The 54,609-nt window shown below is 65.5% G+C and carries 58 protein-coding genes (2 of these 58 cut by a window edge); 31 read left to right on the top strand and 27 right to left on the bottom strand.

What is annotated here, in order from left to right:
• From WMN78_RS14850 to WMN78_RS14835, 4 genes are all read left to right on the top strand, one after another.
• On the top strand, positions 1-382 hold the 3' portion of the coding sequence (locus WMN78_RS14850; protein ID WP_340534508.1) for an isochorismatase family protein. Its footprint begins 257 nt before the window's first position; 382 of the gene's 639 nt are visible here — the last part of the coding sequence; its start codon lies off the left edge, out of view; its stop codon occupies positions 380-382.
• A gap of 30 nt (positions 383-412) precedes the next feature.
• Complete coding sequence (locus WMN78_RS14845) at positions 413-769, top strand: DMT family transporter (RefSeq protein ID WP_340534507.1); 357 nt, start codon at positions 413-415, stop codon at positions 767-769.
• Entirely contained in the window at positions 766-1,086 is a 321-nt protein-coding gene (locus WMN78_RS14840; protein ID WP_305942427.1) for a DMT family transporter, read from the top strand. Before WMN78_RS14845 ends, WMN78_RS14840 begins: the two co-directional genes overlap by 4 nt.
• 87 nt (positions 1,087-1,173) lie before the next feature.
• Positions 1,174-1,611 (top strand): hypothetical protein, encoded by a 438-nt coding sequence (locus WMN78_RS14835; protein WP_340534506.1) that lies wholly within the window; start codon positions 1,174-1,176, stop codon positions 1,609-1,611.
• Between the two features lie 25 nt (positions 1,612-1,636).
• On the opposite strand, the gene WMN78_RS14830 is transcribed toward WMN78_RS14835, so the two are convergent.
• Complete coding sequence (locus tag WMN78_RS14830) at positions 1,637-2,446, bottom strand: SDR family oxidoreductase (RefSeq protein ID WP_340534505.1); 810 nt, start codon at positions 2,444-2,446, stop codon at positions 1,637-1,639.
• Positions 2,447-2,639: 193 nt separating this feature from the next.
• On the opposite strand from WMN78_RS14830, the gene WMN78_RS14825 reads away from it, so the two are divergent.
• The gene (locus WMN78_RS14825) at positions 2,640-3,488 is read left to right on the top strand and encodes a PhzF family phenazine biosynthesis protein (RefSeq protein ID WP_340534504.1); all 849 of its coding nucleotides are present in this window, start codon (positions 2,640-2,642) and stop codon (positions 3,486-3,488) included.
• A gap of 44 nt (positions 3,489-3,532) precedes the next feature.
• Here the strand turns inward: WMN78_RS14825 and WMN78_RS14820 are convergent, their stop codons facing one another.
• The 5 genes from WMN78_RS14820 to WMN78_RS14800 form a co-directional block, all read right to left on the bottom strand.
• A complete protein-coding gene (locus WMN78_RS14820; RefSeq protein ID WP_425341154.1) occupies positions 3,533-3,772 on the bottom strand; it encodes a hypothetical protein in 240 nt (79 codons plus the stop codon).
• A gap of 227 nt (positions 3,773-3,999) precedes the next feature.
• On the bottom strand, positions 4,000-4,389 hold the full coding sequence (locus WMN78_RS14815) for a hypothetical protein (protein WP_340534502.1): 390 nt from the start codon (positions 4,387-4,389) through the stop codon (positions 4,000-4,002).
• Positions 4,390-4,401: 12 nt separating this feature from the next.
• Complete coding sequence (locus WMN78_RS14810; RefSeq protein WP_340534501.1) at positions 4,402-5,121, bottom strand: GAF and ANTAR domain-containing protein; 720 nt, start codon at positions 5,119-5,121, stop codon at positions 4,402-4,404.
• Between the two features lie 249 nt (positions 5,122-5,370).
• Positions 5,371-6,291, bottom strand: coding sequence for a hypothetical protein (locus WMN78_RS14805; RefSeq protein ID WP_340534500.1), 921 nt, complete (start codon positions 6,289-6,291; stop codon positions 5,371-5,373).
• A gap of 93 nt (positions 6,292-6,384) precedes the next feature.
• Positions 6,385-7,311 carry a hypothetical protein gene (locus WMN78_RS14800; protein WP_340534499.1) on the bottom strand — a complete coding sequence of 309 codons (927 nt, stop codon included), beginning with the start codon at positions 7,309-7,311 and terminating at the stop codon, positions 6,385-6,387.
• A gap of 177 nt (positions 7,312-7,488) precedes the next feature.
• Here WMN78_RS14800 and WMN78_RS14795 point away from each other — a divergent pair, with 177 nt between their 5' ends.
• The 3 genes from WMN78_RS14795 (at position 7,489) to WMN78_RS14785 (ending at position 9,937) form a co-directional block, all read left to right on the top strand.
• Complete coding sequence (locus WMN78_RS14795; protein WP_340534498.1) at positions 7,489-8,994, top strand: DUF4166 domain-containing protein; 1,506 nt, start codon at positions 7,489-7,491, stop codon at positions 8,992-8,994.
• Positions 8,995-9,215: 221 nt separating this feature from the next.
• On the top strand, positions 9,216-9,761 hold the full coding sequence (locus WMN78_RS14790; RefSeq protein ID WP_340534497.1) for a hypothetical protein: 546 nt from the start codon (positions 9,216-9,218) through the stop codon (positions 9,759-9,761).
• A gap of 47 nt (positions 9,762-9,808) precedes the next feature.
• On the top strand, positions 9,809-9,937 hold the full coding sequence (locus WMN78_RS14785; protein ID WP_340534496.1) for a hypothetical protein: 129 nt from the start codon (positions 9,809-9,811) through the stop codon (positions 9,935-9,937).
• 52 nt (positions 9,938-9,989) lie between these two features.
• On the opposite strand, the gene WMN78_RS14780 is transcribed toward WMN78_RS14785, so the two are convergent.
• Positions 9,990-10,910, bottom strand: coding sequence for a 2-hydroxyacid dehydrogenase (locus tag WMN78_RS14780; RefSeq protein WP_340534495.1), 921 nt, complete (start codon positions 10,908-10,910; stop codon positions 9,990-9,992).
• A gap of 279 nt (positions 10,911-11,189) precedes the next feature.
• On the opposite strand from WMN78_RS14780, the gene WMN78_RS14775 reads away from it, so the two are divergent.
• Positions 11,190-11,588: a ribonuclease E inhibitor RraB gene (locus WMN78_RS14775; protein WP_340534494.1), complete on the top strand. Its 399-nt coding sequence runs from the start codon at positions 11,190-11,192 to the stop codon at positions 11,586-11,588.
• A gap of 61 nt (positions 11,589-11,649) precedes the next feature.
• Positions 11,650-12,039: a VOC family protein gene (locus WMN78_RS14770; protein WP_340534493.1), complete on the top strand. Its 390-nt coding sequence runs from the start codon at positions 11,650-11,652 to the stop codon at positions 12,037-12,039.
• Between the two features lie 75 nt (positions 12,040-12,114).
• Here WMN78_RS14770 and WMN78_RS14765 read toward each other — a convergent pair whose 3' ends face one another.
• Positions 12,115-13,569 carry a cation:dicarboxylate symporter family transporter gene (locus tag WMN78_RS14765; RefSeq protein WP_340534492.1) on the bottom strand — a complete coding sequence of 485 codons (1,455 nt, stop codon included), beginning with the start codon at positions 13,567-13,569 and terminating at the stop codon, positions 12,115-12,117.
• A gap of 153 nt (positions 13,570-13,722) precedes the next feature.
• Positions 13,723-13,959, bottom strand: coding sequence for a hypothetical protein (locus WMN78_RS14760; RefSeq protein WP_340534491.1), 237 nt, complete (start codon positions 13,957-13,959; stop codon positions 13,723-13,725).
• Between the two features lie 334 nt (positions 13,960-14,293).
• Here WMN78_RS14760 and WMN78_RS14755 point away from each other — a divergent pair, with 334 nt between their 5' ends.
• From WMN78_RS14755 to WMN78_RS14745, 3 genes are all read left to right on the top strand, one after another.
• Positions 14,294-14,773, top strand: coding sequence for a hypothetical protein (locus WMN78_RS14755; RefSeq protein ID WP_340534490.1), 480 nt, complete (start codon positions 14,294-14,296; stop codon positions 14,771-14,773).
• Between the two features lie 192 nt (positions 14,774-14,965).
• Positions 14,966-16,096: a serine/threonine-protein kinase gene (locus tag WMN78_RS14750; RefSeq protein ID WP_340534489.1), complete on the top strand. Its 1,131-nt coding sequence runs from the start codon at positions 14,966-14,968 to the stop codon at positions 16,094-16,096.
• Entirely contained in the window at positions 16,093-16,644 is a 552-nt protein-coding gene (locus WMN78_RS14745; RefSeq protein ID WP_340534488.1) for a mucin-associated surface protein, read from the top strand. Before WMN78_RS14750 ends, WMN78_RS14745 begins: the two co-directional genes overlap by 4 nt.
• A 7-nt stretch (positions 16,645-16,651) precedes the next feature.
• Here WMN78_RS14745 and WMN78_RS14740 read toward each other — a convergent pair whose 3' ends face one another.
• The gene (locus WMN78_RS14740) at positions 16,652-17,500 is read right to left on the bottom strand and encodes a hypothetical protein (protein WP_340534487.1); all 849 of its coding nucleotides are present in this window, start codon (positions 17,498-17,500) and stop codon (positions 16,652-16,654) included.
• Positions 17,501-17,648: 148 nt separating this feature from the next.
• Here WMN78_RS14740 and WMN78_RS14735 point away from each other — a divergent pair, with 148 nt between their 5' ends.
• The 8 genes from WMN78_RS14735 (at position 17,649) to bcp (ending at position 25,627) form a co-directional block, all read left to right on the top strand.
• Positions 17,649-17,825 carry a CsbD family protein gene (locus tag WMN78_RS14735; RefSeq protein ID WP_340534486.1) on the top strand — a complete coding sequence of 59 codons (177 nt, stop codon included), beginning with the start codon at positions 17,649-17,651 and terminating at the stop codon, positions 17,823-17,825.
• A gap of 218 nt (positions 17,826-18,043) precedes the next feature.
• On the top strand, positions 18,044-18,844 hold the full coding sequence (locus WMN78_RS14730) for a hydroxypyruvate isomerase family protein (RefSeq protein WP_340534485.1): 801 nt from the start codon (positions 18,044-18,046) through the stop codon (positions 18,842-18,844).
• Positions 18,845-18,917: 73 nt separating this feature from the next.
• Positions 18,918-19,847, top strand: coding sequence for a 2-hydroxy-3-oxopropionate reductase (locus tag WMN78_RS14725; protein WP_340534520.1), 930 nt, complete (start codon positions 18,918-18,920; stop codon positions 19,845-19,847).
• 111 nt (positions 19,848-19,958) lie between these two features.
• Entirely contained in the window at positions 19,959-21,749 is a 1,791-nt protein-coding gene (gene gcl / locus WMN78_RS14720) for a glyoxylate carboligase (RefSeq protein ID WP_340534484.1), read from the top strand.
• Between the two features lie 2 nt (positions 21,750-21,751).
• The gene (locus WMN78_RS14715) at positions 21,752-22,981 is read left to right on the top strand and encodes a glycerate kinase (protein ID WP_340534483.1); all 1,230 of its coding nucleotides are present in this window, start codon (positions 21,752-21,754) and stop codon (positions 22,979-22,981) included.
• Positions 22,974-24,317: an allantoinase AllB gene (gene allB / locus WMN78_RS14710; protein ID WP_340534482.1), complete on the top strand. Its 1,344-nt coding sequence runs from the start codon at positions 22,974-22,976 to the stop codon at positions 24,315-24,317. The genes WMN78_RS14715 and allB overlap by 8 nt, the downstream gene beginning before the upstream one ends.
• Before the next feature lie 11 nt (positions 24,318-24,328).
• On the top strand, positions 24,329-25,060 hold the full coding sequence (locus WMN78_RS14705) for a winged helix-turn-helix domain-containing protein (protein ID WP_340534481.1): 732 nt from the start codon (positions 24,329-24,331) through the stop codon (positions 25,058-25,060).
• Positions 25,061-25,147: 87 nt separating this feature from the next.
• The gene (bcp, locus tag WMN78_RS14700; protein WP_340534480.1) at positions 25,148-25,627 is read left to right on the top strand and encodes a thioredoxin-dependent thiol peroxidase; all 480 of its coding nucleotides are present in this window, start codon (positions 25,148-25,150) and stop codon (positions 25,625-25,627) included.
• A 412-nt stretch (positions 25,628-26,039) separates the two neighbouring features.
• Here bcp and WMN78_RS14695 read toward each other — a convergent pair whose 3' ends face one another.
• Positions 26,040-27,005, bottom strand: coding sequence for a polysaccharide deacetylase (locus WMN78_RS14695; RefSeq protein WP_340534479.1), 966 nt, complete (start codon positions 27,003-27,005; stop codon positions 26,040-26,042).
• Between the two features lie 14 nt (positions 27,006-27,019).
• Positions 27,020-28,558 (bottom strand): cytosine permease, encoded by a 1,539-nt coding sequence (locus WMN78_RS14690; protein ID WP_340534478.1) that lies wholly within the window; start codon positions 28,556-28,558, stop codon positions 27,020-27,022.
• Positions 28,559-28,665: 107 nt separating this feature from the next.
• On the opposite strand from WMN78_RS14690, the gene WMN78_RS14685 reads away from it, so the two are divergent.
• Entirely contained in the window at positions 28,666-30,303 is a 1,638-nt protein-coding gene (locus WMN78_RS14685; RefSeq protein WP_340534477.1) for a PucR family transcriptional regulator, read from the top strand.
• 171 nt (positions 30,304-30,474) lie between these two features.
• Here WMN78_RS14685 and purU read toward each other — a convergent pair whose 3' ends face one another.
• The 7 genes from purU to glyA are packed head-to-tail and all read right to left on the bottom strand — an operon-like array spanning position 30,475 to position 39,403.
• Positions 30,475-31,371 (bottom strand): formyltetrahydrofolate deformylase, encoded by an 897-nt coding sequence (gene purU / locus WMN78_RS14680; protein WP_340534476.1) that lies wholly within the window; start codon positions 31,369-31,371, stop codon positions 30,475-30,477.
• A 3-nt stretch (positions 31,372-31,374) separates the two neighbouring features.
• The gene (locus WMN78_RS14675) at positions 31,375-32,748 is read right to left on the bottom strand and encodes an L-serine ammonia-lyase (RefSeq protein WP_340534475.1); all 1,374 of its coding nucleotides are present in this window, start codon (positions 32,746-32,748) and stop codon (positions 31,375-31,377) included.
• A complete protein-coding gene (locus WMN78_RS14670) occupies positions 32,748-33,383 on the bottom strand; it encodes a sarcosine oxidase subunit gamma (protein WP_340534474.1) in 636 nt (211 codons plus the stop codon). Before WMN78_RS14670 ends, WMN78_RS14675 begins: the two co-directional genes overlap by 1 nt.
• Entirely contained in the window at positions 33,376-36,336 is a 2,961-nt protein-coding gene (locus tag WMN78_RS14665) for a sarcosine oxidase subunit alpha family protein (RefSeq protein WP_340534473.1), read from the bottom strand. Before WMN78_RS14665 ends, WMN78_RS14670 begins: the two co-directional genes overlap by 8 nt.
• Positions 36,333-36,785 (bottom strand): sarcosine oxidase subunit delta, encoded by a 453-nt coding sequence (locus tag WMN78_RS14660; RefSeq protein WP_340534472.1) that lies wholly within the window; start codon positions 36,783-36,785, stop codon positions 36,333-36,335. Before WMN78_RS14660 ends, WMN78_RS14665 begins: the two co-directional genes overlap by 4 nt.
• A 27-nt stretch (positions 36,786-36,812) precedes the next feature.
• Positions 36,813-38,033 carry a sarcosine oxidase subunit beta family protein gene (locus WMN78_RS14655; RefSeq protein ID WP_209742219.1) on the bottom strand — a complete coding sequence of 407 codons (1,221 nt, stop codon included), beginning with the start codon at positions 38,031-38,033 and terminating at the stop codon, positions 36,813-36,815.
• Positions 38,030-39,403, bottom strand: a complete 1,374-nt coding sequence (gene glyA, locus WMN78_RS14650; protein ID WP_340534471.1) for a serine hydroxymethyltransferase — start codon at positions 39,401-39,403, stop codon at positions 38,030-38,032. The genes WMN78_RS14655 and glyA overlap by 4 nt, the downstream gene beginning before the upstream one ends.
• 184 nt (positions 39,404-39,587) lie before the next feature.
• Here glyA and WMN78_RS14645 point away from each other — a divergent pair, with 184 nt between their 5' ends.
• Positions 39,588-40,259, top strand: coding sequence for a GntR family transcriptional regulator (locus WMN78_RS14645; protein WP_340534470.1), 672 nt, complete (start codon positions 39,588-39,590; stop codon positions 40,257-40,259).
• A 120-nt stretch (positions 40,260-40,379) separates the two neighbouring features.
• Here the strand turns inward: WMN78_RS14645 and WMN78_RS14640 are convergent, their stop codons facing one another.
• Entirely contained in the window at positions 40,380-40,961 is a 582-nt protein-coding gene (locus WMN78_RS14640; protein WP_340534469.1) for a recombinase family protein, read from the bottom strand.
• A gap of 305 nt (positions 40,962-41,266) precedes the next feature.
• Positions 41,267-41,581 (bottom strand): hypothetical protein, encoded by a 315-nt coding sequence (locus tag WMN78_RS14635; RefSeq protein ID WP_190612398.1) that lies wholly within the window; start codon positions 41,579-41,581, stop codon positions 41,267-41,269.
• Between the two features lie 167 nt (positions 41,582-41,748).
• Between WMN78_RS14635 and WMN78_RS14630 the strand changes: the two genes are divergently transcribed.
• Positions 41,749-42,360 carry an RNA polymerase sigma factor gene (locus WMN78_RS14630; protein ID WP_190612401.1) on the top strand — a complete coding sequence of 204 codons (612 nt, stop codon included), beginning with the start codon at positions 41,749-41,751 and terminating at the stop codon, positions 42,358-42,360.
• Between the two features lie 182 nt (positions 42,361-42,542).
• Entirely contained in the window at positions 42,543-43,355 is an 813-nt protein-coding gene (locus WMN78_RS14625) for a hypothetical protein (RefSeq protein WP_190612403.1), read from the top strand.
• A gap of 613 nt (positions 43,356-43,968) precedes the next feature.
• On the opposite strand, the gene WMN78_RS14620 is transcribed toward WMN78_RS14625, so the two are convergent.
• Positions 43,969-44,670: a hypothetical protein gene (locus WMN78_RS14620; protein ID WP_340534468.1), complete on the bottom strand. Its 702-nt coding sequence runs from the start codon at positions 44,668-44,670 to the stop codon at positions 43,969-43,971.
• 202 nt (positions 44,671-44,872) lie between these two features.
• Positions 44,873-45,316, bottom strand: coding sequence for a hypothetical protein (locus tag WMN78_RS14615; RefSeq protein WP_340534467.1), 444 nt, complete (start codon positions 45,314-45,316; stop codon positions 44,873-44,875).
• 231 nt (positions 45,317-45,547) lie between these two features.
• On the opposite strand from WMN78_RS14615, the gene WMN78_RS14610 reads away from it, so the two are divergent.
• Positions 45,548-45,961, top strand: a complete 414-nt coding sequence (locus tag WMN78_RS14610) for a hypothetical protein (protein WP_340534466.1) — start codon at positions 45,548-45,550, stop codon at positions 45,959-45,961.
• A 330-nt stretch (positions 45,962-46,291) separates the two neighbouring features.
• Here the strand turns inward: WMN78_RS14610 and WMN78_RS14605 are convergent, their stop codons facing one another.
• The 3 genes from WMN78_RS14605 to hxlB all read right to left on the bottom strand — a co-directional run bounded on the left by WMN78_RS14605 (position 46,292) and on the right by hxlB (position 48,635).
• Positions 46,292-46,858 (bottom strand): hypothetical protein, encoded by a 567-nt coding sequence (locus WMN78_RS14605; protein ID WP_340534465.1) that lies wholly within the window; start codon positions 46,856-46,858, stop codon positions 46,292-46,294.
• Positions 46,859-47,342: 484 nt separating this feature from the next.
• A complete protein-coding gene (gene hxlA / locus WMN78_RS14600) occupies positions 47,343-47,966 on the bottom strand; it encodes a 3-hexulose-6-phosphate synthase (RefSeq protein ID WP_340534464.1) in 624 nt (207 codons plus the stop codon).
• Between the two features lie 51 nt (positions 47,967-48,017).
• Complete coding sequence (hxlB, locus tag WMN78_RS14595) at positions 48,018-48,635, bottom strand: 6-phospho-3-hexuloisomerase (RefSeq protein WP_340534463.1); 618 nt, start codon at positions 48,633-48,635, stop codon at positions 48,018-48,020.
• Positions 48,636-48,771: 136 nt separating this feature from the next.
• Here hxlB and WMN78_RS14590 point away from each other — a divergent pair, with 136 nt between their 5' ends.
• The 3 genes from WMN78_RS14590 (at position 48,772) to WMN78_RS14580 (ending at position 51,654) form a co-directional block, all read left to right on the top strand.
• Entirely contained in the window at positions 48,772-50,088 is a 1,317-nt protein-coding gene (locus tag WMN78_RS14590; protein ID WP_340534462.1) for a helix-turn-helix transcriptional regulator, read from the top strand.
• A gap of 46 nt (positions 50,089-50,134) precedes the next feature.
• Positions 50,135-50,707: a GNAT family N-acetyltransferase gene (locus WMN78_RS14585; RefSeq protein ID WP_340534461.1), complete on the top strand. Its 573-nt coding sequence runs from the start codon at positions 50,135-50,137 to the stop codon at positions 50,705-50,707.
• 137 nt (positions 50,708-50,844) lie between these two features.
• The gene (locus tag WMN78_RS14580) at positions 50,845-51,654 is read left to right on the top strand and encodes an IclR family transcriptional regulator (RefSeq protein ID WP_340534460.1); all 810 of its coding nucleotides are present in this window, start codon (positions 50,845-50,847) and stop codon (positions 51,652-51,654) included.
• 66 nt (positions 51,655-51,720) lie between these two features.
• On the opposite strand, the gene WMN78_RS14575 is transcribed toward WMN78_RS14580, so the two are convergent.
• Positions 51,721-52,653 carry a LysR family transcriptional regulator gene (locus WMN78_RS14575; RefSeq protein WP_340534459.1) on the bottom strand — a complete coding sequence of 311 codons (933 nt, stop codon included), beginning with the start codon at positions 52,651-52,653 and terminating at the stop codon, positions 51,721-51,723.
• 163 nt (positions 52,654-52,816) lie between these two features.
• Here WMN78_RS14575 and WMN78_RS14570 point away from each other — a divergent pair, with 163 nt between their 5' ends.
• Both WMN78_RS14570 and WMN78_RS14565 read left to right on the top strand, forming a co-directional pair.
• Positions 52,817-54,121, top strand: coding sequence for an aromatic ring-hydroxylating dioxygenase subunit alpha (locus tag WMN78_RS14570; protein ID WP_340534458.1), 1,305 nt, complete (start codon positions 52,817-52,819; stop codon positions 54,119-54,121).
• Positions 54,118-54,609 carry the beginning of a ferredoxin reductase gene (locus WMN78_RS14565; protein WP_340534457.1) on the top strand. 924 nt of this gene lie beyond the right edge of the window, so only the first 492 of its 1,416 coding nucleotides appear in the window; it begins with the start codon at positions 54,118-54,120; its stop codon lies beyond the right edge, outside the window. The genes WMN78_RS14570 and WMN78_RS14565 overlap by 4 nt, the downstream gene beginning before the upstream one ends.

Below are 54,609 nucleotides of genomic sequence, written 5' to 3'. Positions count from 1 at the left end.
TTCCATCATCAAGGACTACGGGTCCGTGTACGCCGGCACGGACCTCGCCGCCTGGTTGCGCCAGCACGACGTCGACACGGTCACCCTGGTGGGCTACATGACCAACAACTGCGTGCTCGCCTCAGCCGTGGAGGCAGAGTTCCTTGGCTTCACCACAGAAGTCCTCTCAGATGCCACCGGCGCCATCAACCTCGCCAACGACGCAGGCTTCGCTGACGCAAAGACGGTCCACACGACGCTCCTGACGTTGCTGAACTCGAACTGGGCAGCAGTAGCGGATACTGACACGTGGACCAGGGCGCTGGACAGCCGGCAGGCTCTGACAAGGAGTGACCTCGGCAGCTCCGCGGTGGCCGGTTCCAGACTGCTCCCCCAGGCATAACCAGCCCAAAAACTCTCAAGGACTTATTGAATGAAGTGGATTCTTCTGGCCGGCGCGATCCTCAGTGAGGTGAGTGCGTCCCTTGCCCTGAAGGCTGCCCTGGATCATCCTGCCTTCTTCATTGTTGTTGTCCTCGGCTACACCGCTTCTTTCGGTTTCCTCGCAGGGGTACTCCGCAAAGGCCTTGGCCTGGGGGTCGCCTACGGCATCTGGGCTGCGCTGGGCGTAACCCTCACGGTGCTGCTGGCGGCCCTCATCTTCGGCGAAGCACTGACCCCTGTCATGCTGGTCGGGGTGGCCATGGTCATCGGCGGGGTCCTCTGCGTTGAACTGGGATCGCACAAAACGCCGGCCGGAGAGCCGGCAAAGGAAATGGCCAGCTCATGATGTGGCTTCTGCTGGCAGGGGCCATCCTCACCGAGGTGACCGCCACCTTGTTCCTGCGTGTCGCGTCCACCGGCAAGCGCCGCTGGTACCTACCGGTCGGCGTCGGGTATTTCCTGGCGTTTGCCCTCCTCACCCTGACCCTGGACCAGGGAATGAGCCTCGGGGTTGCGTACGGCACCTGGGCCGCTGCCGGCGTCGCCCTGACCGCACTGGGAAGCCGCGTCTTCTTCAAGGAGACAATCACCCCAGTCATGATGCTGGGGCTCGGCCTCATCATCGGCGGCGTCCTGCTCATCGAGCTTGGTGCCGTCCACTAGGCAGGAAGTGCAGCGGGGGTTCCGGCTAGGCTGAAGTTTGGGTGCACCTTTGTGCCCGCGAAATACACGGTGTAGTGGGGGAATTCCATGGGGGAACAGCGTTTCATTTTTGGCGGAGCGGCCACGGTTCCGTCGGCAGTGAGAGCGTCGGCGGCGTTCTGGATCGCCAGCACTTTCACTTCCTGGGCGGTGCCCGGAATCATCACAGCGGTTCGGATCGGCATGCACCAGGCCGAATGGGGCTGGCTCGAACTGCTGGGGGTAGCGTTCGGGGCTCCCTTCGCCGCGCTTCAGGTCTGGGCGGCATTGCGGCTGCTCAGGGGCGCCCACTGGGCCAGGATCGTTCTGACGCTCGTCGCGGTTTTTTACGTCTCAGCCGCTGTCAACAACCACTGGTCCGTGCTTCCCATGGTGAGCCTCATCCTCGCCGTGGCCGGAAGCGTGCTGATGTGGCAGCCCGCAACCAACGCGTTCTTCCAACCGCAGAAGGAGTTGCCGGCTTCCGACCAGCAAGCCAGAAGATAAGGCCACAGGGCTGGCACGGGCCGGATTAGCCCTCCCGCCAGTCATGCCCGGTGATGTGTGACCCGGCTTGCGGGCCCATCTGCAGCATCCCTCCGTCCACCGCCCACGAGGCCCCTGTGACATAGCTGGACGCCGGGGATGCCAGAAACGCGATGACCGTGGCGACCTCCCGCGCGTCGCCCGGCCGGCCCAACGGAACCCCCGGCCGGTCCGTCGTCGTCGGATCCTGATCCTCCTGACCGGTCATCGGCGTGGCGATTTCTCCCGGCGCAACGCTGTTGGCCGTAATGCCGAACTCGGCGAGTTCCAAGGCCATGGTCTTGATCAGTCCTCCCAGCCCGTGCTTCGAGGCGTCATATGCGGCGGCGCCCACCCGCGGCTGGAATTCGTGAACGCTGGTGACGGCAACGATGCGCCCGCCGTTGCCTGCTTTGACCATGCGGCGCGCCGCGGCCTGCAGGCACACGAAGGCACCGTTGAGGTTCGTATCCAGCGTGTTGGTCCAGGTGGCGATGTCCAGGTCCAGGAACTTGGTCGCGTCGCCGGTGCCGGCATTGTTGACGAAGACGTCCAGCCCTCCGAGGTCCTCGGCGAGGGAATCGATGACGGCCGCTGCACCATGCAGGTCCGTGGTGTCCAGCTGCCGCACGATCCCCCGCCGGCCGAGGCTGCGCACCTCCTCGGCCGTTTCCTCGGCGCCCTGCTGGTCCGAGTGCCAGGTTATTCCTACATCCAGGCCGGCCTTGGCCAACGCGACTGCCGTGGCGCGGCCGATGCCCGAATCGGAGCCGGTGACGATTGCCGTTGAGGGTGAGAATCCGGTTGTGCCTTCCATGATGCCGCCTTTGATCGGTGATCGTGGTCAAACCAGGGACGATTTCCACGGTAGGTGTTGCCGGCTGCCGGGTACAAGGACTCTCGGGCAAGGCCACTTTCCGGAATTGGCTATGGTTTCCGCACACGGCGGCCACCTACCGTGGTTGAGGCAGCAATGCCGCCGAGTCCTGCACACCAAAGGAAAGTCCACCATGCCCACCGTTGTGAACGAGTATCCCTTCTCTCAGGTCGACGTCTTTGCCCCCGGCCCCAAGGCAGGCAACCCGGTCGCCGTCGTGCATGACGCCCATGGCCTGTCCACGGAACAGATGCAAAGCTTCGCGAACTGGACGAATCTCTCCGAGACCACGTTCCTCCTGGAGCCGTCGCACCCGGAAGCGGACTACAGGCTGCGTATTTTCACACCGGCGGCCGAACTGCCGTTTGCCGGGCACCCCACCCTTGGCTCGGCGCACGCGTGGCTGGAAGAGGGCGGGCAGCCCCGCCGTGACGGGGAGCTGGTGCAGGAATGCGAGGCAGGGCTGGTCAAGATCCGCCGCTCCGGCACCGATCTCGCTTTCGCGGCGCCGCCACTGGTCCGCTCCGGTCCGGTTGAACCCGAAGTACTGGAACACGCCCTCACCAGCCTGGGCCTCGACGCCGGCCAGGTCCTCGGCAGCAACTGGGTGGACAACGGCCCGGGCTGGCTGGGAATCCGGCTGCACTCCGCCGAAGCAGTGCTCCAGCTGCAGCCCGACTTCACCCTGATGGATGACCTCTGCATCGGCGTCATCGGAAGCTACCCGGAGGGAAAACCCGCGGGCTTTGAGGTCCGGGCCTTCGTTCCCGGTTTCAGCGTTCCGGAGGACCCCGTTACAGGCAGCCTCAACGCCGGCCTGGCGCAGTGGCTCCTGAGCGAGGGGGTGGTGAGCGGGAACTACACCGTACAGCAAGGCACTGTGCTGGGACGCGGCGGCCTGCTCACCGTCACCGTCGAAGATGACGAAATCTGGATCGGTGGGGTGAGCCGGTCCGTGGTCAGCGGCCGCGTGTCGCTGTAGGTCCGCACTCCCGCGGTGTTTGCGGGCCTCTCCCCGCGCTTGCGTCAGTGAACCGGGCTGCCGGGTCTCGTGTGTTCCAGCTCAGAGATGGGGTGGTGGACGGCCCGTGCGCGCACCCTCTGGGTGCCCGTGTGCACCGGCACAGGCTGCGAGGGCCTCATGCGTTGTGAGGGTTCGGCCCGGCGGCTCTCGCTCAGGTCGCGGATCAGGCCGGTCCCGGCGATCTCACGCACACGATAGATCCCGGCCGCTGCCGCCCTTTTCGTAGGGAACTTTACTGACATTGCCACAAGCTCCCCCGACTTGCCGATGAGCTTGAACCTGTACCCGCCGTCGGGCGCGCTTATCAATTCGAAGTGTCCGGACATCGTTGTCAGCCTCCACTCTCTAGGTAATGCGTGCAAATTTCCAGCCTAGGCACGTGCCTTTCGGATCCGTTAGGGCCGAAGGCCCCCACTGCGGATGCCGGCGCGCGGACGTGGAGCGCTGGGGCGGAGGCGGGTGGAGGGTTCTAATCGTCGTCCTGAGGATCGGCGGGCTCGTCGGGGCCGGGCCTGCCGGGGGTGTCGTGGTCGCCCCCGGCGTCGGGTTCCTGGGCTGATCGGTGGGCGGATTCGCGAACGGATTCCTGGCCGGGTTCTGTGAGCATCGGGTCATCGGAGTACGGCGCATGCAGGCGGGGAACAGCCTCGATGAGTTCGTTGGCGGCCATGGCGAGGAGGTCCCGCTGGATGGGCGGCAGGGACAGCAAACCCTGCAGATACGCTTCGACTTCGTATTCGCCCACGCCGCCGCCGATGCTGAAGTAGTTCAGCCAGAGCTCCCCCGGTGTCAGGTCCGCGGCCTTCAGCGCTGCCCGGAGCTGGCGCCGTTGCTCGGGTTCGTTGGGATCGAAACCCATGATGACGAGCCTCTAGTTCCCGTCGGCCGGCATCGCGGCGATGAGTTCGACGGCGGCCTCGGCGAGGGACAGGCGCCACCGCCTGGCCTGGCGCATCAGTTCCTCCAAGGCACGCTCGTGCCCGAGCCCGTGCCGCTGCATCAGTATCCCGCAGGCACGGTTCACCATGTCCCTGCTTTCCAGGGCGGCATGGAGGTCGTCGCTGATGAGGCGCGGCACATCGCTGCCCTGGACGTGCGAGAGCAGTGTTGCGGCCGGGGCTGCAAACAGCTCCAGGAGCCGTACGGTGGCCGGGGTGTAGGCAGAGGGAAGCGCGGCGTAGATCTTCAGGGCGCCCACGCTTTCCTTGTCCGCGACGAGCGCGGTACTCACCACCGATCGGATCGGAAGCCCTCGGACCGCCTCTCTCCACCGCGGCCAGCGATCATCGGTGCGGACGTCGTCCACAAGAATGGATTCCTCGGCGGCCCAGGCAGTGAGGCAGGGCCCTTCCCCGAGTTCGTACTGCAGCGCGTCTGCCTCTTCCACCACCCGGTCGGTGGCGCCGTGGCTGGTCCTGCGGCCCTGTGAATCCATGACCGAGACTCCCGCGCCGATGGTGCCGGGAACGGAGTCCTTGATGGCCTTGGCAAGTAACTCGACGGCGGCATCGACTTTTTCCTCGGTCAGGAGCAGGCGTCGGATCCTGCCGATTGCACCGGAGAGCTCATCCAGTGGAAGTTTCTCAGCCATGGAACGTCCTGAGGCCAGTCACCGGACAATCCGAGTCGGGCGGGCCGTCCGGAGAAATCGTGTGCGGGTAACAGTTTTGTGCCCGCATTTAGCTTAGACCCGACGGCGTCTGCGTCGCAGGGGTTCGTCAGCTAGCCGCGGGGCTTTGATGATGTCTTCTTCCTTCAAGATGGGGAGCCGGGGTGCTGTCATGGGACAGCACCCCGGCTCTTTAGTCAGCCGCGCTCATGGCGAGACAGACTTGTCTACCTAGAGGATGCTGTGGCCGCCATCGTTCACGACCGAACCCTCAGACACAGTGTTGGCCGCTGCATTCAGGCTGGCGTTCGCGTCCAGGTTCAGACCGGCGCTCAGGTCCGACACAACACTGCCCTCAGTGGAGCCTTCGCTCCAAGCGCTGTGACCCTCGTTCACAACGGAGCCCTCAGACACCGCCGTGGCCGCGGCGTTCAGGCTCGCATCGGCATCCAGGTTCAGATCGGCGTTCAGGTCAGACACAACACTGCCCTCAGCGGAGCCTTCGCTCCACGTGGAGGAACCGCCGTCGTTCACAACCGAACCCTCAGACACAGCGGTGGCCGCAGCGTCCAGGTTCAGGCCCGCGTTCAGCCCAGCGTTCAGGTCGGACACAACACTGCCCTCAGTGGAGCCTTCGCTCCAAGTGCTGTGACCGTCGTTCACAACCGAACCCTCGGTCACGGTGTTGGCCGCAGCATCCAGGTTGGCGTCGGCATCCAGGTTCAGGCCTGCGTTCAGGTCCGAAACCACACTGCCCGCGGCGGAGCCTTGGCTCCAGGTGGAGGACCCGCCGTCGTTCACACCGGAGTCGTTCACGACCGAACCCTCGGTCACGGTGTAGGTGGCCGTGTGGAGGTTAGCGTCGAGGTTGAGGCCAAGGCCCGCGCTCAGGTCCGAAACCACACTGCCGTCAGTGGTGCCGTGCCCCCAGATGGAGGACCCGCCGTCGTTCACGACCGAACCCTCAGACACCGCAGAAGCGGCGGCATCCAGGTTGGCGCCCAGGTTCAGGCCGATGCTGGTTCCCGAGCCGAGGCCAAGGTCCGACGTCGTGTTGGTGGAATCGGAGGCGGAGGCTGCGCCGGCGCCGAGGATGAGTACTCCGCCGGCGAACACGGCGCTGCACAGGGTGGTGCGTACGAAAGATTTCATGGCTATTTGTTCCTTTACTAGTGAAATGAGAGCCAGGCACAGTAGGTGCGTGGCGAATTGCCGTCCGCGCAAAAGGGCACGGTGCCGGCCTCACTAGTCGGGGGAAAAGCCGTGATCCCGGCTGACCGAACCGGGCAGCTCGTCGGAAGAGTTGCGGACACCCTTGAGCGAGATCTGCGTCAAGGAAAACTGGAAGGCCGGGACGTCGGCCGCGACGGCGGATCCACCGTCGCCGCCCGTCCTCAGCAATGAGCCGGAACCTGCCGGGGCCGTTGCCGGCGCTGCGGGAGCTGGCGTTGCGGGACGCTCGGGAGCGGGAGTCCGCGCTGCCATGACGACAGTGCTGCCGGCGTCGGACCTTACAGCCTGGACGGGCACGAAGTCCCGCATCAGCGTGAGCTGCGTGTCCGGGGTTATGCCCGCAACAGCTGCGTCAGCAGCGGACCTGGCGCCGTCGGCCGGTGCGGAGTTCTGCGAGGCGGACCCCGTGGCGGGCGGCTGGGCAGGATCGCCGACGACGTCGGGGACCGCGGGGGCAACGTCACCGGCCACGGAGCCGACCGGGGCCAGCACAGGTGCAGTGATATCAGCCGCCAGATCGGTGACTGGGGCGGTGATTTCGGCGACCGTTTGAGTGAGGGGGGCGACGGCGTCGGAAGCGAGCGCAGTTACCGGTGCCACCGCGCTGGTGACCTGCTCGACGACGGCGGTCACCGGCGCCGCGGCCGGAGCCAGGGCAGTGTCCACGGGCGCCACAACCGGTTCGGCGATGGCCTGGACCTGGGGTGCCAGCGGCGCTGCCACGGCGGCAACGGGTTCGGCCAGCGCGGCCAAGGGGCCTTGCTCAACCGCGGCGGTGTCAGAGGTAATGGTGTCCGTGACGGGCGGCAACAGGCTGGACGCCTGGGCCGAGACTGCTCCGAAGATGACCCAGGCCGCCGCGAGCAGCGTTCCCAGGATGAAGGACTGCAGGGCGGAGGGAAGCCACGATGCACTATCGCGCATTGCTTCACCTCGCATTGCTCCACCTCCCGATCGGGGCCGGACATCATCGATTACCGCAGGACTTACAAGCCATTCGCTGCCGCCGGGGTGGCGGATGGGTGCGTTTCCAAAAAGGAAGAACTCGTGGGCGAGGTGCAGGACGCCACGAGCGCCTGACGCTCAGCCGGCGCCGAGGCGAATTAGGATGCTGGCATGGGGGAGCATCAAGGCGGGAAATTATTGCGGACGCGCGGGCAGATCTACGTTGAAATCGGCATTCGAACGTCCATGGAGCGGCTGTGGAGCCTTAGCCAGGACCCGGGTCTGCATCCCCGGTGGGACCTGCGGTTTTCCCGGATCGTCCCGACGGGCGGTGACGACGGCGGGCCTGTCAGTTTTCGTTATGAGTTCCGCCTTCCGTTCCACACCATCAAGGGGACCGGGACTTCCCTGGGCCACCGGTTGCGTGCCGACGGGCAGGCGACATCCGTGTTGAAGTTCGCCACCGACGATGCGCTCTCCCCCATTGGTCCGGGCTCGGGCTATTGGCGGTATATCCCCACGGCTGAGGGCGTGCGATTCATCACCGGCTACAAGTATGAGCCGGGAATGGGCGTCCTTGGAAAGATGCTGGACGGCCCGGTCATCCGGCCGGCCCTCGGCTGGGCGACGGCACTCAGCTTCGACCGCCTGCGGCTGTGGGCTGAGCGGGACATTGACCCGGGAGACTCCCGGAATCGGTGGATCATCGACGCTATGGCCAGGGCAAGCGGCTTCCTGGCCGCCGCCCTGCTGCTCCGACAAGCGGTGGCCGGCCACAACGCGGGAGCGGCCACGGCCTTGGGCGTCACTGCGGCGCTGGCCTCATGCTTCCTCCCGCCGCACAGGACGGTGCCGCGGGCGGGGAGATGCCTGCGGCACGCGCCGGATGAACGGGCCCGGACGTGCGCCGTCCGCCCTCGCGGCGCTCCGGTCGCCGGGGGTAGGCGGCTTGCCGCCGGGCGTCGGCGGCAGGCCGGCGGAGAGGACGTAGACGTGGCTTCAATCTTCGAGCAGGCGCTCGGGCGGGATTTCGACCGGCTCCACCCCATGCTGCGGAAACGCTTCGGCGTTGACACCTCGGCCGGCTACGCCTGCGTTGGCCGCGGAGTCTTTTCGGAAGTGCGCCGCGGGGCATGGTGGACGGTTCCGTTTCTGCGGATCGGGGCTTACCGCAACATCCTCTTTCCCGACCAGGGAGAGAACGTCCCGTTCACGATCGAAAACTATCCCTATGTTGATGGTCTTGGCCGGCCCACGGTCACTTTCGTGCGCACCTTGCAGCTCCCGGGGTCCAAACGCCGCCGCTTCGATGCCACCATGGTTTACAGTCCGGAGACCGGTGGCATCACCGACTACCTCGGCACCCACCAGCACCTGGCCACCGGCCTCATCCTGGAGGTGCTGCCGGACGGCTCGCTGCATCTCCGGTCAACGGGCCAGCGGTTCTACGAGGGCTTCATCGGATTCACTTTCCCCTCAGCCTTCACTGGCACCGCGGACCTGTACGAGAGCTTTGACGACGCCCGCGGGGTATTCACCATTCAGATGCAGGTTCGAAATCCCGTCCTGGGGTTCCTTTTTGGCTACCGGGGCGAGTTCACCTGCACGTTCCCGGCCACACCTCCTGAGGGTGCGCCGCACCGGCTCAGGCCAGTCCGCGAAGAAAGGCGGCAGTAGATGATGGGACGCACGTGGGGGCTTAGGAAGCGGCGCGGCCGCGTGACGTCTGCTCAGAGTGGACGGCCGCGGACGAGGCGGGCGACGCTGCCCGGGCGGCCGCGCTTGCCTCCGAGCTGCTGCAGCTGAGTCCGAAGTCCTATTACATCTGGTTCCAAGCAGGTCTCCTGTCCAAGGCCCTCGGCAACTGGCCGGAAAGCCTCGAGCGCAACAAGCGGGCATTGGAGCTCTTCACGGCAAAGGATGGTGAAGAGTTCGACGGCGCCAATCCGGCAGCATGGAACCTGGGCATCGCATCAACAGCCACCGGTGACTGGGCCACGGCCAGGCGGGCGTGGGTAGCTTACGGTTTGGAGCGGTATGAAAATGAGTCCGGGCCCATCGATATGGACTGCGGCATGGCGCCGGTCCGGCTGAATCCCGACCGCCCGAGCCTTCCCCACCAAGTGCTGCATACGGCCGGGAGTACCGAAGTGGTCTGGTGCTGGCGCCGCAGCCCGGCGCATGCAGTCATAGCGAGCGTCCCGCTTCCCGAGTCCGGCCACAGGTTCAGAGACGTTGTCCTGCATGACGGAGAACGTAGAGGAACGCGGCGGCTCGACGGGCAGGAAGTGTCGGTCTTCGACCAGCTGGAGCGCCTGGAAGAATCCGGACTATCAACGTGGCAGGCGCAGGTTGCCGGTGCCAGCTCCGATGACATGCAGGCGCTGTCGGACCTTTGCGAGCAGCGGCCGCTCGGCCTCGATGACTGGTCCGGGACCGGTTGATGTGCTCGGAATGCTCGCACGGCTCGCCTGAGGACGGTCACAGCCACATGCCGGCAGCATCAGAGGTGAGGCGGCTTGGACTTGCCGGCCACGAGTCGGACCTCGGCCAACTTCTGGAGGCCTGGCTCGACGGCAGGCCCGGAATCGACGTCCTCAACCTCGAGCTGCTCTGGTGACCTCCTCGGTTCCCTGACGTACCGGTCACGAAGACGACACCCATGCGGTAGCTCAGCCGCCCAGCACCACGTTGACCGGAGGCTCCCCGGCCAGCATCAGGTCGATCTGCCGCTGCAGGAGCCGGCCCATGCGCGGGCGCATCGCGGAGCTTGCTCCGCCGACGTGCGGCGTGATGATGACGCCGGGCGTGCCCCACAGCGGGTGGTCCCGGGGCAGGGGCTCGGGGTCCGTGACGTCCAGTGCGGCGCGGATGCGCCCGGAGGCGGTGTGGCGGACCAGCGCTTCGGTGTCCGCCACCGGTCCGCGGGCCACGTTGACCAGCAGCGCGCCGTCCGGCATTGCTGCAAGGAAGGCGTCGTCGACCAGGTGCCAGGTGGCGTCGCTAAGCGGAACCCCGACCACCACAATGTCATGCTCCGGCAGCAGCTCCGGCAGCTCGTCAATCCCGTAGATGACGCCGCTCTCATCCGTCCGCTGCCGGCTTGCCACCCTGGTGACGCTCGTTTCAAACGGGATGAGCCGCTGCTCGATCGCCTTTCCCACGCCGCCGTAGCCCACAATGAGGACGCGGCGGTCGGCCAGGCTGGCGGTGGGCCGGGCATCCCAGACGCCGTCCCGCTGGCTCTTCATAAGCCGCGGAAATTCCCGCTGGCTTGCCAGGATCATGGCCAGCGTCAGCTCGGCAGTGGAAGTTTCGTGCACGCCGGCCGCATTCGCGAAAACCCGGCCATCGGGGAGCGAGTCGGCCACGCCGTCGTACCCGATCGACTGGCTTTGCACCAGGGTGGTCTCCACAGCTTCGAGATTCTTCAGGACCTTCGTGCCGCCCATGTACGGCGGGACCACGATGTCGATCTGCGGCTGCGGCGGCCCACCCGTGAAGTCCCACTCAAGCACGGTGACGTCCGGATGCGGCGTCAGGTACTCACGAAGTACGGCATCGGGCAGGCTGACAGTGATCTTCCGCGTCATGGTTGCCAGCCTAGTGGAGGGACGGGAGGTGGCAGGAACCGCTGTCCGGCCTCCGGACGTCCCCCGATGGCGGTCGGATTGGCAGGTGTCGCGGGACGCTGCCTTGAGCAAATTCGGCCAGATGACCGCATGGATATTGCTGGGGAAATTCGACGATTGAAGGGCGAATCTGGGCGGCGACATTTCCCTGAGTGGGCCCAGGGAACGGCGCGGGCCCCGGAGGAACTGCTCCCTGCAAGGCCCCCCGAGGTGCTCCTACCGACAAGTACTCTTGGACCTATGACGACACTGTCCGAGCAGTTGGCCCATCAGCAGCAGCTCGCAACGCAACAGTTGGAACAGTGGCGCGGCATGTCAGACCAGCCCGGTGCGCCCCGACCTGTCGATCACAGCGGAGTATTTCCAACCCGGGAATCAGCGACTGAAGCCAGCCATGAGCTGGTCACTTCGGGGTACGGCACGCGTATAAGTGACGATCAGGGATACGTGCTCTTAGAGGCCCAGAAGGTCAACGCTATCGACGCGGAAACGGTTCAAAAGTTCACGGAAGAAGTACTGACCATCTTCCATCGCTTCGGTGGCGACTATGACGGATGGGGAGCCCCCGTGGTCGATTCACCGCCTGCCATCGAAACACCGGGTCGCTCATGGCTAAAGCGGCTCATACGCCCTCGTTGATCGAAGGAGGCCTCTTCCATAGTGCGTTGCAGGGCCCATTGCGTCGGTGTACGTTGGCCGGATGCTGAGCATTGGCTCGATCGTGATCCGCGTCGACGACCTCCATGCCCAGATGGCCTTCTGGCAGGCCGCCCTCGGCTTCGAGCCGCGGCATGAACCCGAGGACGACTTTGTGATCCTGCAGCCGCCGGGCGGAGTGGGCACCTGCATCTCGCTGGACCGCGTCCCGTCGGTAGTGCAAATCCCGCCACGCATCCACCTGGACCTCTACACCGAGGACCAGACCGGCGAAGTGCAGCGGCTCCTCGAATTGGGCGCCACCCGCGTTGAGTGGAGCAAACGCCCCGCCGACGCGGACTACGTGATCATGGCAGATCCCGAGGGCAACCGTTTCTGCGTCATCGACACCGCCGGCCGCGCGGACGACGTGGTGTCCGCCGCGGGCGGCTGAGTCCGCAGGCTAACTCCCTTAATCGCACAGCCGTGCCATAAAACGCCGCGGCGGCGCCCCCCGGGCAGCGAACTCCTAACGGGCCGGAACGGGCTCGACGGCGGCAGGAGCCTCCGGTGCGCCGCCCGCCGTCGTGACGTCCGCCGTCGTGACGTCCGCCGTCGTGCCTTGCGGTATTTCCGCAGTTTCCGGGAGCTCCCCGCGGAAGGCGCGGAGCATGGCGTCGCGGTCGAACTGGCCCTCCCATTTGGCGACGACGAACGTGGCCACGCAGTTGCCCAGCAGGTTCACGGAGACGCGCATGGAGTCCATCAGGCGGTCGGCGCCCAGGAGCAGGGCCACGCCGGCCACCGGGAAGATGCCCAGCGCGGCCGCGGTGGCCGAGAGTGCCAGGAAGGCCGAACCGGGGACTCCGGCCATCCCCTTGGAGGTCAGCATCAGGATGCCCAGGGCCGCGAGCTGCTGGCCCAGGTCGAGGTTGTGGCCGAAGGCCTGCGCCAGGAACAGCAGGGAGATGGACAGGTACAGCGCGGCTCCGTCCAGGTTGAACGAGTACCCGGTGGGCACCACGAGGCCGGTGGTGGCACGGGAGCAGCCGGCGTTGGTCAGCTTGGTCATGATGCGCGGGAGGACGGACTCGGTGGATGCCGTGCCGAGCGCCAGCAGGAATTCCTCGCGGCTGTACTTGATGAACTGCCACAGCGGCACCCGCGGATACACCCACGCCACCACGAACAGCAGCCCGATGAAGATGATGGCGGCACCGTAGCAGGCGGCGATCAGCAGCGCGTAGGTGCTCAGCGAGCCGAGTCCATACTGGCCGATGATGAACGCCATGGCGCCGAACGCCCCTACCGGCGCAACACGCATTACCCAGCCCATGATCTTGAAGAACAGCTCCAGCACCGTCTCGAGCAGGTTCACCACGGGCAGGCAGCGTTCGCGGCCCACCACCACGATCGCCGCCCCGAAGAACACCGAGAAGCAGAGCACCTGCAGCAGGCTGTTGGAGGCGAACGCGCCCACCACGCTGGTGGGAACGATGCCCAGCAGGAACGCGCCGGCGTCCTTGGGCGGCGCCGTGCCGGTCTTGGCGTTGAGGGCGTCCTGCGAGAGCGTATTCGGGTCGATGTTCAGTCCGGCGCCGGGCTGCACGATATTGCCCACCACCAGCCCGAACACCAGGGCGAAGAGCGTCGCGCCGGTGAAATACAGCAGCGCCTTCACGCCCACCCGGCCCACGGCTTTCACGTCGCCCACGGCCGAGATGCCCGTGACAATCACAAGGAAGATCAGCGGGGCGATGATCATCTTGATCAGCTGGATGAAGCCGTCGCCCAGCGGACGCAGGGCCGAGCCGAGGTCCGGCCAGAAGTGGCCGATCCCGATGCCCAGGCACACAGCCACGAGGATCTGGGCGAAGAGCGATTTATAGAGCGGCTTCTTAGGCGTCGTTGCGGTGTTTGTTTCACTTGGCGCGGACGCGGAGGACGTGGCCGGGGTCGCGTGCGTGTTCGGGGGGATCTTCATCAGGGCTGCCAATCAACAGGGAAAAGGCGCGCTGGACGCCTTCAGGTCATGGGCAACGCTAGGATCCCCGTGTTTCCGGCAGGCTAAATCCGTACTGCGGAATTGTTTAACCGCAGAATGGAAGACTGGCAGATGCTTCCCGGAGTCGAAGGATCACACCTCGTCGTCCCAGGTGCCGGCGTCCCGGGCCGCATCTTCCGGCTTGCGTTCAGCGTCCGGCTCGCCGCTGCCAATGTACGACGCCGGGACGGTGCCGCCCGCCTGCGTCTGCTGTTCTTCGCGGATGTTCTTCGCTGCACGCTTTTCCGGGTGCTGTTGCCCGACGGCGTCGGGATCGCCCGGACCGATAAGGCCGGCGGGGTCGCTTGCTGCTTCCTGGGGGTCGGTCATGAAGTGCCTTTCGTTCGTGGAAAAACCAGCCTATGGCGCCGCCTTTCCCCCGGCTATATTTCCGGATGTCCAATATCCTGAATTAGCCTGCTTTTTCAGCGTAAAGTCGCGGGAAAAAGGTGCATAGCGGCTCTGGCGCCGGGGCAAAAGTGGGAGCACGATTGTACTACCGGGCTACGAAATAACAAGAGCAGAGCCCGGAGTTAAGCCCCCGCAACGTTCGGGTGTGCTGTTTGAAAATGGGATGGGCAGGCTGAGGCCGCAACCAGTTTTCGTGATCGTGGCCGGACAGTGCTGTCCGAAAATGATTCGCATCCTTTCAGGAGCAATAAAAATGTCCATCACTACACCAACCAAATCCCGCGCCTTCGGAACTCGAGTTGCACTGATTTCGGCTGTTTCGCTGGGTCTTATCGGCGGGCCTGTCGCACTGGCAGTGCCAGCTGACGCATCGACGTCGCTGCGCGGTTGTACCGTGAACCCGTTGAAGCCGACGGATGCAGGTAAAAACCTCGCGGAATTTAAGATCAGGATCGATTGCAACGGCAACAAGACCGTGGATGTGCGCCAGAAGCGCTTTGAAAAGGACCGGCACGGGCGCGACGACAAGCTCGGCAATTTCGAATGGAAGAAGCTGGAATTCGACAAGCATGACGGCCGCGTCACCGTCAGCACGAGGGACAGCGTCCACAGGGACAAGGGCAGGGACCGCGTGTACCAGGAGGTTTCCTTCAGGGTGAAGAGCGGCAACAACTGGTCCGACTGGACCAAGTGGGAAAGGAGCGACGTGGCAGTCATTGGTGACCGTCATTGACTGACCCTCACTGAGCCAGGAGCACCCCGCCCCTGGCTCTTCCCTGCTCCCTCTCCGGTCCTTTCGCCGGCACCAAATTCACTCCTCCTGATGCAAACCAAAGAATTATCAGTATGCTTAGTACTTGAACCGGACGGGCCGGCGGATTGCCCTTAGCGGCGGCCGGGTACTGGAAGTGGCTAGGAGCGATGAATGATGACGGAAGTTCCGAAGGAACGCGCCACGGAGTTGGTCCTGGGCAATCGCTATCGGCTGATCGAGCTTGTGGGCAGGGGCGCCGCGGCCGGTGTTTACCGGGGCAGCGATGAATCCCTCGGGCGGGAAGTGGCCGTCAAGCTGTTCAACCGCGAGAGTGCGGATTCTGAGCTGATCGCCCGCCAGCAGGCCGAAATCAGGATCCTGGCATCACTCAACCACCCATCCTTGGTTACCCTGTTCGATGCCGGGTCCGAATCGTCGGATTCCGGGGGCGAGCGCAAATATGTGGTCATGGAGTATGTTGCCGGCCCGGACCTTCGCAGCCTCGTTCGCGAAGGCCCGCTCAGTATGAAGCAGGTGGCAACCATTGGCGCGGACCTTGCCTCCGCGTTGGACTATGTCCACAGCCATGGCGTAATCCACCGGGACGTCAAGCCCGGAAATGTCCTGCTGTTCGAGCCGACGGCCTCTGCCGGAGCCTCCCGCTGGCGGGCCAAACTCGCGGACTTCGGCATTGCACGGATGCTGGAAGAGGAACGGCTGACCGGCACCGGCAAAACGGTAGGAACAGCCGCGTACCTGAGCCCCGAACAGGCCTTGGGGGAAGCCCTGACGGGTGCAAGCGACGTGTATTCGCTGGGGCTGGTCCTCCTCGAGTGCTTCACCGGGCACGTGGAGTTCCCCGGGAACCATGTGGAGTCCGGCATTGCCAGGCTCCAGCGGAATCCTGTCATTCCGGAAACACTCGGCAGGGGCTGGCAGCAAGTACTGGCCCGCATGACCGCCAGGCGCCCGGAAGACCGGCCGTCGCCGGCAGATGCTTCGGCACTGCTGCGCGAACTGGAACAGGAGGGCGTCTTCCGAACGCCTCCTGCGGTGCAGCACGTCACCCCGCCTCGCATCAAGACAGCCGGGCATGCCAACCCCACCCGGCCCCCACGGCGGAAGCTCAGCAAACGGGTACGGGGAGCCGCGGGGGCCATCCTAGCGGGCTCACTCCTCCTAGGCTTCACAACCGCCACCCACGGAGGCGCTCCCGCAGCGCCGGCCGCACCGGCAGCCCCCCTTCACGCGAACCCCCTCGATTACCACCTGGACGAGCTGGAAAAGACATTGAAGCCATGACCCTGCGCACTTCTGCCTCACCCCGAACCAGGACCGCACTGTTTCGAGCGGCCCTGTTGGCGGGCCTCCTGGCATTCCTTCCCGGTTGCAGCCCGCAGGCTTCGGAGCTCTCAGCCGATTCAGCCGCAGCCCTCAGCAGCCGTTTGGGCACTGTGCGGGCTGCCGCCGCCGCAAACGACCATGACGGCGCGCTGCGCGAACTGGAACACCTCGAAAAGGACGTAGAGGGCGAAGCCGCCAACGGCAGCATGACCTTCGCCAGGTTTCAGAGCATCAGGTCCGCACTGAAACTGGTGCGCACTGACCTTCAGGCCCTGGTTCAAGCGGCGGCAGACGAACGGGCCGCCGAAGCCGCGAAGCAGGAAGCGGCGCCGGCGCCTCAGCCCGCACCGGCGCCAGCCATCGCCCCGTCCGTTGTCGACCCGACCCTGACCGACCCAACCCCGGCCAATGCCGCCCCGGACCCCGCCGTCCCGGGCCATGCGTCGGAACAAGGCAACGGCAAGGCCAAGTCCGGGGAAGCCGCCCACAAGGGCAAAGGCCCCTGAGGCGTAACTAGTTCGACGGCGAGGGCGTCACCGAGGTCTCGGTCGGAGTCACGGTGACTGTCGCCGTCGTCGTTTCCGTAACGCTTGGCGTTGCGGTTTCGGTCACGGTCGACGTCGAGGTGCCGGTCGGCGTCGAAGTGGCCGTTCCGGTGGAACCGCCCTCTGCCTTCTCGAGGACTTCGTTGACCAGTTCCTCCAGTTCCTCCTTGTCCGCGTCGGCAAGATTAGCGCCGCCCTTGGTGGCCACCACCAGGAGCCGGCCCTGGGCCGCGGAAACCTGCATCAGCATGTCAGAAGTGTTGCCTCCGCGGGTGCTGACGGTCGCGAAGGTCTCTTCGGCGTCAGTTCGGGCCTCCAGCTCCTTGCTGGCCACTTCGTAACGCTGTCCCAGGACAGTAAGCGTAAAGTTGCTGCACTGGTCCATCTTTCCGCTCACCTCATTGAGCAGGGCGACGGCGTCGGGCCCCTCGGCTCCCGACTGGGCGGACAACGTGCGCGGCTGCTGACTCTCCGAAATCGCAATGGCCACATCACCGTTTTCGACCTGGTCCAGCAGGCCGGCCGTGGCAATCGCCTTGCAGTCCCCGGGATCCGTGGTGGCGGCGCTCATCAGCAGGTTCGCTATGTTGCTGCCCTGCTCCACCTGGTCCTTGGAGTACAGCTTGAGCTCGCCGCCGTCCTTGTCGGACCGGCCGGAGATCAGCTCCCGGAGTTCATCTTCGCTGTAGACCTTGTCCTGCACCGCACTGGTGGTGGCACTGGCGGTGGGCGACGGGCTTTGCCCGCCCCCGCCCGTACAGGCCGCCAGGGCCAGCATCGCTGCGGCGGCAACACCAAGAGCAGGGATTTTCTTCATCGGAAACCACTCCTTCAGATAGCAAGCATGCTTATGGTTCCTAGGGTACTCCTTCAGCACCATGGACCTGGAGCCAATTCTTTCTACAATTTAAGTGGCGGGAATTGCGGCAACCAGCCGCATGGGCCGCACCACAAGGAGGACCGCAATGGGTTTGGGTGACAGGATCCACAACGCCGCGGAGCGACTTCACGGCAAGGGACGGAAGGCTGCCGGCGAAGCCACGGGCGACCGCCGAATGAAGGCCGAAGGCAGGGGGCGGGCCATCAAGGCCGACCTCAAGCAGGCCGGCGAGAAGTTCAGGCACGCCTTCAGGCGGCACTAACACGCAAAACCGACACAGCGGGCGACTCCGGCAAGGGGCCGCCCGCTTTTTTATGTCCGGCACCCATTCCGCATCCCGCCGGCCCGCCCCGACGGTTGACGTCCACGCCCGGCGGGTCCTACACTTTTCATACAGCAGAATATAACTTCCACAATACGAAATACTTACAGAAGTTACTGTTGAATAGACGGACACCCGGACCACGCAAGGACATGACAATGACGTACACAGTGAACTGCTCCATCCTGCTGACGGAACTGCCGCTCCTGGAGCGGCCCGCCGCAGCGAAGGCGGCCGGCTTTGACGCCGTCGAATTCTGGTGGCCCTTCGAAACCTCCGTCCCCGCCGACACCCAGGTCACCGAGTTTGAAAACGCCATCAAGGACGCCGGCGTGCAGCTCACCGGCCTGAACTTCAACGCCGGCAACATGCCCGGCGGCGACCGCGGCCTGGTCTCCTGGAAGGGCCGCTGCTCCGAGTTCAAGGACAACATCGACGTCGTTGCCGGCATCGGCGAGCGCCTCGGCTGCAAAGCCTTCAACGCCCTCTACGGCAACCGCCAGGACGAATTCACCCCGGAGGAGCAGGACGAGCTGGCCGCCAGGAACCTGGCCGCCGCCGCCGAGGGAGTGGCCCGCGTCGGCGGCACCGTCCTCCTGGAACCCGTGAGCGGCGCACCCAGGTACCCTCTCCTCACGGCCCAGGACGCCCTCGACGTCATCGCCCGGGTCAAGGCGGAATCCGGCGCGGAGAACATCAAGCTCCTTGCCGACTTCTACCACCTGGCCGTCAACGGAGACGACGTCGCCGCCGTCATCGAAAAGCACGCCAAGGACTTCGGCCACATCCAGATCGCCGACAACCCCGGCCGCGGGGCTCCCGGAACCGGGCAGCTTCCCCTCGGCGAATGGATCGCCCGCAGCCGCGAACTCGGCTATGAGGGCTATATCGGCCTCGAATACAAGGAACCGCGGGAAACGGCCTTCAGCTGGGCCATCCGCCAGCGCGTCTCCCAGTAGCTTTCGCTCCCCCGCACCACCCGCCCAACTGACTGGCATTTAACGTCGCGAAAAGCCGTTTTGACGACGTTAACTGCGAGTTAGTTGGGTAAGCCACCCACAGACTTCAGAAAAGAGAACCATCATGAGCAACGTTGCAGTCATCGGACTCGGAATCATGGGCCTGCCCATGGCCATCAACCTGGTCAAGGCCGGCCACACCGTCACCGGGTTCAACCGCAGCCAGGACAAGATCGACAAGCTCGTCTCCGAAGGCGGCAAGGGTGCCACCAGCATCGCGGACGCCGTCAAGGACGCCGACGTCGTCATCACCATGGTCCCGGACTCCCCCGATGTTGAGGGTGTAGTCAGCGGCAAGGACGGCGTGTTCGCCAACGCGAAGAAGGGCACCTTGTGGATTGACGCCTCCAGCATCCGACCGGACGTGGCCAAGCGCCTGGCCGACGAGGCCGTCGCAGCGGGCATCCGCCCGCTCGATGCCCCGGTTTCCGGCGGCGAGCAAGGCGCCATCGACGCCGCACTCTCCATCATGGTGGGCGGCGACGCGGCCGACTTTGAGGCAGCACAGGACGTCCTCAACGCCGTCGGCAAGACCATCGTCCACGTCGGCCCCTCCGGCTCCGGCCAGACCGTCAAGGCAGCCAACCAGCTGATCGTCGCCGTCAACATCGAGGTGCTCGGCGAAGCCATCGCCTTCCTCGAGGCCTACGGCGTGGACACCGACGCCGCGCTCAAGGTCCTCGGCGGCGGGCTTGCCGGCTCCAAGGTCCTCGACCAGAAGGGCCAGAAGATGCTGGACCGCAACTTCGACCCCGGCTTCCGCCTGGCCCTGCACCACAAGGACCTCGGCATCGTCACCTCCGCCGCCCGCGAAGCCAACGTCGCCATCCCGCTCGGCGCCGTCGTCGCACAGCTCGTCGCCGCCACCGTCAACCAGGGCGACGGCGGACTGGACCACTCAGGCCTCTTTAAGCAGGTCCTGCAGCTCAGCGGCCGGAAGTAAGGCACCTCCTGCAGTAGCCGGACCACAAGCAAAACCGGGCAACCGCCGTCGTACTTCAACGACGGCGGCTCCCTAACCACACCCAAAAACAGACTTTCCTAGGAGTACACAATGACCAAGATGCGCACCGTTGACGCTGCCGTCGCGATCCTGGAAAAGGAGGGCGCCACCGAGGCGTTCGGCCTGCCCGGCGCGGCGATCAACCCCTTCTATTCGGCCATGCGGAACCACGGCGGCATCCGCCACACGCTGGCCCGCCACGTTGAAGGCGCCAGCCACATGGCGGACGGCTACTCCCGCGCCGCCGACGGCAACATCGGCATCTGCATCGGCACGTCCGGTCCTGCCGGCACCGACATGATCACCGGGCTGTACGCGGCCTGGGCCGACTCCATCCCCATGCTCTGCATCACCGGACAGGCCCCCGTGGCCAAGCTGCACAAGGAAGACTTCCAGGCCGTGGACATCGAGTCCATCGCCAAGCCCGTCACCAAGATGGCCATGACCATCCTGGAGCCCGGCCAGGTTCCCGGCGCCTTCCAGAAGGCCTTCCAGCTGATGCGCTCCGGCCGCCCCGGCCCCGTGCTGCTGGACCTGCCCATCGACGTGCAGCTGGCCGAGATCGAATTCGACATCGACACCTACGAGCCGCTGCCCGTGGAGAAGCCCAAAGCCAGCCGCAAGCAGCTGGAAAAGGCCCTGGACATGCTGACCGCAGGCGAACGCCCGCTGATCGTCGCCGGCGGCGGCATCATCAACGCCGGCGCCTCCGAGCAGCTGGTGGAACTGGCCGAGCTGCTGGGCGTTCCAGTGATCCCCACCCTGATGGGCTGGGGCGCCATCTCCGACGACCACCCCCTGATGGCCGGCATGGTGGGCCTGCAGACCAGCCACCGCTACGGCAACGAGAACTACCTGCGCAGCGACTTCGTGATCGGCATCGGCAACCGCTGGGCCAACCGCCACACCGGCGGGCTGGACACCTACACGGCCGGCCGGACGTTCGTGCACATCGACATCGAGCCCACGCAGATCGGCCGCGTGTTCTCCCCGGACCTGGGCATCGCGTCCGACGCCGGTGCGGCGCTGGCCGGGCTGGTTGAGCTGGCCCGCGAGCGCCGGGCAGCCGGATCCCTGCCGGACTACTCCGCCTGGGTTGCCGAATGCGCCGAACGCAAAGCCACCCTGCACCGCAAGACGCACTTCGAGAACATCCCCATCAAGCCGCAGCGCGTGTACGAAGAGATGAACAAGTCATTCGGCAAGGACACCACCTACGTGTCCACCATTGGCCTGTCCCAGATCGCCGGCGCCCAGATGCTGCACGTGTTCGGCCCGCGCAAGTGGATCAACGCCGGCCAGGCCGGTCCCCTGGGCTGGACCGCTCCGGCCGCCCTGGGCGTTGTCCGCGGCAAGCCGGACGAGACCGTTGTTGCCCTGTCCGGTGACTACGATTTCCAGTTCATGATCGAGGAACTGGCCGTGGGCGCGCAGTTCAACCTGCCGTACATCCACGTGGTGGTCAACAACTCCTACCTGGGCCTGATCCGCCAGTCCCAGCGCGGCTTCAACATGGAGCAGAACGTGTCCCTGGCGTTCGAGAACATCAACTCCACCGACCTCTCAGCCACCGCCAGCGGCTACGGCGTGGACCACGTCAGGGTGGCCGAGGGCCTGGGCTGCAAGGCCATCCGGGTGGAAAACCCCGGCGACCTGGGTTCCGCGTTCGACAAGGCCAAGGCACTGGCCGGCGAGTTCAAGGTTCCCGTGGTGGTGGAAGTGATTCTGGAGAAGGTCACCAACATCTCCATGGGCGTGGAAATCAACGCGGTCAACGAGTTTGAGGAACTGGCCGAGACCCGCGACGACGCCCCCACCGCCATCCTGGCGATGCAGGCGTAATCATGCGGATCGTGATCGCGCCGGACAAGTTCAAGGGCTCACTGTCCGCCCCGGAGGTGGCCCGGCACCTGGATGCGGGGCTGCAGGCAGCCACGGGCCACAACCTTGACGTCCTCCGGATTCCGGTGGCCGACGGCGGGGAAGGCACCCTCGATGCCGCCGTCGGCTCCGGCTTCACCCGCCGAAGCGCCATGGTCAGCGGCCCTGCCGGGCAGCCTCTCCGCGCGGACTTCGCCGTCCGCGGGCGCGAAGCGGTCATTGAAATGGCCGCCGCGTCCGGGCTCGCCGTGCTTCCCTGCGACGGCGGATCGCCTGGCCGGCCGGATTCCGCCAGCGCCAGGGGAGCCACCAGTCTTGGCACCGGGGAACTGATCCGGGCAGCGCTCGACGCCGGATGCCGGCAGATCATTCTCGGCGTCGGCGGGAGCGCCAACACCGACGGCGGCGCCGGCGTCCTGCAAGGACTCGGTGCGCAACTCCTGGACGCCGACGGCAACGACCTGCCGCCCGGCGGCGCCGCCCTCGCCAGGCTCGACCGTGTCGACTTCTCCGGCTTCGATTCCCGGCTGGACGAGGCACGGTTTGTGCTCGCCAGCGACGTGGACAACCCGCTGCTCGGAGCCGAGGGCGCCGCGGCGATCTTCGGCCCGCAGAAAGGCGCCACGGCGGGCGACGTCGGAACGCTGGACGCTGCGCTGCAGCGCTTTGTGGACGTGCTCGCCGCCGAGATCGGTCCCCGGGCGCACAGGGCCGCGGACGCGCCGGGCGCCGGGGCGGCGGGCGGCGTGGGCTACGCAGCCATCGCGGTCCTGGCCGCGACGCGCAGGCCGGGCATCGACGTCGTGCTTGAATTCACCGGGCTGGCCGACCGGCTGGACGGTGCTGACCTGGTGATCACCGGCGAAGGCAGCCTGGACGAACAGAGCCTGCTGGGCAAGACGCCCATGGGCGTTGCGCGAGCGGCCGCGCTGGCCGGCGTTCCGGTGGTGGCCGTCTGCGGCCGCACCACGCTGACGCCGCAACAACAGAAGGATTCCGGATTCCGGCAGGTCTACCCCCTGACCTCGCTGGAGGCCAAGGTAGAAATATGTATAGCCGAAGCAGGACCCCTGCTTGAACAATTGGGAAAGCACATCGGCGGGGAACTCGCGGACCTGACCCAGGCCAGTGACGCCCCGGCGAAAAACACCACGGCCAACCGCGCCCGCACAAAGGAGCCCCTCAATGTCTGAAGAAAGCTTTGACCTCGTCATCCGGGGCCAGCGCATCCTCACCACCGCCGGCATCGCGGCGCGAGAAGTGGGTGTGCGCGGCGGCAAGATCGTCGCCATCGAACCGCTCGGCAACGGCTTGTCCGGCGATGCCGTGATCGACCTCGCCGACGACGAAACCCTCATCCCGGGCCTGGTGGACACCCACGTCCACGTCAACGAACCCGGCCGCACCGAGTGGGAGGGCTTCGCGTCCGCCACCCGTGCCGCGGCAGCCGGCGGCGTCACCACCATCATCGACATGCCGCTGAACTCCATTCCACCCACCACCACCGTGGAAGGCCTCAAGCTCAAGCGCGAGGTGGCCGAGGACCAGGCGTTCGTGGACGTCGGATTCTGGGGCGGAGCCGTTCCCGGCAACAAGGCCGACCTCCGCCCGCTGCACGACGAGGGCGTGTTCGGCTTCAAGTGCTTCCTGTTGCACTCCGGCGTGGACGAGTTCCCGCACCTGGAGGCGGACGAGATGGAAGAGGACATGGCCGAGCTCAAGTCCTTCGACTCGCTCATGATCGTCCACGCCGAGGACTCACACGCGATCGACCGCGCACCCCACCCGGGCGGCGACCACTACGCCACGTTCCTTGCCTCCCGCCCCCGCGGCGCTGAGAACAAGGCCATCGCTGAGGTGATCGAACGCGCCCGCTGGACCGGAGCCCGCGCCCACATCCTGCACCTGTCCTCCTCCGACGCCCTGCCCATGATCGCCTCCGCCAAACGCGACGGTGTCCACCTCACCGTGGAGACCTGCCCGCACTACCTCACGCTCATGGCCGAGGAAATCCCCGACGGCGCCACAGCCTACAAGTGCTGCCCGCCCATCCGCGAGGCCTCCAACCGAGAGCTGCTGTGGAAAGGCCTGGAGGACGGCACCATCGACTGCATCGTGTCCGACCACTCGCCGTCGACCCTTGACCTGAAGGACCTGGAAAACGGCGACTTCGCCGTGGCCTGGGGCGGGGTCTCCTCGCTGCAGCTGGGCCTGTCCCTCATCTGGAGCGAAGCACGGCACCGCGGCATTCCGCTGGAGCAGGTGGTTTCCTGGATGGCCGAGAAGCCCGCCGGCCTGGCCCGCCTCTCCAACAAGGGCCAGCTGGCGCTCGGCTTCGACGCCGACTTCGCCATCTTCGCGCCGGACGAGGCCTTCGTGGTGGACGTCTCCAAGCTCAAGCACAAGAACCCCATCACGCCCTACGACGGCAAGGCGCTCTCGGGCGTGGTCCGTAAGACATTCCTGCGCGGACATGAAATCGACGGCAAGACCCCCGGCGGCAAACTCATCCGCCGCGGCGGCGTCTGAGGCACCACGCCATGGCAGTCCAGGTACATTCCCCGCGCGGCATATGTCATGCTCCGGCGGCAGCTGGTCCGGAGGCAGCTGGTCCGGCGCAGCCGGGAGCGGCGCGGCGGGGGCCGCAACTCAAAGCCCATGGCCTGGCCGTGTGGGTAACCCCGGACAACGAGCAGGAAATTGACGACGCCGTGATGGCGCGTGCTGCGGAACTGTTGCTGGCGCGTGCCCTGAAGATTGCTCCGGAGGCGGAAGTCCACGTCTGTCCCGCCGCCGGAGCTGCAACCTCCGCTGCCCATGCTGCACCGTCGGGGGGACCGCAAGGGGCCGCCGGCAGCGGAACCCACGCGCCGTCGTCGTCCGTTCCGGAGGACTCCCCGGAAGAGGGCGACGACGGCGCAACTCACCTCCCGCCGTCGGCCGGTCCGGCGAGCCTGGTGTCCGTGGACCTTGCCGCCGGCGAGGTCCGGCTGGACGGGACGCAGGTGGCGCTGACCGGCGTCGAGTTCAAGCTGCTGCGCTACCTCGTGGAAAACTGTTCGCGGGCCGTCAGCCGTGAGGAGCTGCGGCTGTTTCTGGAATCGTTCGACTCCCCCGCGGCGGCCTCCCGTTCCATCGACGTGTACGTGGGCCGGGTGCGGCGGAAGCTGCGCCGCGGCCGGCACGCGATCGCAACGGTGCGCGGCGGCGGTTACCAGTTCGTCCCCGGATCCAACACCAAAGTGCGCGGACCCGCGGAATACTGCATCTGAACCCGTGGTTGTGCCAGTAACAACCCCGTCAGACGCATCGCTTTGTCAGCATCGCTTTGTCAGTAATCAGACTCCCGAAGGATCATCATGAGCCCCACTCTGACCACCAAGCTCCAGCCCGGAACCCAGGCACCGGACTTCACCCTCCCGGATGCTGAAGGCAAGCCGAGAGCGCTGGCCGATTACCGTGGCAAGAATGTCATTGTGTACTTCTACCCGGAAGCGGCCACCCCCGGCTGCACCACCGAGGCCTGTGACTTCCGCGACAGCCTCGAGTCCCTGCAGGGCTCCGGCTACGAAGTCCTCGGTGTCTCCCCGGACGCCTCCGAAAAGCTGGCCCACTTCACCGGCGACTTCGCGCTGACCTTCCCGCTCCTGGCCGACGAGGACCACTCCGTGGCCCTTGCCTACGGCGCCTGGGGCGAGAAGCTGCGCGACGGCGAGGTGACCGAGGGCATCGTCCGCTCCACCGTGGTGCTCGATCCCGAGGGCAAAGTGAAGCTGGCCCAGTACCAGGTCAAGGCCCAGGGCCACGTCGCTGCGCTGAAGGAAACCCTGGGCATCTAGCCCCCTCCTCCCCCGACGCTCTCTCACTTCCTGCACGTTTGAGGCGGACGCTCTCTCACCTCCTGCGGGTTTGAGGCGGACGCTCTCTCACCGGTTGAACTGGGTGAGAGCGTTCCTTTTTGAAGCGGCAGGAAGTGAGAGGGCGTTCCGTCGGCCCGGGCAGAATTACAGAAAAGGTCTCTGTCATCTCCTGGCCCCCGAACCTCGCCATGACCGGCAACGCCACAGCCTCACCGGACGCGCAGGTGCGCAGACGCCCATCGGCCCCTCAACGACCCTGTCTCAACCGCTGCGCCGTGACGGTGCCCTTCCGAACGCTCTCTCACTTGTTGCACCAAAAAACGGAACGCTCTCTCGCCGGTGAGAGAGCGCTCCGTTTTAAGCGGCAGGAAGTGAGAGAGCGTCCGGGGGGTTAGAGGCGGGACCGGTCGGAGGCGAGCGCGGACTGGCGCACCTGGGCAGGGGTGAAGCGGGCGCCGGCGTCGGGGAATGCGGGAACCTCGATGCGGGCGTGGGTGTGGACATCGGTCACGGTGTCCCGCGTGTGCTCGGCGATCTTGGCCATCGTGGTGACCCACATGCCGTCCATGGCCTTGACCCGGCTGATCAACTGTTCAAGGGCCACGGCCTTGGAGGGCCGGCCGGAGATGAACGGGTGGTTGGTCAGCACGAAACAGCTTCCGGCCGCGTGGTGCGCCTCCGCTTCGAGCATCCACATCTCGAGGACCTTGGCGGGGCTTTCGATCACGCCACTGCCGGTCACCCCTGGGTAGAAGGCGTACTGCTCCCAGTCGTCCAGCGCCCAGTCGACCGGGATTTCCACCAGGTCCCTGGAGTCCCCCTCGGCGACGCTGAAGCGGTACGGTGCGTCGCCGTCGAGCAGGCTGGAATCGTAGAGGAAGCCGCGGTCCGCGAGGAGCGCCGGCGAGTGCCAGTTCAGTTCCCACCACGGTGCCCGGTAGCCGACCGGCCGCACACCGGCTACCTTGGCCAGCGCCTCCAGCCCGCGGTCGATGTAGCGTGCCTCGGTGGCGGCGTCGATCCCCTGCATCGGTTCGTGCAGGTAACCGTGGTGGGCGATCTCATGGCCGGCGTCCACGATCCGGCGCACAACGTCCGGGTAGCTTTCAGCGGTGAATCCGGGGATGAAGAACGTGGCCTGGACGTCCTGGCGCTGCAGGATCTGCAGCAGCCGCGGCACTGCGACTTTGGGCCCGTAGGACTGGTGGGTCATCAGGGACATCCGGCGCGTGCTGGTGGGATCGTGCGCGATGGTGCATGACTCCGCGTCCACATCGAAGGTGAAGGACGCGGCCGCCCGGTAGCCTTCGGGCCAGGTGATGGGATGGGCGGAGTCCGGGAAAGCGGGGAATTCCATGGTCCGATTCCTTTCTACAGCGAGACTGCGGTGGTTGACGGACGGATTGTCGTTTCGGGTGCTGCTTCCGCCTGGGCTGTTACCGTGACCGGAAGGGCTCCGGCGTCGGCCAGAAATTTCCGGTGTACCCGCGGGCCAAGAACCGCGTAGCACACAGCGCTGCTGAGGCCGCCGGCGAGCCAGGACAGATCCCAGCCGCCCAGGGCCACGGCGATGGGGCCCTGCATTGCGGGGACAAGCCCGTACATAAACAGCCAGGTGGAGAAGATGCCGACGAGAAGGGACACGATGCCGGCCCAGTTGACGCCGGGGAGGCGCTTGGTGCCCACGCCGTCGAACAGCCGTGCGGCTTCGCCGGGCCACTTCTTCTCGATCCAGAAGAAGTGCACCAGCATCACGCCGCCCCAGGCAGCCACCCAGGCCACCAGGCCGATCAGCCAGGCGTCCAGCACGGCGGCGAAGTCCTCCTGGAAGATGAAGAAGATGACGGCGATCAGCGAGAAGACGCCGACGAAAAGGTTGAGCTTGCGGCGGCTGATGGTGATGTCGAGTGCCTGCGTCGCAACGGAGAAGGTGTAGATGTTCAGGATGTTCGTGGCGATGGGTCCGTGCAGGACCATCAGCAGCACGGGAAGTGCCAGAACTCCGAAGTTCTGGACGATGAGTTTGCCGGGGTCGATCTCGCCGCTGTTCGTGGCGAGGCTGGCGCCCAGGATTCCGAGCCAGACGACGGGGATGAACTGTCCCAGGACCGAGGCGAGGTAGACCTTGCGCTTCGGAACTTCGGTGCTCACGAAGCGTGAGTAGTCGGCGGCGTACGTGAACCAGGTGATGCCCCAGCCGATGCCGATGGCCGTCATGACGGCGCTCATAGCGGCGATCCGCTCCGAGCCTTCGAGGATGTTGCCGGCCGGGCCGGCGTAGGTCCAGTTGATCTTCATTCCGAACCAGGCGACGGCGGACATAACCGCCAGGATGATGATGGTGGGCGGTACGGTCCACTTTTCAAAAGCCGCGATGGCCTTGTAGCCGAACCAGGCGATGGCTACCTGCGCAGCCATGATGGCGGTGGCGACGCCGATCTTCCAGGCGTAGTTGTGGGCGGTCGGGTCAACCCAGCCGAGGGTGCCGAACAGCGCCATGACCAGATCCAGGATGATCCAGGTGTTGACCGCGCACCAGCCGATGACCAGCAGCGCCTGGATGGCGGCCGGCAAGTAATTACCGCGTCGACCGAATGCCGCCCGGGCCAGCACCATGCCGGTGGCTCCGGTCTTCTGGCCGAGCAGGACGAAGCAGCCGAACAGGAGCATGCCGATCAGGTTCCCCAGGACCAGAACGGTGACCGTGTCGGCAAATCCGAGCCCGAGGTGGATGCCGAGGGCGCCGAGCACCCAGTTGATGGGCGCGAGGTTGGCACCGGCCCAGATCCAGAACTGTCCGGAAACCTTGCGGGTCCGCTGTGACTCCGGGATGGGCTGAAGCCAGGCTTCGACGTCTTCGCCGGCAACGGGCGCTTGCCCGGCCGGGACTGCAGTGGAGTTGTTGTGCATGGGTGCCTCCGAAGGGGGAAAGGGATATTTCAAGGTTATGTGCCGCAGACCACACACAACAAGATACGATGTGTACAGGAAAACAGCCCTTCGTACGACGGATAGTAATGCCAATCACGCTGAGTGAGATTTTGAAACATGCCACCCTCACTGCCGCGGATCCAGTGATCCGCGCCGGCGCTGCGGCAGCGGCCAATACGCAGCTGCGCTGGGTCCACTCCAGTGAGGTCCTGGACATCGCGCCGTTACTTAGCGGCGGCGAGCTGCTTCTGACAGGCGGCGATGCTCTGGTCACCGCATCGGACGCACGGCGTGTGGAGTACGTCCGGCAGCTCGCCGAGCGCGGTGTCGGCGCCATCGCAGTGGAAACCGGGCAGAGGCTCGCCTCGCTGCCGTCCTCCATGATCAGGGCAGCAGAGGAAGCCGGACTGCCCCTCATCGAGTTCCGCAAGGTAGTGCCTTTCGTGGGCATCATGCAGGCGATCAACTCCATGCTGGTCAGCGAATCCGTGACACACCTGCGCCGCGCGGACGAGGCCAGCCACGCCATGGCTGTCGAACTGGCGCACGGAAGCAGCCTGGATCAGATCCTTGCCGTGCTGGCCGGAATCATTGACGCGACGTTGGAGCTTTCGTCGGTCTCGGGGGTGGTGCTCGGCAGCGCCGGCCCCGACGGCGCCGGTTCACCGCCCGACGACGGCGGCGGCTCCGGTTCGGGCTCCGGCTCGGGTCCGGGTTCCGGTTCCGGCTCCGGCGCTAGCCCGGGTCCGGGCGCCGAACACCAGCCCGCACTCACAGCGGGAGTGGCCATTGACGGCACCGTGATCAACATTGATGTGCCGGTCCGCGGCGTGCCGTCCGCGAGGCTGGTCATCAACGTGCCGGCCGGCGGCGACGTCAACCTCGCGCGCGTCGCGGGCGGACGCTGTGTGGACATCCTTTCGCTGGCGCTGCTGCAGCGGATGCCTCCCGGGCTGAAAGAAGTGGCCGGGACCGCGCTGCTGCGCGCCGTCAGTTCCGGCAGCCAGCCCTGGCGGCTCCAGCAGCTTTCCTCGGCTGCCGGGATCCTGCCCTCCGCGACTGTCGTCGCCGTCGTCGTTCGGACGTCCACCTCACAACAGTTGCGGGCTGCAATGGACAAGATCCTGAAGCGCTCGGCGCAGCAGAGCGCAAGCTATGTGGACAACGCGGAGCTCCTTGCTCTGGCCGCACTGCCGTTTGACGGCGCTGCGGCCGCGCGCGCCGAGCTCGTGAAGGATCTCAGGGAGTTGCCGGTCGAGGCAGGGACCATGACGGCGGTGGGTCCCCTGGCCGCCGGGATCGAAAACGCGCCATGGTCGTTGTCGGAGGCGAAAAGCGCCTTGGATCTTGTGGTGAACGGCTCGCTGCGGGCGGTGACACGGCCGCCGTCGGACACGGAAGGCGTGGTGCTCGACGTCGAAAACCTCGCCGTGGAGCGCCTCGCGGTGCAGCACCTGGACCAGGGCGCGCGGCAGGATTACGTCCGCCAGCAGCTGGGACCCGTCCTGGAGCACGACGCCCGGCGGAACTCCCAACTGCTGTTAACGCTGACAACGTGGCTCGACTCGGGCTGCAATACGGCGCAGGCCGCCCGGGAATTGCATGTGGAGCGGCAGTCCATGCATCACCGGCTGCAGCGTATTTTTGAGTTGTGCGGCGGCGATCCGCGCGGAACCGGACGGCTCGCAGCGCTGCACCTGGCCACCCGACTCGCCGCGTTATAGCCCTCACCCGCCGCCCGAATGTCCGCGCGTCTGGGCCGGCAACACAACGCTCTCTCACTTAACGCAGGAAAAACCGGGACGCTCTATCACTTCCCCCAAGGAAGTGAGAGAGCGTCCCGGCAAAAGCGACAGGAAGTGAGAGAGCGTCCCGGTAGGACCGGCGGGACGTCGTTAGCGAAGCACCACGGTCCTGTTGCCGCGCAGGATGACCCGGCCTTCGCAGTGCCAGCGCACCGCGTTGGACAAAGCCTTGCACTCGGTGTCGCGGCCGGCGGCCACCAGGTCTTCCGGGCCGTAGGTGTGGTCCACCTCCACCACCTGCTGCGCGATGATGGGTCCCTCGTCCAGTTCGCCATTGACGTAGTGCGCCGTGGCACCCACGGTCTTGACGCCGCGGGCATAGGCCTGGTGGTACGGCTTGGCGCCCTTGAAGCTGGGCAGGAACGAGTGGTGGATGTTGATGGCGCGCCCGTCCAGCTTGCGGGTGAGGCCGTCGCTGAGGACCTGCATGTAACGGGCCAGCACCACCAGTTCCACGTCGAACTCGTCCACCAGTTCCAGCAGCCGCGCCTCGGCCTCGGGCTTGGTGGCGGCGGTGACGGGCACGTGGAAGAACGGAATGCCGTGCCATTCCACCAGCGCCTGGTGGTCCGTGTGGTTCGACACCACGGCCACCACGTCAACCGGCAGTTCGCCGATCCTGGCTCGGAACAGCAGGTCGTTGAGGCAGTGCCCGAACTTGGACACCATGATCAGCACCTTGCGCTTGGAGCCGTGCGGCTCCAGCCGCCAGCTCATGCCGAAGCGTTCAGCCACCGGGGCAAAAGCGGTCCGGAGGGTGTCCGCGGTGGAGGCATCGCCGTCGGACGCAAAGTGCACCCGCATGAAGAAGTGCCCTTCGGAACGTTCGCCGAACTGCTGGTTGTCGATGATGTCGCAGCCGTGCTCGAGCAGGAAGCCGGAGACGGCGTGCACGATGCCCGGCGACTCGTTGCAGTCCAGGGTCAGGACATGCTCCACGGTGGTAGCCGGCTGGGGCAGGGAAGGTTCAGTCTGGATGGCAGTCATGGCTCAGCACTCAATCACGTTGACGGCGAGGCCTCCGCGGGAGGTCTCCTTGTACTTGGTTTTCATGTCGGCTCCTGTTTCGCGCATCGTTTTGATGGCCTTGTCGAGGGATACCTTGTGGCTGCCGTCCCCGTGCAGGGCAAGGCGGGCGGCGTTGATGGCCTTCACGCTGGCAATGGCGTTCCGTTCGATGCAGGGAATCTGCACCAGGCCGCCCACGGGGTCGCAGGTCAGGCCGAGGTTGTGCTCGATCCCCACTTCGGCGGCGTTCTCCACCTGTTCGGGTGTGCCGCCGAGGACCTCGCACAGGCCGGCTGCCGCCATGGAGCAGGCCGAGCCCACCTCGCCCTGGCAGCCCACTTCGGCGCCGGAGATGGAGGCGTTGATCTTGAACAGGATCCCGACGGCGGCCGCTGCCAGCAGGAAGCGGACCACACCGTCGTCGTCGGCTCCCGGAACAAACTTGACGTAGTAGTGCAGTACGGCAGGAACAATCCCGGCCGCGCCGTTCGTGGGGGCGGTGACGATGCGCCCGCCGGCGGCGTTTTCCTCGTTGACGGCCAGCGCGAAGAGGTTCACCCACTCCATGGCCCGGAGCGGATCGGTCACGCCGGTGTCCGCGGTCAGGGTCTTGAACAACGACGGCGCCCGGCGCCTGACGTTCAATCCGCCGGGAAGGATCCCTTCCGCGGCGCAGCCGTTGTCCACGCATTCGCGCATGACGGCCCAGAGTTTCAGCAGCTCCTCGCGGAGCTCCGCTTCGGTGCGCCACGCCAGCTCATTGGCGAGCATGACGTCGGAAATGGACATTCCTTCGCGACGGCAGATCGCCAGGAGTTCGTCGGCCGTGGTGAAGGGGTACGGCAGCGGCGTGTCGTCCGCCACCACTTTGTCACCGGCGTCGGCGGCCCCGTCAACAACGAAGCCGCCCCCAATCGAATAGAAGCTCCGTTCGCTGAGGACGGCGCCGGAGTGGTCCAGCGCCCGGAAGGTCATGCCGTTGGGGTGGGCGGGCAGGGACTTGCGGCGGTGCAGCACCACGTCCTCGTCCCAGTTGAAGTCCACCCGGTGGTCCCCGCCGATTCGGAGTTCGGCGTCGAGCGCGGCGGCAGCCACCTGGTCGTCGGCGGTGGAGGTATTTACGGTTTCAGGGTCCAGGCCCTGGAGTCCGAGCACCACTGCCTTGTCGGAGCCGTGGCCCCTGCCGGTGGCGCCGAGCGATCCGAACAGTTCGGCCTGGACCCGCGTGGTGGCGCTCAGGTGGCCGTCACCCTTGAGCCCTTCGGCGAACAGTTTCGCCGCCCGCATCGGGCCGACCGTGTGTGACGACGACGGCCCGATGCCAACGGAGAAGAGGTCCAGGGCGCTCAGCGCCATCAGGGCACCTCGGGGGAGGCGTATTCCCTCATGGCGTCCAGGAGCCAGCGGCCCAGGAAGTCCGCGAACGAAGCCCGCGGGAAGAGCCGGAAGCTGTCCTCGCCGTTCTTCAGCAGGACCACCGGGATGGTGCCCACCTCGGTGTTCAGGGCGGTTCCCGGGGTGATGCTGCGCGGGTGCAGGTCCAGGGCGCAGCCCTTCTCCAGGACGGCGCGTGCGCGGGGCCCGGAGAGTTCGAACGTGGTGCGGTTGGCGGACAGGTCCACCACCTGGCCCGGGGCGTCGCCCAGGGCGGCCGTGAGGGAGCCGATGAGGTCGCCGCCCAGGGAGTCGTGGGCTTCTTCCGGTGCCACCACCAGGAACTCGGCCGGGCCGAGCCAGAGGACGCTGACGCCGTCCTTGCCGGCCACTTCGCCGCAGCGTGCCGGCAGGCCGCCGGCAACGGCTGCGATCCGCGAGCCCTGCTCGGAGCGGGGGTCCACGCGGATCCCTGCCATGGTCTGGAACGGGCCTTCCTTCAGGACTACCGTTCCCTCTACGGAGCCGGCGTCCAGTGCGGCCGCCAGGTGTGAGGCGGGGCTGCGGCGGATGTCCCGGAGTCCATTGATGCCTTCGAGTGCTGCTGTGTTAGCCATCTTTGCGGGTCCCTTCGGGGTCAAAAAGTACGGTTTCGGCGATGACGACATCAACCAGCTGGTCGCCGGCGGCGGCCACGAGGGTCTCGCCGATGCGGTTGCGGCCGTTCTTGATCAGTGCCAGGCCAAATGACCGGCCCAGTGCGGCGCTGTGGTAGCTCGAGGTCACGAAGCCCTGCATGGGGACGGGTCCGTAGGCGGGGTTCGTCGGGATGCCCTTTTCCACGAGCTGGGTGCCTTCGGGCAGCCGCAGCGTTCCGTCCACGGGAAGGACGCTGACCAGGTGCTTGCGGTCCTCGCGCTTGGCATCGGCACGGGCGTAGGAACGCTTGCCGATGAACTCCTTGGCCTTGGAGACCACCCATTCCATGCCTGCGTCCTGCGGGGTGACGGTGCCGTCCGTGTCCTGGCCGACGATCGGGTAGCCCTTTTCGGCGCGGAGCACGTGCATGGTTTCGGTGCCGTAGGGAGTGATGTTGAATTCGGCCCCGGCAGCTGCCACGGCTTCCCAGGTGTTCAGCCCGTACCAGGACGGCACGTTGATTTCGTAGGCCAGTTCGCCGGAGAACGAGATCCGGCAGATCCGGGCCTGCACGCCGGAGGCGAGGGTGGTTTCGCGGAACGTCATGAACGGGAAGGCTTCCGCCTCGAGCCCGCCGCCGGCGGCGAGTTCCGGTGCCACCTTGGCGATCACCGCGCGGGACTTGGGCCCGACGACGGCAATGGTGCTCCACTGTTCGGTCACCGAGGTGCAGTGGACATCGAGTTCAGGCCATTCGGTCTGCAGCCACTCCTCCAGCCAGTCCAGCACCTTGGCGGCGCCGCCGGTGGTGGTGGTCATGAAGAACCGGTCCTCGTCGAGGCGCAGGGTCACGCCGTCGTCGAAGATCATGCCGTCCGCCATGCACATCACGCCGTAGCGGGCGGAACCTGGGGCGAGCTTCTTGAACGCGTTGGTGTAGATCCGGTTGAGGAACTCACCGGCGTCCTTGCCGCGGATTTCGATCTTGCCCAGCGTGGTGGCGTCCATGAAGCCCACGGACTCGCGGACGGCGGCGCATTCACGCAGCACGGCGGTGTCCATGTCCTCCCCGGCCTGCGGGTAGTACCAGGGACGCTTCCACTGCCCCACGTCCTCGAACAGTGCGCCCTTGGCCACGTGCCACGGGTGGATCGAGGTGACGCGGGCGGGGTCGAACAGCTCGCCGCGCTGGCGTCCGGCGAGTGCCGCAAACGCCACCGGGGTGAACGGTGCCCGGTAGGTGGTGGTGCCGATGTCGCCGATGCCGCGGGACGCTTCGCCGGCCGTGCGGAGTGCGGCGGCGATGACGCCGATCGCGTTGACGCCGGAGGTCTTGCCCTGGTCGTTGGCGGTGCTGATGGAGGTGTAGCGCTTGATGTGCTCCACGGACCGCATGCCGGCGCCGGTGGACCGCAGCACGTCAGCCACGGACTGGTCGCGCTGGAAGTCCACGAAGTGGTGGTGCCAGTCATCCGGCGTGCCTTCCTGGCCCGGGACCAGCCACAGCTGGCGGGTGGGAGCGGATGCCTTCGGCTCGCCGATCACTGACGGCTTCGTTTCCGACGCGAAGCCGGCGGCGATGGCTGCCGCCGCACCGGCGGAGATGCCCTCGGCCAGGCAGTCAGCGAGTTCGAAGCTGCCGCGGCCGGAACCGATGGTCTGCTGGTTCGGGACCACGGTGCTCGGCACAAAAGCGGCCAGCTCCTCGTCCCAGCGCAGCTTGCCCTGGCGCTGGGAGTGGAGGTGCACCAGCGGGCTCCAGCCGCCGGAGACTGCCAGCAGGTCGCAGGCGATCTCTTCGATGCCGGAGGTGAGTTCGCCGTCGTCGTTGATGCTGCGGACGGTGACGCTCCTGAGCCGGCCTGCGTTTGCCCCGGCGTCGCCGGACTCCGTAGCGGTGTTGGCCACGGCGCTGCCGATCAGCACGCGGGTGCCGGATTCGACGGCGGCAGCCGCCACCTCCGTGAGGCGGGGACGGGCGTCCACGACGGCGGCCACCTTGACGCCGGCGGCGCGCAGGTCCGAGGCCAGGGCGTAGGCGCTGTCGTTGGTGGTGCTGATGACAACGCGCTGGCCGGCGGCCACGGCGTAGCGGTTGAGGTAGCTGCGGACGGCCGAGGCGAGCATGATGCCGGGACGGTCGTTGTTCTCGAACACCAGCGGGCGCTCGTGGGCGCCGGGGGCCACCACCACCTGGTTGGCACGGATGTGCCAGATCCGCTGCCGGGACACGCCGGGGGCGGCGGGGCTGGAGAGGTGGTCGGTGCGGTTCTGGACCGCGACGACGTAGTTGGCGTCGTAGGCGCCGAAGGCCGTGGTGCGGTTCAGGACGGTGCATTCGGCTGCCGAAACGAGTTCGGCTTCCACGTCCGCCACCCATTCCAGGGCCGGCTTGCCTTCGATGGTCTCGGCCAGCTCGGGGGCGGTGGAGCCGGACAGGAGCGTTCCGCCCAGTTCGGGCTGGTCGTCCAGCAGCATGACGCGGGCTCCGGTGCGCACTGCCTCGCGGGCTGCGGCCAGGCCGGCGGGGCCGCCGCCGATCACCAGGACGTCGGTGTGCACGAACTTCTTGTCGTACTCGGCGCGGTCCTCCTCGGGGTCGAGGCGGCCCAGGCCGTTGAGCTGGTCCGCCTTCAGGCCGTCCACCAGGGTGACGGTGGTGGCGGGGAGCATGGACTCTGCCACGTGGCCCGGGAACCGTGCTTCCACCCGGACCAGCGCATTGGATTCCTCCACGCCGGCGGACATGATGCCGCGGGGGCGGTCCTCATAGAGGGAGTTGCCGGCGGCGATCCGGCCGTTGGCGAGCAGGGCCGAGGCGAGCGTGTCGCCGGGGTGGCCCGTGAATTCCTCGCCGTCCACGGTGAAACGCCAGGAGATGCTGCGGTCGATGCGTCCGCCGGCGGCGAGGCGGGCGTTCTGGGAAGTCACTTGGTTGCTCCTTCCGGGGCGGTGGTGCCGGACTGGGTGGTGCTTGAGGCGGTGCTTGTTGGAGAGATGCTGGTTGCGGAGGTGCTGGGCGCGGCGCTGCCGGTGGTGGTGCTGTCAGGGGCGGTGCTGGCAGTGCCGGAGTCGGGCGTTGCCGGGGCGGCAGCGTCCCGGACCGCCGCGTCAGGCCGGGGGGTGCCCATCGGGTAGACGGCCTGGATGTCGTAGGTGACCGTGTCGCGGAGCATGTTGAACCACTGACGGCAGCCGGTGCTGTGCAGCCAGCGCTCGGCGAAGGTGCCCTTGGTGTTGTCGCGGTAGAACAGGAACTCGGCCCATTCGCGGTCGTTCATGTCGTTCGGGTTCTCCGGGTACGGCACGTGGGCCTGGCCGCCGTAGTGGAACTCGGTCTCGTCGCGCGAGCCGCAGTTGGGGCATGAGATAAGCAGCATGTGCGTCTTCTTTCTATGGGACGGCGGCTAGTGGGCGACGGCGGCGGCGCCGTGTTCGTCGATCAGGGCTCCGGTTTCAAAGCGTTCCAGCGCAAACGGCTTGTTCAGCTTGTGCGGGGTGCCCGTGGCAATGGTGTGCGCGAACGTGAGTCCGGCAGCCGGGGTGGCCTTGAAGCCGCCGGTGCCCCAGCCGCAGTTCACGAACATGTTCTCCACCGGGGTGGTGCCCACGATCGGTGAGGCATCGAGCGTGGTGTCCACGATGCCGCCCCAGGTCCGGAGCACGTGTGCCCGGGCGAAGATGGGGAACAGTTCCACCGCGGCGGCCATCTGGTTCTCGATCACGTGGAAGGAGCCGCGCTGGCCGTAGCCGTTGTAGGAGTCGACGCCGGCGCCCATCACCAGTTCGCCCTTGTGGGCCTGGGAAACGTAGACGTGCACGTGGTTGGACATCACCACGGTGGGGTGGACCGGTTCGTGCAGTTCGGAAACCAGGGCCTGGAGCGGGTGGGACTGGATGGGGAGCCGGAAACCGGCCATTTCCGCCAGGACCGAGCTGTGGCCGGCGGCGCACAGGCCCACCTTTTCGGTGTTGATGGTGCCGCGGTTGGTCTTGACGCCTACCACGCGGTCGCCGTCCTTGAGGAAGCCGGTGACTTCGCAGTTCTGGATGATGTCCACGCCCAGTTCGTCGCACTTGCGGGCGAAGGCCCAGGCCACGTGGTCGTGCTTGGCGATGCCGGCGCGGGGCTGGTACGTGGCGCCCATGACCGGGTAGCGGATGTTGTCGCTGATGTTCAGGATGGGGCAGAGTTCCTTGACCTGGTCCGGTTCCAGCCATTCAGCGTCCACGCCGTTGAGCTTGTTCGCTCCCACGCGGCGGATGCTTTCGCGGACGTCGCCCAGGGTGTGGGCGAGGTTCATGACGCCGCGCTGGCTGAAGAGGAAGTCGTATTCGAGCTCCTCCGGCAGGATTTCCCAGAGCTTCAGGGCGTGCTCGTAGATGGCCGCGCTCTCGTCCCAGAGGTAGTTGGAACGGATGATGGTGGTGTTGCGGGCCATGTTGCCGCCGGCCAGCCACCCCTTTTCCAGGACGGCGATGTTGGTCATGCCGTGGTTCTTGGCCAGGAAGTAGGCAGTGGCCAGGCCGTGCCCGCCGCCGCCCACAATCACGGCGTCGTAGGAGGACTTGGGCTCCGGGTTGCGCCAGAGGAAATCCGGGTGCTCCGGAAGCTGCTGGGTGCTCACTGGGCTGCTCCAATCAGGTCTGATTCGAAGGCGGCAACTTCGGTGCCGCCATTGAGGTGGGGGTAGAGGGGGAATTGTTCGGCAAGGGCGGTCACCCGGGCGCGGAGTTCGACGGCGGTGGCTTCGTTGAGGGTTTCGCCGGTGGTTTCGCTGCCGTTGGTGTCGCTGCCGTTTCCGGCCGCGGCGATCAACGCCGTCGCGATGATGTCCGCGACCTCTGCGAATTCCACGGCGCCGAAGCCGCGGGTGGCGAGGGCGGGCGTTCCGATCCGGAGGCCGGAGGACACCATGGGCGGGCGGGGATCGAACGGCACGGCGTTCCGGTTGACGGTGATGCCGATCCGGTGCAGGGCGTCTTCGGCCTGCTGTCCATCCAGTTCGGAGTTGCGGAGGTCCACCAGGACCAGGTGCACGTCGGTGCCGCCGTTGACCACGGAGATGCCTGCCGCGGCGACGTCGTCCCGGAGGAGGCGTTCGGCCAGCAGCTTGGATCCCTGCAGGACGCGTTCCTGCCGTTCCTTGAATTCCGGGGTGCCCGCGAGCTTGAATGCCACGGCCTTGGCGGCGATGACGTGCTCCAGCGGGCCGCCCTGCTGGCCGGGGAACACGGCGCTGTTGATCTTGCGGGCGTATTCCTCCTTGGCCAGGATGACGCCGCCGCGCGGGCCGCCGAGGGTTTTGTGCGTGGTGGTGGTGACGACGTCGGCGTACGGCACCGGGTTGGGGTGCAGCCCTGCTGCCACCAGGCCGGCGAAGTGCGCCATGTCCACCATCAGGTAGGCGCCCACCAGGTCGGCGATGCGGCGGAACTCGGCGAAGTCGAGCTGGCGGGAGTAGGCGGACCAGCCGGCGACGATCAGCCGCGGGCGGTGTTCGAGGGCCAGTGCCTCCACTTCGGCCATATCGATCCGGAGATCGGATTCACGCACGTGGTACGGGACCACGTTGTAGAGCTTGCCGGAGAAGTTGATGCGCATGCCGTGGGTGAGGTGGCCGCCGTGGGCCAGGTCCAGGCCCATGATGGTGTCGCCCGGGTTCAGCAGGGCGAACATTGCGGCGGCGTTGGCTTGCGCGCCGGAGTGCGGCTGGACGTTGGCGAACTCGGCACCGAACAGTGCCTTCACTCGGTCGATGGCCAGCTGCTCCACGACGTCGACGTGTTCGCAGCCGCCGTAGTAGCGCTTGCCCGGGTAGCCCTCGGCGTACTTGTTCGTCAGGACGGAGCCCTGCGCCTCCATGACTGCGGACGGGGCGAAATTCTCCGAGGCGATCATTTCCAGCGTCGACTGCTGGCGGCCCAGCTCGTTGTTAATGGCCTGCTGGACCTCGGGATCGACTGCGGAAAGTCGCTCGTTCAACTGCTCAACCACGGATGCTCCTTTGAAATACCACTATTGCTATGACTGATATATCAGTGTGAGGTCAATGGTATGATTGGGATCACACAGAGTCAATAGCCGGTAGCAAAGTGGCACTGAGCTTCCGGTTGGAACCGGCCTCCGGTGGGTGACCACCCGCGGTGAAGTACTAAGTAGCGAAGAACGGAGCGGCGCCTTGAATGCACTTCCTGTCCTGCCTCCCGCCGAGGACGAAGCACTGTCCCAGGCAGAGTCCGCCTACCGGCAGCTGCGCGACAAGCTGATCATGCTCGAGATCCGGCCGGGCGAGCCCATCAATGACGGGCAGCTGGCAGCCGAGCTCGGCTTCGGCCGCACTCCTGTGCGCGAGGCGATCAAGCGGCTGGAGGTGGACCACCTGGTGGTGTCCTATCCGCGCCGGGGAACGTTTGCCACCACCGTGGACTTTACGGAACTGGCCGATGTCTCCGAGGTCCGGGAGCTGCTGGAACCGCTGGCGGCGCGCAGTGCCGCCAAGCGGGCCAACGCCGCAATGCGCCGCGAGCTGTTGCACGTCGCCGAGACGATTGCCGAGCTGGATCCCAGCCCCGGGGAGTCCCGCGACCTCATGCGCTACGACCTGACGGTGCACCGGTTGATCTACAAGGCGGCCGCCAACCCGCACCTCGAAGACACGCTGGTCCGCTACGACAACCTGGCCACCCGCATTTGGTGCCTGGTACTGGACAAGGTGCCGTCAGTGAGCGGCCACATCACCGAGCACGTGGAGCTGCTCAAGGCGGTGGCCGCGGGCGACGCCGACAAGGCGGGCGAGCTGGCCCTGCACCACGTCACGAGTTTCGAAGAGACCATCCGGAAGGTGCTCTGAGCAGCTCCAACCCGAAACGCTCTCTCACCTTTCGCACGAAAACCCGAAACGCTCTCTCACCTTTCGCTGTGAATGTTGGCGATAAATGGCGGCCTTTTTGCGGAGCTAAAGGTCGCCCTGCTAGTCGGCAAGCGTTCTTGACCGCCTGTAGAACGTCGCTCGGGACATTCCGAGATCCCGGGCAACCTGCGCCGCGGGCTCGCCACCTTTGACCAGGCGAACAGCGCTTCTGATCTGACTATCAGTAACTCGGCGGGGTCGGCCGCCAAGGTCTTTGCCAGCTTCTCTTCGCTTGATTATTGAATCCGTGACGCGTTCGCGCTTGATCTCGTGTTCCATCTGCGCGAGGGCGGCCATGATCGTGAACAGCATAGAGCCCATCGGTGTTGCTGTGTCGACGTCGCCTCCGCCCAGGTTCAGGACGCGCAGGCCGGCGCCCCTGCTGCGGAGTTCGTCGGCGAAGGCAAGCATGTTTTGAGTGGATCGCCCGAGCCGGTCCAAAGTTGTGATGACGAGAGTGTCACCCTCCATGAGCGCGTCAAGTGCTCGATCGAACTGGGGTCGTGACGCGCGCGCTCCAGAGACACCTTGGTCGACGTAGAGGTCATCGCGTCGAACGCCGGCGGCCAGTAGATCCGCTCGCTGCCGGTCAGTGGACTGCTGGCGCGTCGAAACCCGTGCATAGCCAATAAGTTTCGACACGCCTGCCTCCAATGTGTCTCATAACTAATGATTAGTACGCCAATTCAAGCAGAAGGTTTCGAGACATAGTTATGAGAATCGCCGACCGCAGGGAAAGTCGCGTGATTTCCAGGAATCAGAATCTTACGGGACAGAGCCAGTGAGACGTCTCGTATCCCAAGGGTTATGAGACGACAACGTGCCTCGAATGAGAGACGCCCCCGGGAGGCTAATCGGACAGGCCATACGGGCTTCCGTCGCCAGGGCCCGCCCGTGGCGCAGCCGCAATCGTAACGCCTGGAATCCCTAGAACTGGCGCGTCGCCGCTAGTTCTCGTCTGAGCGATCGGGAAAGCGATCAGGATGCTTAGGGTCTCTGCCGCGTTCGCGCCAGTACTCGTCACGTTGCCACAATGAAAACCGCGTGGCCCAGATGGCGAATATCGTCGTCCCGGCAGCAAGGATGACCAGCTTTATCCAAACCCAAGGCTCGGAATTAATTGGCATGAGGTTCAGCGTGATCATCACCAACGCCAAAGCCCCGCCGAAGTAGACCAGGCGACTCAGCCGGCGCTTGACCTCAGGATTCGCGTCTACTGGGTGCGGGCTTGCCCGCGGTTTCCTCCGGAATTGTGATGCCATACGTGAACTGAAGCACGAACGTTAGTAATCCGGTAGCCAGCTCCTTTGGGTGGTGAGCCGGGCCAGTGAGCATTCGTCTTTTGTAGGGTGGAGGCCCTCAACGCTGATGCGCGAAAAGTTGTGCCTCAAAACATGGAACCTTTCCATGTGTGCGGACACTATGGGGTATGGGCGGAGATTTGGAAGGGACAGACGAGGTTCTTTGGAGGCTCGTCGTAAATGGGGACGGTGACGCCTTTGGCGCAGTCTTCGACCGTCACCGTGACAGAGTGCTGCATCACGCACTGGGGGTCATAGGCTCCGCTCACGCAGCCGAGGACGTCACGGCGATGGTGTTTTATGAGGCGTGGCGTCGCCGGGAGTACGTGCGGATGGTGAACGGGTCCATTGTTGCCTGGTTGCTGGTTACTGCGAACAACACACTCCGGAACGAGCTGCGCCAACGCCGGCGGTACAGGAGCTTCCTGGGCCGGCTCCCGCCCCCAGCCAACAGCCCTGATATCGCTGAGGCGTTCGCCGACGGGGATCAGCAGGAGTTTGAGGCCGCCACGTTAGAGCGGGCTTTTGCACGGCTGCGCCCAGGGGACCGTAACGTGCTGACGCTCTGTGTGGTTGAAGAAATGAGCATACGAGACGCTGCGGCCGCACTCGGCGTCCCCGAAGGCACCGTGAAATCCAGACTGAACCGGGCCAAAGCAAGGCTCGGGGATTTATATGACGAAGTTTCCAGCACGTATGCGATCGACCGGCAGGCCGCGCAAGGACAGAGGCCCTTATGAAAACCCATCAGTTCCAGCCCGACAGGAGCGATGCGCTTCGCAGGCAGCTCGTAGACATGGCGGAACAAGAATTCCCCCGCAGACGGCTAACCGGGAGCTCGGGCAGCGATGCAACCGATCTCGTGGACAGAGATCGTGACTCGATTCGTCGGCCGCACCGCACGCGCCGAGTGGTACTGACAATGGCCGCAGCCAGTCTCGGCGTGATCGTTTTGGGGCAAACCAATATATCGATCCAAAGCGCCCATGCGGCAAGTCTCCTGCGGTCAGCAGCCGAACAGACCATGGCCTTTTCCGACCCCACCCCGGGCCGGGGCGAGTACCTGCGAGTCCATACGCACGCAAACTGGCTGGTCTCCGGGAACACGATCGAGACCCACATGAACGCCCAGACCATCGACGTGTATGTTCCAGGGGACCCCTCCCGGGACTGGGTACTGGATCGAGACTGGGGATCAGTGGCCCCGCGCCCCGGTCAGAAGGACACCATTCACGCGCCTAATGGCGAGTTCTACGGGATCCCGTGGACCGTGATCAGTGACCAGGAAATCCAGGACCTGCCACGCGAAGGCAAAGCCCTGATCGATCACTTCAATGCCCAATATCAGGGTGGGTCCGCCTCCAGGGACGAGGACAACTTCGTGCGCATCACAGATCTGTTGCGGACCGGACTCATCTCAGCGGACCTGCGCGCCGGTCTCTATGAGGCTCTGGCCTTAATCCCGGGGGTGAACGCCAGCGAACAAACCAACTTCGATGGCAAACCAGGGATCGCAATCGGAAGATCTGAGCCGCTCCGGGCCGGACAACGCGATGAAATCATCATTGACCCGGCCACTGGCCTGGTCATCGGCGAACGAGTGGTCACCACCTATGCGATCTTTGGAGTAGGAGCGAATAACCTCATAGCCCATACCGCCATTGACTACAGCATCGTGGGGTCAGCACCGCCCGCCAACCAGCCAGCCCAGGAGGCCGGAGGACCAGTAAAGTGACCCACCGAAACGCATGGACCACGGCAAGGCCCAACCGCAGAACACTCCTCGTGCTTCTGGCGGCGTTCACAACAGCCCTCCTCTGGTGGATCGGCATCGTCGGAGTCATAACCACCGGAGGCGGTGCGCTCATGTTCCTGACCATCCCGGCCCTGGCCACCATCGGAACCATCATGATCGGAAATCGCACCAGACGCCGCTGGCCAATCCAACCGCTTCAACGACGACACAAACACAGGAACGTGACCCTATCCGGCGCCCATCATTCAGTTGTGCCCCTGGCAGCATTTGCCTCTGCCCTGCTGTGGTGGATAGGCATCGCCGGACTAATCAGCACAGGGCCAAACGGCGCACAGGTCTTCTTGACAGTTCCAGCCCTCGCGACCGCTGCCACACTGATAATCGCCCTTCGTCACCGCCGGGGAAGATCCACCAGCCCGGGAAGTTAGCCACCCTCCACGTCCGACAGAGCTATGCACATTCAGTGTCGAGGTGAACCCATAAGGCTCCCAATCTAGGTGTCTCGTAAGCTGGGCGCCTCGAATCCCTAGGGATTCGAGACGCAGGGTTATGAGACAGGGCCTCAGACCAATCCCCGTTAGAAGACCGGAGGCTAGACGATGGCTCCGTTATTGAGTTGCCGGCGCCGTGAACGGCGGGGGAGCCTCCAAGCCCAATATGTGATCATGAGTCCAGCCGTCGCGGCCCCGCCCGCACACACCCAGGGCGAGGACCATGACCCTTCGGGGGTGGGAATAGCAAAGGCAATCACGACGGCAGCCACGGCCAGAAGTACCTCCATGGCCGCCTGCAGAGGCCTGGCCCGGTACTCAGGGTAGGCCAGCCGGACCAGAGGGATGATCGGGAGCAGGAACAGGCCGAAGCTGAAAATCACCCAGATGATGTTGAACGCGAAGACCGCCAGGCCCAACACTAGCAGCCCAAGAAATTTCGACACGTCCACGGCCCGGAGGGCATTCGCTGACGTCCATCGGCTCAGCATCAGCCCCCATGCCGGGAGCCCGAGCAGCCAGCCGCCACACCAAAAACCCAGGTTCAGCAGCGCCAGGACCATGAGCAGGGCACCGGGAAGCAGGAACGCCGCGGCCTGCCAGACTGACGGGAGTTTGCCGGTCGGGCCGAAGATACACACCCCGATCAGCATGTAGGCGGCCACGTACCCGGGAAATAGCTCAATCACGGGCACCTGCGTCAGGCCGAACACCAGAAGCGTCAGCGAGGCGACCATGACGCAGAACGCGGCAAAAGTCCACGGACGGCGATCAGTGTTCGGCGCGGCATCCCCCAATGTCATGGACGCACTCTACCGGCTTGGAGGAGCGCCGAGCCCGAACACTGACTATGCCGGACCGTGAGCAGCCTGTGTTGAAACGCTAACCCTCAACGGGATGCAAATCTGGGTCACGTCACTGAAGCGCTCAAGCTCACGAATAAGGTTTTAAGTCAAAGCCCTAACGTCGGCCGAACACCCTTTGAGAGTGATGGAGCAGGAGTAGCTACTCGGCTACGTAGACGTTTTGGTGAATGAGCCTGAAGCCTTCAGAGGCCAGCCGCTCGGTATCGGCGTTATCCCGAACTAGTGTCGTCGTTTTTCCGTCAGGACCGCCCACCGTGGTGATCCTATTGGCAGTGCTGGCCTTTGCGGCGCCGCAGCCTGCGTAGGCACCAAACTGCTGCTCGACAGAGAACACCGCCACGCAGGCGTCAGCGCCATCAGCACTTTCGGCTCCAAAATACTGCCGGCGGTCATCCTCGACCAGGAGGCGCAGGGTCGCTTCGTTAATCTCGACAGGGAAGCGCAGCTCGCTGCCTTCCGGAAGGACGTCGGCCGGTCCTGCCGGCGCTTCCAGCGCCGCAATGCCGTACCCATCGCTTGAGCAGCCAGCAAGCAGCGGAACTGCAAGGAGTGCGATGGTCGCCGAGAGTTTGAGCTTCGTCATTTGTTTCCCCCAAAAAGTAATCTTGATACCGACGCTACCGCACACCTTCCTGCCGGTCATTTCCCATGAAACAAACGGCTGAAGTCCCTTATTACCGTCGGCAATCCTTCAGGAACCTTTACCGGCACAAGTGTTAGAAAGGCCGGCCGTTAGGGAGCTCCCGATCATCAGGGGAACGGAAATCTGGCCATGCCAGGTCATGATTGGATGAGCCTCTGTAGGGTGGTCCGCATGGGGAAACGTTCATCCGTCAGTGCTTTCACACTGATAGTCGCGGCGGTGGTTTCAGGATGCGGTGACGGCCGGGGTGCTCCCGACAGGGAAGAAACTTTTGCTGTCCACGGTGCAGAGTGCACTGCTAAGTGGTGGCTTGAACCAATGGTTGACGATGTCCCCAGTGCAGCTTCGGTCGAAGCTACCCGGGCCCTGACCGGGGCCAAGGTTGAAGCGTCTGAGCTAGAAGAGTGGAAGCGAAGCATCCTGGAATCGCAGTCCGGCGATCGACAGATCACCGAGAGCCGACTCGAAGGGTTCGCCTACGTTGAGGCAGTTAGGGCTGACGTCAGATCGAGTCTGGCTGAAGCCGGGTTCCCTGACGCGCCCACCCGCCTCATCGAGGTCTACTCCGATGTGGACTGCAGCTGAAGCGATCATCTGGGACCTTGTGTGAAGCGCAGCAGTCTTAAGGGGTGCTTCCAGGTAGCTGCCGCGGTCTTTTGGAAGTAACCCTCCACGGCACAGATAAGGTCCGACGAAAGGCCGGAAGCCTCCGCCGCATAACCCTAGCCATTCAAGACAGTCTGGCTCCCAGCTGAGGGCGACATGAAGCGATCACAGAACGCCGCCATTTATCGGCAAACTTCACAACCTTTCGCACGAAAACCCGAAACGCTCTCTCACTTTCCTCAAGAAAGTGAGAGAGCGTTTCGCCTGAAGCGGCAGGAAGGGAGAGAGCGTCCTGTGGGGCGGGCGGCCCTACCGGCCGCCGCCCCCGATGACGCCGGCTTCCACGGCCTTCGTGACGGCGTCCGCTTCAGCCTGGGTCAGCTTGCCGTCGGTAACGGCAGTGTCCAGCCTGGTCTTGAGGGCGGCTGCCCGTTCGGCCTGGCTGGCCGCGCGGATTTCCTCCAGGGCTGCGGTGACCTTGGACTCCTCGACGCCGAGCGCCTCAGCCAGGGACTTCGCCATTTCCGCGTCCATGGCGGAGCGGTCCGGCTTGGTGCCTTCGGCCGGCGCGGTGCCGTCCGCCGCCCCGGCCGGCTTGTTGGCTTCCCGGAACGCCTGGATGGCCTCGGTCACTTTGGCTTCCTCGACGCCAAGCTTCGTTGCCAGGTCAGCAGCCAGCTGGCCGCGGTCGCCGCCGCCCTTGTGGCCGCTGCGCTTTCCGCTCTCAGTGGCCGTTGAGCCGTCGGTGCTGGCCGACGCCGTGGTGCTGGGGGTCGGGGTTTCGGCGGCGGACGCCATCCCGGTGACTCCGAGTCCGGCGCCCAGCGCCAGTGCCCCGGCCGTCAGGCCGAGCGTGATTCTCTTCGTGCGTGACATTCTGTTGTCTCCTCGATCCGCCGTATGAAACGGCTCTTTGGGGAAGAACGGCCGGTTTGCACCGTCCTTCACTCAAAGATGCAGCGTCAACATAGGGCGCTGCTGTTCGGATCCTGTCGGCAGGCTGTGAATGCTTGCCGGGAGGTTATGCCATCCGTCGAAGACGTCCGGGCGCGGTGCTTCAGCCGTGCTTCTTCCAGCTCCTGGGCCACCGCATGTGCAACAACAGCAGTCCCAGCAGCAGCGAGTCGACGGTCATGATGGCCGCTATGAGGTAGGCCCAGCCGATCATCATGGGGTGTTCACCGCCCTCCGAGGGCCGGACGTACGGGGTTGCATCACAGTGCCCATGACAATCTCCTGACGTGGATCCCCCCAGTCAATCGATAGTCCATCAAGTGTGGCACGGCCGCGGTCCGCACGGAACGGCCCGGACTACTCGAATCCGGCCCCCGTTCCGCACCGCCGGCCGCGGCACTACTTGCTAGATGATCGCGGCCCGCAGCTGCTTGGCGGCGAGCGCGGGATCGTCCGCGCTGTAGATGGAACCGCCGACGACGGCGACATCGGCACCGGCGCGCTGTACGGCTTCAATGGTGGAAAGGTTTACACCGCCGGCCACGGAAAACGGCACCCGGGCTTCCTCCCCCGCGGTGAGCAGCACGTTCAGGTTGTAGCCCGGCTTGGCCTGCTCGTCCAGGCCGGCGTGGAACTCGATGAACTTGGCTCCCAGGGCGCGGGCTTCCTTGGCGCGCGTGACTTTGTCCGCGACGCCGATCAGGTCGACAACAATGCCTTTGTTGTGCGCCTTCGCTGCTTTAACCGCGCCGGCAATGGTGGAATCGTCCGCGCTACCGAGGACGGACACCAGGTCGGCTCCGGCACCGAACGCGATGTCGGCTTCAAGCTCGCCGGCGTCCATCGTTTTCATGTCAGCGAAAACGATTTTGTCCGGGTGTGCTGTCTTGACGGCGGTCACGGCGGACAGTCCGGCGTTCTTCACCAGCGGGGTGCCGAGCTCGATGATGTCGACGTATTCGGCCACCTTGCCGGCGAGCTCGAGGGCGGCTTCGACGGTCAGGACGTCCATGGCGACTTGCAGTTTCATGTGTGGTCTCTTTTCTGGGTGGGGTGGGGTTTTGGCGGTAGGGAGTGCGGGTTATTCCAGGTTCGCGTGACGCTGCCAGAGGTCTTCAGACACCGCCGCATCCTCGTCCCACAGGCTTTGGAAGACGGCCTCGGTGGTGGCGAACAACACCTGTTCGAAGAGGCTGCCCGAGTACTGCCGGGACACGGCGGTACCGTGGTCAGTCTTTTGGGCGGCCGGGATGAGTACGACGGCGGCAGCGGCTTCCGCGAGCGGGGAACCGGAGTTCGTGGTGTAGGCAGCGACCCGCGCGCCTTGGCCGGCCGCGGTTTCGGCCGCTTTGACGACGCCTGGGGTGGTGCCTGAACCGGAGGCCGCGAGCAACAGGTCGCCGGCGCGGATGGCGGGCGTCGTCGTCTCACCCACGACGTGCACCGCCAGCCCCAGATGCATGAGCCGCATGGCCGCCATTTTCAGGACCAGCCCGCTGCGGCCGGCGCCGGTCACGAAGATCCTGTCCGCCAGCCGCAGCTCAGTCACGAGCGCCGCCACCTGCGCCGGGTCGATGCGCTGGGACACGTGGGTGATTTCGTCCCGGACAAGAGCCAGGTTGCGGCTAAAGGCCCGGGACGGACCGGCCAGGGCAGTCTCGGCCTCGAGTGCCGGATCGGTTTTGGCGATGACGCTCATCGGCTGGTTCCTCCTTCACGAAAGTTGCTACCTACTCATCCTTTCCCGCCTGTCGGGCGGGTCCAACGCCATGATCGAACGGTCTTTGCTACCCAAAGGGATAGGCGAACTTCCGAAGCACTCGTAGACTGGGCAGGTGGAAGCCCCCGATACAGACCTGCTCGAAGCCGTTGCCGCCCTGTCCACCGCTCCGCTGGCCGGCATCGCCCAACGGCTGCGGGAAGCCACCCTCCCCTACCTGGGCAGCAGCGCCCTGGTCATCTTCACCGAGGACTGCACCGGCCGGCCCCAGAAGAAAGCCGGCGACGAATCGATCATCAGCCGAGTGTCCATCGCCGAACTGGACCACATCCGGGCGTCGCTGTCCGATGCCCGCGAGCTGCGCTCAGGTGATGCGGGGCCGGAAGATGCCTGGCGGGGCGAAGCCATGCTGGGCGGCGCGGCGCGGCCGGTCCTTGCCTTCTCTTCGCCCAGCAATGCGCTGCTGGTCATCGCCGATCCGCAGCATCCTGCAGAAACTGCAGACACCGCCGACCCGGCCGGCCGCGAAGCGGCAGAACGCATGGTCCGCTACCTCTGGGCGCTGGCGGCGGAGCGTATCCGCGAGAAGGTGGCCGACGCGCCGCCGTCGTACCTCATTGAATCCCGCGCCGCCTCGGCCGAGCGGCTCAGGGTGACTGCCGAACTGGTAGACCACCACTCCACCACCCTTGAAACCCTGCTTGCCGCGCTGCGCTCGCCCGCACTGAGCGACGACGCAGCGCGGAAATCCGCCACGGACGTCGCCGCCAAGGCGCTCGTGGGCCTCCGCACGCTCAACGACCGCACCACGGAACTCGTGGAGGAACCCGTCGCCACCGCGTTCCAGCGGCTCCGCGAGGACCTGAAGCCGCTCATGAATTTCAGCGGGATCGACGTCCAGTTCATCGAGCCTCCCGTCAACGGCCGCGCCCTGCCCGGCGAAGTGGCCCATGCGGCCCGGGCGATCGTCCGCGGGCTGGTGCTCGCCATGGTGGACCAGCCGGGAGTCCGCCGGATCCGTACGCAGTGGGATTGCGACGGCGAGAACCTCCTGGTCAACGTCCGCGACGACGGTCCCGGGGAACTGTCCACGGCCGCACCGAACATGGCCCGCCTCGCCCAGCGCGTCGAAGCCCTGGACGGCACCATGTCGGTGGATGTGATGGCCGGCTGGGGCGCAGACGTCGCCGTCTCGCTCCCCCTCGATCCGCCCGCCCGCCAACTGGCCGACGTCGCCGACTGGAAGCTGGGTGAGCGCGAGCTCGAAGTCCTCCAACTGCTGGCGGCAGGCCAGCGGAACCGGGCCATCGCCGCCAAACTGCACATCAGCGAGAACACTGTGAAGTTTCATCTCCGGAACATCTACCGGAAGGTGGGCGCTTCCTCACGCACGGAGGCCATCGCGATGGCCCACAGCAACGGGCTGCGTTAGGCCCATCCAGGGACCGTGGCAACACAGCACAGGAGGACTGCACCACATGGCAATCGAAGTTCGTCCGGCGGCCCTGTTCGAGGACGTGAAGGCGATGGTGGGTCCCAAGCGCCCCGATGCGAACGTGTGCTGGTGCCTGAGCTACCGCATCCCCTCCAGGCAGAACCTGGAGTTGCGCGGCCCGGAACGCGGGGAACTCGTGAGGGAGCTGGTCCGGGAGGACCCTCCGCCCGGCGTGCTCGCGTACGACGGCGACGAGGTGGTGGGCTGGGCGGCTGTCCATCCGCGCTCGGACACCAGCTTCGCCCGCAACCGCAAGATCCCCCACGTTGACGACCTCGAGGTGTGGTCCGTGTGGTGTATCCGGGTGCGGCCGGGGCACCGCGGCGAGGGGATCTCCCGCCACCTGCTACAAGGCGCCGTCGACTTTGCCCGCAGCTACGGGGCGGCGGCCATCGAGGGCTACCCCGTCGATAACCAGGGCAGGAAGGTGGACCTGACCATGGCCTACGTGGGCACCCGGAAGCTCTTCGAGGAGGCCGGGTTCACCAAGGCCGCAGACACCGAATCCATGCTCAACGGCTTTCCCCGCGTGCTGATGCGCCTGGACCTGCAGTGATGTCCACGCGCTAACGCAATGCGGGCCGCGTCACACCTCACGGCATAGGATCGACAGTGTGCAACTAACCGAGAGGACGCTCCAGGCGGCCTTGTGGCGGGTAAGCAAGCCGCAGAAACTACTTGAGAGTATGGATCATGGCTTCGAAGAATGACCCCGAATCCGACATCGACGCGGAAGCGGGCCAGCACGGCGGCGTCCAGTCGGTGGACCGCGCCCTCGCGGTCCTGGAGATCCTGGCCCGCGACGGCCATGCCGGCGTCAGCGATATCGCTGAGGAGATGGGCATCCACAAGTCCACTGTCTCCCGGCTGCTGGGTTCGCTGGTGGGCCGGGAAATGGTCCACCAGAACAGCGAGCGCGGCAAGTACCAGCTGGGGTTCGGCATCCTGAGGCTGGCAAGCTCGATTCCCGGGCGGCTCAGCCTGGTCCGCGAGGCCCGGCCGGTGCTGGAAAGCCTGGCCGAGGAATTCAAGGAGACGGTGAACCTGGCCGTCCTGCGCTCCAACTACGCGGTCAACGTCGACCAGGCCATGGGCCCTTCAACGCTCGCCACGTACGACTGGGTAGGCAGCCTGACACCGCTCCACGCGACGTCGAGCGGGAAAGTCCTGCTGGCGGCGCTGTCCGCCGACGATCGAGACCGCATCCTGAAGGAGACCGGCCTTCCGGCCCGGACGCCACGGACCGTCACCAACCGGAAAGAGCTTGAAACCCAGCTCATCGACGTCGCCCGCGAGGGCTACGGCGTGGTGCGGGAGGAGTTCGAGATCGGGCTGACTGCTGTTGCCGTTCCGGTCTATAACCACCTGGGTGCGGTGATCGGAGCCATCAGCATTTCCGGCCCGGCCTTCCGCTTTGATCCCGAGAAAACCCCGGGACTGATCGAAGCCCTCAAAGACGCGGGGCTGCAGGTCAGCGCCAGGATGGGCTACACCCGCCGCTAAGGCATCAGCGTCCATGGGGAGGATAAGGAAGCTGCCGAACGCCAGGACGCCCCGCGCCGGCAGCGTTCAGAGGTCCTCGTTGAGCCGGTCGGTGAGAATCCGGTTGGCGTTGAACTGCAGGATGCCGAGCGACTCCTGGATCAGGGGTGAGGCGATGCTGCCCCTGCGCACCGCGGCGACGATGCGGCGCGTGGGTTTCGTCTGACCGGTGATGCGTAGCCGAACCACGTTTTCGGCACCATGCAAAGGCGCCAGCCGGGGCAGCAGGCCGACGCCCAGCCCCGCTCCCACGAACGCGATGTGGGTTTCCCATTCAACGGCTTCATGGGCAATCCGCGGTGTCACCCCGACTGCCGTGAACGCCGCGGTGAAGAGGGAATGGTAGGTGGAACCGGCGGCCTCCGTAATCCAGGGTTCCGATGCCAGCTCTTCAAGCGTCGCTGTTTGGCGTGATGCCAGCGGATGGTCACCGGGAATGATCACGTCCAGTGGATCGTCGAGCAGAACTCTCTGCTCGAAGCGCGGATCGTCCTCACCATAACTGTCGGACTGCATGGCGACGATGACTGCAAGGTCGATTCGTTCCGCAATCAACAAGTCGAAGCAGCGGGCCGGTTCAGCCTCAAGAACCTGCACCTCCAGCAGGGGGCGTGTTGAGCGCAGGGTGGCGGCCAGCGGCGCGAGCAACTGGGCGGCTGCAGAGGAGAATCCGCCGAGGCCAAAGTGGGACTGCACCTGGTCGCCGGCCTCCATGGCTGCGGCGCGCAGGCTCTCCCACTGGGCAATGAGGGGATCCGAGCCCGCCACGAGAAAGCGTCCCGTGGCGGTAAGCCGCACGCCCCGGCCGTCTTTCGTCAGCAGCTGCATTCCAAGCACGCGCTGGAGCTCCCGCAATTGCGCGGAGACGGCAGAGGGGGAATAGCCCGTGAGCTCGGCGGTCGCGCCTATGGTGCCGCACCGTGCGAACACGCGGAGTGTGATGAGCCTTGCATCGATCATGCACCTATTCTGCATGGTTATCTTCAAAATGTTGCGCTTTTGTTGCAGCTCATGTGTCCCTAATCTCATCACTACAAGTTCTTCGACTATGCGGCTAGCTAGCACCCATGCACCCGTGGTCACCACGCAACACCCACTACCCATGCCTCCCGGGAGGAAACCCATGACTGCTTCAGTGAACGTGCCCCTCAATTCACGCGGAAAACTCGCTGCATCATTGCCCGCCGAGCAGCTGGCCGAAATTACCGCGTTGTTTGAGTTCCGGCGCACCGGCTACTCCCTCGATGCCCCCTTCTACACTGATCCCTCGATCTTCAACATCGACATGGAGGCCATTTTCGGCCAGCACTGGATCTTTGCCGCAAGCACCGCCGAACTGCCGGAGCCGGGCGACTACGTCACCGTCGACTACGGACCCTACTCCCTGATTGTGCTGCGCAACGACGACGGCGCCGTGAACGTCCTGCACAACGTATGCCGCCACCGCGGCGCCCGCGTTCTCACCGAAGCTGCCGGGTCAACCGGAAACCTGGTCTGCGGCTACCACTCCTGGACCTACTCCCCGGAGGGCAACTTGATCCATGCCTCCGCCCCGGGGGAAACAAAGTTCGACAAGAGCTGCTTTGGCCTCAAGCGCGCCCACGGCCGCGAGGTCGCCGGACTTATCTTCGTGTGCATTGCGGCTGAACCGCCGACGGACTTCGACGAAACCGCAAAGATCTTTGAGCCCTACCTGGCGCCCCACGATCTCTCGAAGACAAAAATCGCCTACCAGCAGAACATCATCGAAGAGGGCAACTGGAAGCTCGTCATGGAGAACAACCGTGAGTGCTACCACTGCGACGGCCACCCTGAGCTCGCCTGCTCCCTCTTCCCCACCTGGGGCCTGACGGAGGGCCTGATCCCGCCCCATCTTGAGGAAGTGTGGAACCGGAACAAGGAGGCCCAGTCCTCCCTCGAGGAGCGGTGCCGCCGCTACGGCCTTCCCTACGAGGTGGTCGAGCAGCTTGACACGCGCATCGCGGGAATCCGCATCTCGCGGGAATCACTCGATGGAGAAGGTGAATCGTTCTCTGAGGACGGACGCAGACTTTCCAAGAAGCTGCTCGGTGACTTGCCCGACTTCCGCCTTGGCCGCTGCTCGATGCACCTGCAGCCCAACAGCTGGTTCCATTTCCTCGGCGACCATGTCATCACCTTCGGTGTCTTCCCCATCAACGAACACCAGAGCCTCGTACGCACCACCTGGCTAGTGGCTGACGACGCCGTGGAAGGCGTCGACTACGACCTGGAGAAGCTCACCTACACCTGGAAGCAGACCAACCTGCAGGACAAGGCGTTCGTGGAGCTCTGCCAGCAGGGTGCCGGCAGTCCCGCCTACGAGCCCGGTCCCTACATGAAGAGCGAATACCAGGTCGAGGCATTCATCAACTGGTACGTGCAGCGCGTGCAGGAGCACTTGGCGTGATTGAACTCCTCACTGAAACGGCAATCCAGGAACCACAGCGTATTCGCGGTCTTGAGATGCCCTGGAACAGGGTGATGGGAAGCACTGAGACACCCGCCCGGGCAGCCCGTGCTTTGGGCCCATGGCATCCGCAGGAGTTCATGGCCGAATGCGTCGAGACTATTCCCGAGGCCGGCGCCATGATGACCTTCGTGTTCCGCCGCTGCGACGGTGCGCCCCTGGCGTTCCGTGCCGGCCAGTACGTGAACGTCGCATTTCCCGTCAATGGCGAGGACCAGGAACCGGTGGACCGCAGCTACTCGCTGTCCAGTTCGCCCACCGAGCCGTGGACCTTCAGCATTACCGTCAAGTGCGACTCCACGGGACTGGTCTCGCCGTGGGTGCACGAGAACGTCAAACCCGGCACTGTTCTTGAGATGCTGGGACCGGTGGGAGCATTCCACCTGCCCGATGCTGACCGCCGGGCAAGGTATCTTTTGCTTGCCGCC

This window comes from Arthrobacter oryzae (assembly GCF_037911235.1).
GTDB classification, from domain to species: Bacteria; Actinomycetota; Actinomycetes; order Actinomycetales; family Micrococcaceae; genus Arthrobacter; species Arthrobacter oryzae_E.
Note: the sequence above shows the minus strand (reverse complement) of the source record. Positions and strands in the feature narration are given on the sequence as shown.

What these genes read in the sequence shown, in the direction of transcription:
- WMN78_RS14620 (WP_340534468.1), bottom strand. Translation starts at nt 44,670, where the DNA reads ATGACATTGGGGGATGCCGCGCCGAACACTGATCGCCGTCCGTGGACT.
- WMN78_RS14730 (WP_340534485.1), top strand. Translation starts at nt 18,044, where the DNA reads ATGACGTACACAGTGAACTGCTCCATCCTGCTGACGGAACTGCCGCTC.
- WMN78_RS14735 (WP_340534486.1), top strand. Translation starts at nt 17,649, where the DNA reads ATGGGTTTGGGTGACAGGATCCACAACGCCGCGGAGCGACTTCACGGC.
- bcp (WP_340534480.1), top strand. Translation starts at nt 25,148, where the DNA reads ATGAGCCCCACTCTGACCACCAAGCTCCAGCCCGGAACCCAGGCACCG.
- WMN78_RS14610 (WP_340534466.1), top strand. Translation starts at nt 45,548, where the DNA reads ATGGGGAAACGTTCATCCGTCAGTGCTTTCACACTGATAGTCGCGGCG.
- WMN78_RS14795 (WP_340534498.1), top strand. Translation starts at nt 7,489, where the DNA reads ATGGGGGAGCATCAAGGCGGGAAATTATTGCGGACGCGCGGGCAGATC.
- WMN78_RS14845 (WP_340534507.1), top strand. Translation starts at nt 413, where the DNA reads ATGAAGTGGATTCTTCTGGCCGGCGCGATCCTCAGTGAGGTGAGTGCG.
- WMN78_RS14580 (WP_340534460.1), top strand. Translation starts at nt 50,845, where the DNA reads ATGGCTTCGAAGAATGACCCCGAATCCGACATCGACGCGGAAGCGGGC.
- WMN78_RS14770 (WP_340534493.1), top strand. Translation starts at nt 11,650, where the DNA reads ATGCTGAGCATTGGCTCGATCGTGATCCGCGTCGACGACCTCCATGCC.
- WMN78_RS14800 (WP_340534499.1), bottom strand. Translation starts at nt 7,311, where the DNA reads ATGCGAGGTGAAGCAATGCGCGATAGTGCATCGTGGCTTCCCTCCGCC.
- WMN78_RS14840 (WP_305942427.1), top strand. Translation starts at nt 766, where the DNA reads ATGATGTGGCTTCTGCTGGCAGGGGCCATCCTCACCGAGGTGACCGCC.
- allB (WP_340534482.1), top strand. Translation starts at nt 22,974, where the DNA reads ATGTCTGAAGAAAGCTTTGACCTCGTCATCCGGGGCCAGCGCATCCTC.
- WMN78_RS14690 (WP_340534478.1), bottom strand. Translation starts at nt 28,558, where the DNA reads ATGCACAACAACTCCACTGCAGTCCCGGCCGGGCAAGCGCCCGTTGCC.
- WMN78_RS14675 (WP_340534475.1), bottom strand. Translation starts at nt 32,748, where the DNA reads ATGGCGCTGAGCGCCCTGGACCTCTTCTCCGTTGGCATCGGGCCGTCG.
- WMN78_RS14670 (WP_340534474.1), bottom strand. Translation starts at nt 33,383, where the DNA reads ATGGCTAACACAGCAGCACTCGAAGGCATCAATGGACTCCGGGACATC.
- purU (WP_340534476.1), bottom strand. Translation starts at nt 31,371, where the DNA reads ATGACTGCCATCCAGACTGAACCTTCCCTGCCCCAGCCGGCTACCACC.
- WMN78_RS14625 (WP_190612403.1), top strand. Translation starts at nt 42,543, where the DNA reads ATGGCCGCAGCCAGTCTCGGCGTGATCGTTTTGGGGCAAACCAATATA.
- WMN78_RS14780 (WP_340534495.1), bottom strand. Translation starts at nt 10,910, where the DNA reads ATGACGCGGAAGATCACTGTCAGCCTGCCCGATGCCGTACTTCGTGAG.
- WMN78_RS14630 (WP_190612401.1), top strand. Translation starts at nt 41,749, where the DNA reads ATGGGCGGAGATTTGGAAGGGACAGACGAGGTTCTTTGGAGGCTCGTC.
- WMN78_RS14740 (WP_340534487.1), bottom strand. Translation starts at nt 17,500, where the DNA reads ATGAAGAAAATCCCTGCTCTTGGTGTTGCCGCCGCAGCGATGCTGGCC.
- WMN78_RS14685 (WP_340534477.1), top strand. Translation starts at nt 28,666, where the DNA reads ATGCCAATCACGCTGAGTGAGATTTTGAAACATGCCACCCTCACTGCC.
- WMN78_RS14705 (WP_340534481.1), top strand. Translation starts at nt 24,329, where the DNA reads ATGGCAGTCCAGGTACATTCCCCGCGCGGCATATGTCATGCTCCGGCG.
- WMN78_RS14760 (WP_340534491.1), bottom strand. Translation starts at nt 13,959, where the DNA reads ATGACCGACCCCCAGGAAGCAGCAAGCGACCCCGCCGGCCTTATCGGT.
- WMN78_RS14575 (WP_340534459.1), bottom strand. Translation starts at nt 52,653, where the DNA reads ATGATCGATGCAAGGCTCATCACACTCCGCGTGTTCGCACGGTGCGGC.
- WMN78_RS14660 (WP_340534472.1), bottom strand. Translation starts at nt 36,785, where the DNA reads ATGCTGCTTATCTCATGCCCCAACTGCGGCTCGCGCGACGAGACCGAG.
- WMN78_RS14765 (WP_340534492.1), bottom strand. Translation starts at nt 13,569, where the DNA reads ATGAAGATCCCCCCGAACACGCACGCGACCCCGGCCACGTCCTCCGCG.
- WMN78_RS14750 (WP_340534489.1), top strand. Translation starts at nt 14,966, where the DNA reads ATGATGACGGAAGTTCCGAAGGAACGCGCCACGGAGTTGGTCCTGGGC.
- WMN78_RS14745 (WP_340534488.1), top strand. Translation starts at nt 16,093, where the DNA reads ATGACCCTGCGCACTTCTGCCTCACCCCGAACCAGGACCGCACTGTTT.
- WMN78_RS14775 (WP_340534494.1), top strand. Translation starts at nt 11,190, where the DNA reads ATGACGACACTGTCCGAGCAGTTGGCCCATCAGCAGCAGCTCGCAACG.
- WMN78_RS14810 (WP_340534501.1), bottom strand. Translation starts at nt 5,121, where the DNA reads ATGGCTGAGAAACTTCCACTGGATGAGCTCTCCGGTGCAATCGGCAGG.
- hxlB (WP_340534463.1), bottom strand. Translation starts at nt 48,635, where the DNA reads ATGAGCGTCATCGCCAAAACCGATCCGGCACTCGAGGCCGAGACTGCC.
- hxlA (WP_340534464.1), bottom strand. Translation starts at nt 47,966, where the DNA reads ATGAAACTGCAAGTCGCCATGGACGTCCTGACCGTCGAAGCCGCCCTC.
- WMN78_RS14570 (WP_340534458.1), top strand. Translation starts at nt 52,817, where the DNA reads ATGACTGCTTCAGTGAACGTGCCCCTCAATTCACGCGGAAAACTCGCT.
- WMN78_RS14820 (WP_425341154.1), bottom strand. Translation starts at nt 3,772, where the DNA reads ATGTCAGTAAAGTTCCCTACGAAAAGGGCGGCAGCGGCCGGGATCTAT.
- gcl (WP_340534484.1), top strand. Translation starts at nt 19,959, where the DNA reads ATGACCAAGATGCGCACCGTTGACGCTGCCGTCGCGATCCTGGAAAAG.
- WMN78_RS14585 (WP_340534461.1), top strand. Translation starts at nt 50,135, where the DNA reads ATGGCAATCGAAGTTCGTCCGGCGGCCCTGTTCGAGGACGTGAAGGCG.
- WMN78_RS14815 (WP_340534502.1), bottom strand. Translation starts at nt 4,389, where the DNA reads ATGGGTTTCGATCCCAACGAACCCGAGCAACGGCGCCAGCTCCGGGCA.
- WMN78_RS14635 (WP_190612398.1), bottom strand. Translation starts at nt 41,581, where the DNA reads ATGGCATCACAATTCCGGAGGAAACCGCGGGCAAGCCCGCACCCAGTA.
- WMN78_RS14615 (WP_340534467.1), bottom strand. Translation starts at nt 45,316, where the DNA reads ATGACGAAGCTCAAACTCTCGGCGACCATCGCACTCCTTGCAGTTCCG.
- WMN78_RS14785 (WP_340534496.1), top strand. Translation starts at nt 9,809, where the DNA reads ATGCCGGCAGCATCAGAGGTGAGGCGGCTTGGACTTGCCGGCCACGAG.
- WMN78_RS14605 (WP_340534465.1), bottom strand. Translation starts at nt 46,858, where the DNA reads ATGTCACGCACGAAGAGAATCACGCTCGGCCTGACGGCCGGGGCACTG.
- WMN78_RS14830 (WP_340534505.1), bottom strand. Translation starts at nt 2,446, where the DNA reads ATGGAAGGCACAACCGGATTCTCACCCTCAACGGCAATCGTCACCGGC.
- WMN78_RS14835 (WP_340534506.1), top strand. Translation starts at nt 1,174, where the DNA reads ATGGGGGAACAGCGTTTCATTTTTGGCGGAGCGGCCACGGTTCCGTCG.
- WMN78_RS14805 (WP_340534500.1), bottom strand. Translation starts at nt 6,291, where the DNA reads ATGAAATCTTTCGTACGCACCACCCTGTGCAGCGCCGTGTTCGCCGGC.
- WMN78_RS14695 (WP_340534479.1), bottom strand. Translation starts at nt 27,005, where the DNA reads ATGGAATTCCCCGCTTTCCCGGACTCCGCCCATCCCATCACCTGGCCC.
- WMN78_RS14715 (WP_340534483.1), top strand. Translation starts at nt 21,752, where the DNA reads ATGCGGATCGTGATCGCGCCGGACAAGTTCAAGGGCTCACTGTCCGCC.
- WMN78_RS14755 (WP_340534490.1), top strand. Translation starts at nt 14,294, where the DNA reads ATGTCCATCACTACACCAACCAAATCCCGCGCCTTCGGAACTCGAGTT.
- WMN78_RS14825 (WP_340534504.1), top strand. Translation starts at nt 2,640, where the DNA reads ATGCCCACCGTTGTGAACGAGTATCCCTTCTCTCAGGTCGACGTCTTT.